Origin of the sequence: Sulfurimonas sp., assembly GCF_028714975.1 — a bacterium.
Lineage (GTDB): Bacteria > Campylobacterota > Campylobacteria > Campylobacterales > Sulfurimonadaceae > Sulfurimonas.
Genome location: NZ_JAQTLH010000009.1, coordinates 1 through 57,671, shown reverse-complemented (window position 1 = coordinate 57,671; position 57,671 = coordinate 1). Strand labels below are relative to the sequence as shown.

51 protein-coding genes, 1 tRNA gene and 1 pseudogene (1 of these 53 running past the window's edge) are annotated in these 57,671 nt (G+C 36.8%); 33 read left to right on the top strand and 20 right to left on the bottom strand.

The features are described from left to right. The 3 genes from pepN to PHQ93_RS08700 all read left to right on the top strand — a co-directional run. Positions 1 to 402: the end of an aminopeptidase N gene (pepN, locus tag PHQ93_RS08710; protein ID WP_299943181.1), read on the top strand. Its footprint begins 2,160 nt before the window's first position; 402 of the gene's 2,562 nt are visible here — the last part of the coding sequence; its start codon lies off the left edge, out of view; its stop codon occupies positions 400 to 402. 16 nt (positions 403 to 418) lie between these two features. Then, positions 419 to 3,073, top strand: a complete 2,655-nt coding sequence (locus PHQ93_RS08705; protein ID WP_299943178.1) for an ATP-binding protein — start codon at positions 419 to 421, stop codon at positions 3,071 to 3,073. 116 nt (positions 3,074 to 3,189) lie between these two features. Next, positions 3,190 to 3,663 (top strand): hypothetical protein, encoded by a 474-nt coding sequence (locus tag PHQ93_RS08700; protein ID WP_299943176.1) that lies wholly within the window; start codon positions 3,190 to 3,192, stop codon positions 3,661 to 3,663. Positions 3,664 to 3,735: 72 nt separating this feature from the next. Here PHQ93_RS08700 and PHQ93_RS08695 read toward each other — a convergent pair whose 3' ends face one another. Continuing rightward, on the bottom strand, positions 3,736 to 4,134 hold the full coding sequence (locus PHQ93_RS08695; protein ID WP_299943174.1) for a rhodanese-like domain-containing protein: 399 nt from the start codon (positions 4,132 to 4,134) through the stop codon (positions 3,736 to 3,738). Between the two features lie 64 nt (positions 4,135 to 4,198). Between PHQ93_RS08695 and PHQ93_RS08690 the strand changes: the two genes are divergently transcribed. Further along, positions 4,199 to 4,567: a hypothetical protein gene (locus PHQ93_RS08690; protein WP_299943173.1), complete on the top strand. Its 369-nt coding sequence runs from the start codon at positions 4,199 to 4,201 to the stop codon at positions 4,565 to 4,567. Between the two features lie 11 nt (positions 4,568 to 4,578). Here the strand turns inward: PHQ93_RS08690 and PHQ93_RS08685 are convergent, their stop codons facing one another. Both PHQ93_RS08685 and PHQ93_RS08680 read right to left on the bottom strand, forming a co-directional pair. Then, complete coding sequence (locus PHQ93_RS08685; protein ID WP_299943172.1) at positions 4,579 to 6,474, bottom strand: methyl-accepting chemotaxis protein; 1,896 nt, start codon at positions 6,472 to 6,474, stop codon at positions 4,579 to 4,581. Between the two features lie 88 nt (positions 6,475 to 6,562). Further along, positions 6,563 to 6,889, bottom strand: a complete 327-nt coding sequence (locus tag PHQ93_RS08680) for a hypothetical protein (RefSeq protein WP_299943171.1) — start codon at positions 6,887 to 6,889, stop codon at positions 6,563 to 6,565. Positions 6,890 to 7,115: 226 nt separating this feature from the next. Here PHQ93_RS08680 and PHQ93_RS08675 point away from each other — a divergent pair, with 226 nt between their 5' ends. The 4 genes from PHQ93_RS08675 to PHQ93_RS08660 all read left to right on the top strand — a co-directional run bounded on the left by PHQ93_RS08675 (position 7,116) and on the right by PHQ93_RS08660 (position 10,266). Continuing rightward, positions 7,116 to 7,733, top strand: coding sequence for a molecular chaperone TorD family protein (locus PHQ93_RS08675; protein WP_299943170.1), 618 nt, complete (start codon positions 7,116 to 7,118; stop codon positions 7,731 to 7,733). Beyond that, on the top strand, positions 7,734 to 8,840 hold the full coding sequence (locus tag PHQ93_RS08670; protein WP_299943168.1) for a 4Fe-4S binding protein: 1,107 nt from the start codon (positions 7,734 to 7,736) through the stop codon (positions 8,838 to 8,840). It abuts the gene before it with no gap. Beyond that, positions 8,837 to 9,634 carry a hypothetical protein gene (locus tag PHQ93_RS08665; RefSeq protein WP_299943167.1) on the top strand — a complete coding sequence of 266 codons (798 nt, stop codon included), beginning with the start codon at positions 8,837 to 8,839 and terminating at the stop codon, positions 9,632 to 9,634. The genes PHQ93_RS08670 and PHQ93_RS08665 overlap by 4 nt, the downstream gene beginning before the upstream one ends. A 134-nt stretch (positions 9,635 to 9,768) precedes the next feature. Beyond that, a complete protein-coding gene (locus PHQ93_RS08660; RefSeq protein WP_299943166.1) occupies positions 9,769 to 10,266 on the top strand; it encodes a hypothetical protein in 498 nt (165 codons plus the stop codon). Between the two features lie 435 nt (positions 10,267 to 10,701). On the opposite strand, the gene PHQ93_RS08655 is transcribed toward PHQ93_RS08660, so the two are convergent. The 4 genes from PHQ93_RS08655 to PHQ93_RS08640 are packed head-to-tail and all read right to left on the bottom strand — an operon-like array spanning position 10,702 to position 14,392. After that, positions 10,702 to 11,211 carry a phosphatidylglycerophosphatase A gene (locus tag PHQ93_RS08655; RefSeq protein ID WP_299943165.1) on the bottom strand — a complete coding sequence of 170 codons (510 nt, stop codon included), beginning with the start codon at positions 11,209 to 11,211 and terminating at the stop codon, positions 10,702 to 10,704. A gap of 7 nt (positions 11,212 to 11,218) precedes the next feature. Further along, on the bottom strand, positions 11,219 to 12,409 hold the full coding sequence (locus tag PHQ93_RS08650) for a sulfate adenylyltransferase (RefSeq protein WP_299943164.1): 1,191 nt from the start codon (positions 12,407 to 12,409) through the stop codon (positions 11,219 to 11,221). Next, positions 12,387 to 13,274 (bottom strand): response regulator, encoded by an 888-nt coding sequence (locus PHQ93_RS08645; protein ID WP_299943163.1) that lies wholly within the window; start codon positions 13,272 to 13,274, stop codon positions 12,387 to 12,389. Before PHQ93_RS08645 ends, PHQ93_RS08650 begins: the two co-directional genes overlap by 23 nt. Then, a complete protein-coding gene (locus PHQ93_RS08640) occupies positions 13,271 to 14,392 on the bottom strand; it encodes a bifunctional 2-C-methyl-D-erythritol 4-phosphate cytidylyltransferase/2-C-methyl-D-erythritol 2,4-cyclodiphosphate synthase (protein WP_299943162.1) in 1,122 nt (373 codons plus the stop codon). The genes PHQ93_RS08645 and PHQ93_RS08640 overlap by 4 nt, the downstream gene beginning before the upstream one ends. 191 nt (positions 14,393 to 14,583) lie before the next feature. Between PHQ93_RS08640 and thiC the strand changes: the two genes are divergently transcribed. Together thiC and PHQ93_RS08630 are read left to right on the top strand one after the other, a co-directional pair. Beyond that, positions 14,584 to 15,975 (top strand): phosphomethylpyrimidine synthase ThiC, encoded by a 1,392-nt coding sequence (thiC, locus tag PHQ93_RS08635; protein WP_299943161.1) that lies wholly within the window; start codon positions 14,584 to 14,586, stop codon positions 15,973 to 15,975. A 95-nt stretch (positions 15,976 to 16,070) separates the two neighbouring features. Continuing rightward, positions 16,071 to 17,183, top strand: coding sequence for an Mrp/NBP35 family ATP-binding protein (locus PHQ93_RS08630; RefSeq protein ID WP_299943159.1), 1,113 nt, complete (start codon positions 16,071 to 16,073; stop codon positions 17,181 to 17,183). A gap of 58 nt (positions 17,184 to 17,241) precedes the next feature. Here PHQ93_RS08630 and PHQ93_RS08625 read toward each other — a convergent pair whose 3' ends face one another. The 3 genes from PHQ93_RS08625 to PHQ93_RS08615 all read right to left on the bottom strand — a co-directional run bounded on the left by PHQ93_RS08625 (position 17,242) and on the right by PHQ93_RS08615 (position 23,687). Continuing rightward, positions 17,242 to 19,092, bottom strand: coding sequence for a GGDEF domain-containing protein (locus PHQ93_RS08625; protein ID WP_299943156.1), 1,851 nt, complete (start codon positions 19,090 to 19,092; stop codon positions 17,242 to 17,244). A gap of 144 nt (positions 19,093 to 19,236) precedes the next feature. Further along, positions 19,237 to 21,051, bottom strand: coding sequence for a glutamine--fructose-6-phosphate transaminase (isomerizing) (gene glmS, locus PHQ93_RS08620; RefSeq protein WP_299943154.1), 1,815 nt, complete (start codon positions 21,049 to 21,051; stop codon positions 19,237 to 19,239). Positions 21,052 to 21,185: 134 nt separating this feature from the next. Beyond that, the gene (locus PHQ93_RS08615; RefSeq protein WP_299943300.1) at positions 21,186 to 23,687 is read right to left on the bottom strand and encodes an HD domain-containing protein; all 2,502 of its coding nucleotides are present in this window, start codon (positions 23,685 to 23,687) and stop codon (positions 21,186 to 21,188) included. Positions 23,688 to 23,783: 96 nt separating this feature from the next. Here PHQ93_RS08615 and PHQ93_RS08610 point away from each other — a divergent pair, with 96 nt between their 5' ends. The 10 genes from PHQ93_RS08610 to PHQ93_RS08565 all read left to right on the top strand — a co-directional run bounded on the left by PHQ93_RS08610 (position 23,784) and on the right by PHQ93_RS08565 (position 33,098). Continuing rightward, positions 23,784 to 24,071: a putative quinol monooxygenase gene (locus PHQ93_RS08610; protein ID WP_299943152.1), complete on the top strand. Its 288-nt coding sequence runs from the start codon at positions 23,784 to 23,786 to the stop codon at positions 24,069 to 24,071. Between the two features lie 81 nt (positions 24,072 to 24,152). Beyond that, positions 24,153 to 24,401 (top strand): hypothetical protein, encoded by a 249-nt coding sequence (locus PHQ93_RS08605; RefSeq protein WP_299943150.1) that lies wholly within the window; start codon positions 24,153 to 24,155, stop codon positions 24,399 to 24,401. Position 24,402: 1 nt separating this feature from the next. Further along, positions 24,403 to 24,798 (top strand): PIN domain-containing protein, encoded by a 396-nt coding sequence (locus PHQ93_RS08600; protein ID WP_299943148.1) that lies wholly within the window; start codon positions 24,403 to 24,405, stop codon positions 24,796 to 24,798. After that, positions 24,782 to 24,967, top strand: a complete 186-nt coding sequence (locus PHQ93_RS08595) for a hypothetical protein (RefSeq protein ID WP_299943146.1) — start codon at positions 24,782 to 24,784, stop codon at positions 24,965 to 24,967. Before PHQ93_RS08600 ends, PHQ93_RS08595 begins: the two co-directional genes overlap by 17 nt. A gap of 67 nt (positions 24,968 to 25,034) precedes the next feature. Beyond that, on the top strand, positions 25,035 to 26,597 hold the full coding sequence (gene lsrK, locus PHQ93_RS08590; RefSeq protein ID WP_299943144.1) for an autoinducer-2 kinase: 1,563 nt from the start codon (positions 25,035 to 25,037) through the stop codon (positions 26,595 to 26,597). Positions 26,598 to 26,650: 53 nt separating this feature from the next. Further along, positions 26,651 to 27,850, top strand: a complete 1,200-nt coding sequence (gene metK, locus PHQ93_RS08585; protein WP_299943142.1) for a methionine adenosyltransferase — start codon at positions 26,651 to 26,653, stop codon at positions 27,848 to 27,850. 2 nt (positions 27,851 to 27,852) lie between these two features. Next, positions 27,853 to 28,908 (top strand): aminofutalosine synthase MqnE, encoded by a 1,056-nt coding sequence (gene mqnE / locus PHQ93_RS08580; protein WP_299943140.1) that lies wholly within the window; start codon positions 27,853 to 27,855, stop codon positions 28,906 to 28,908. A gap of 9 nt (positions 28,909 to 28,917) precedes the next feature. Beyond that, positions 28,918 to 31,029 (top strand): STT3 domain-containing protein, encoded by a 2,112-nt coding sequence (locus tag PHQ93_RS08575; RefSeq protein WP_299943138.1) that lies wholly within the window; start codon positions 28,918 to 28,920, stop codon positions 31,027 to 31,029. Between the two features lie 12 nt (positions 31,030 to 31,041). Then, a complete protein-coding gene (gene galU, locus PHQ93_RS08570) occupies positions 31,042 to 31,884 on the top strand; it encodes a UTP--glucose-1-phosphate uridylyltransferase GalU (RefSeq protein WP_299943136.1) in 843 nt (280 codons plus the stop codon). 2 nt (positions 31,885 to 31,886) lie between these two features. Further along, a complete protein-coding gene (locus PHQ93_RS08565) occupies positions 31,887 to 33,098 on the top strand; it encodes a glucose-6-phosphate isomerase (RefSeq protein ID WP_299943134.1) in 1,212 nt (403 codons plus the stop codon). A 13-nt stretch (positions 33,099 to 33,111) separates the two neighbouring features. Here the strand turns inward: PHQ93_RS08565 and PHQ93_RS08560 are convergent, their stop codons facing one another. Further along, complete coding sequence (locus PHQ93_RS08560) at positions 33,112 to 36,123, bottom strand: DNA mismatch repair protein (RefSeq protein ID WP_299943132.1); 3,012 nt, start codon at positions 36,121 to 36,123, stop codon at positions 33,112 to 33,114. A gap of 210 nt (positions 36,124 to 36,333) precedes the next feature. Between PHQ93_RS08560 and PHQ93_RS08555 the strand changes: the two genes are divergently transcribed. The 13 genes from PHQ93_RS08555 (at position 36,334) to PHQ93_RS08495 (ending at position 49,018) form a co-directional block, all read left to right on the top strand. Next, on the top strand, positions 36,334 to 37,734 hold the full coding sequence (locus PHQ93_RS08555) for a hypothetical protein (protein ID WP_299943130.1): 1,401 nt from the start codon (positions 36,334 to 36,336) through the stop codon (positions 37,732 to 37,734). After that, positions 37,731 to 38,225 (top strand): hypothetical protein, encoded by a 495-nt coding sequence (locus tag PHQ93_RS08550; RefSeq protein WP_299943128.1) that lies wholly within the window; start codon positions 37,731 to 37,733, stop codon positions 38,223 to 38,225. Before PHQ93_RS08555 ends, PHQ93_RS08550 begins: the two co-directional genes overlap by 4 nt. Then, positions 38,206 to 38,703: a hypothetical protein gene (locus PHQ93_RS08545; protein WP_299943126.1), complete on the top strand. Its 498-nt coding sequence runs from the start codon at positions 38,206 to 38,208 to the stop codon at positions 38,701 to 38,703. Before PHQ93_RS08550 ends, PHQ93_RS08545 begins: the two co-directional genes overlap by 20 nt. After that, the gene (locus PHQ93_RS08540) at positions 38,682 to 40,208 is read left to right on the top strand and encodes a hypothetical protein (RefSeq protein WP_299943124.1); all 1,527 of its coding nucleotides are present in this window, start codon (positions 38,682 to 38,684) and stop codon (positions 40,206 to 40,208) included. The genes PHQ93_RS08545 and PHQ93_RS08540 overlap by 22 nt, the downstream gene beginning before the upstream one ends. Beyond that, positions 40,205 to 41,242: a hypothetical protein gene (locus PHQ93_RS08535; RefSeq protein WP_299943122.1), complete on the top strand. Its 1,038-nt coding sequence runs from the start codon at positions 40,205 to 40,207 to the stop codon at positions 41,240 to 41,242. Before PHQ93_RS08540 ends, PHQ93_RS08535 begins: the two co-directional genes overlap by 4 nt. Beyond that, the gene (locus PHQ93_RS08530; RefSeq protein ID WP_299943120.1) at positions 41,235 to 43,094 is read left to right on the top strand and encodes a type II secretion system protein; all 1,860 of its coding nucleotides are present in this window, start codon (positions 41,235 to 41,237) and stop codon (positions 43,092 to 43,094) included. The genes PHQ93_RS08535 and PHQ93_RS08530 overlap by 8 nt, the downstream gene beginning before the upstream one ends. A gap of 40 nt (positions 43,095 to 43,134) precedes the next feature. After that, positions 43,135 to 44,793, top strand: a complete 1,659-nt coding sequence (locus tag PHQ93_RS08525) for a GspE/PulE family protein (protein ID WP_299943118.1) — start codon at positions 43,135 to 43,137, stop codon at positions 44,791 to 44,793. Next, positions 44,793 to 46,001 carry a type II secretion system F family protein gene (locus tag PHQ93_RS08520; protein WP_299943116.1) on the top strand — a complete coding sequence of 403 codons (1,209 nt, stop codon included), beginning with the start codon at positions 44,793 to 44,795 and terminating at the stop codon, positions 45,999 to 46,001. Before PHQ93_RS08525 ends, PHQ93_RS08520 begins: the two co-directional genes overlap by 1 nt. Position 46,002: 1 nt before the next feature. Next, positions 46,003 to 46,596: a response regulator gene (locus PHQ93_RS08515; RefSeq protein ID WP_299943114.1), complete on the top strand. Its 594-nt coding sequence runs from the start codon at positions 46,003 to 46,005 to the stop codon at positions 46,594 to 46,596. Then, positions 46,589 to 47,653 (top strand): ATP-binding protein, encoded by a 1,065-nt coding sequence (locus PHQ93_RS08510; RefSeq protein WP_299943111.1) that lies wholly within the window; start codon positions 46,589 to 46,591, stop codon positions 47,651 to 47,653. The genes PHQ93_RS08515 and PHQ93_RS08510 overlap by 8 nt, the downstream gene beginning before the upstream one ends. A 148-nt stretch (positions 47,654 to 47,801) precedes the next feature. Next, positions 47,802 to 48,356 (top strand): type II secretion system protein, encoded by a 555-nt coding sequence (locus tag PHQ93_RS08505; RefSeq protein ID WP_299943109.1) that lies wholly within the window; start codon positions 47,802 to 47,804, stop codon positions 48,354 to 48,356. A 160-nt stretch (positions 48,357 to 48,516) separates the two neighbouring features. Beyond that, a complete protein-coding gene (locus tag PHQ93_RS08500) occupies positions 48,517 to 48,732 on the top strand; it encodes a hypothetical protein (protein WP_299943107.1) in 216 nt (71 codons plus the stop codon). 1 nt (position 48,733) lies between these two features. Continuing rightward, the gene (locus PHQ93_RS08495) at positions 48,734 to 49,018 is read left to right on the top strand and encodes a type II toxin-antitoxin system RelE/ParE family toxin (RefSeq protein ID WP_299943105.1); all 285 of its coding nucleotides are present in this window, start codon (positions 48,734 to 48,736) and stop codon (positions 49,016 to 49,018) included. A 199-nt stretch (positions 49,019 to 49,217) separates the two neighbouring features. Here the strand turns inward: PHQ93_RS08495 and PHQ93_RS08490 are convergent. From PHQ93_RS08490 to PHQ93_RS08450, 9 genes and pseudogenes are all read right to left on the bottom strand, one after another. Beyond that, positions 49,218 to 49,307, bottom strand: a tRNA-Ser gene (locus PHQ93_RS08490). Between the two features lie 71 nt (positions 49,308 to 49,378). After that, a complete protein-coding gene (pyrF, locus tag PHQ93_RS08485; protein WP_299943103.1) occupies positions 49,379 to 50,062 on the bottom strand; it encodes an orotidine-5'-phosphate decarboxylase in 684 nt (227 codons plus the stop codon). A 39-nt stretch (positions 50,063 to 50,101) separates the two neighbouring features. Beyond that, positions 50,102 to 50,719, bottom strand: a complete 618-nt coding sequence (locus PHQ93_RS08480) for a tyrosine-protein phosphatase (RefSeq protein ID WP_299943101.1) — start codon at positions 50,717 to 50,719, stop codon at positions 50,102 to 50,104. A 113-nt stretch (positions 50,720 to 50,832) separates the two neighbouring features. Next, positions 50,833 to 52,779 (bottom strand): acetate--CoA ligase, encoded by a 1,947-nt coding sequence (gene acs / locus PHQ93_RS08475; RefSeq protein WP_299943099.1) that lies wholly within the window; start codon positions 52,777 to 52,779, stop codon positions 50,833 to 50,835. A gap of 106 nt (positions 52,780 to 52,885) precedes the next feature. Beyond that, the gene (locus PHQ93_RS08470; protein ID WP_299943097.1) at positions 52,886 to 53,506 is read right to left on the bottom strand and encodes a 3'-5' exonuclease; all 621 of its coding nucleotides are present in this window, start codon (positions 53,504 to 53,506) and stop codon (positions 52,886 to 52,888) included. Positions 53,507 to 53,508: 2 nt separating this feature from the next. Continuing rightward, the gene (locus PHQ93_RS08465; RefSeq protein WP_299943095.1) at positions 53,509 to 55,323 is read right to left on the bottom strand and encodes a putative nucleotidyltransferase substrate binding domain-containing protein; all 1,815 of its coding nucleotides are present in this window, start codon (positions 55,321 to 55,323) and stop codon (positions 53,509 to 53,511) included. A gap of 146 nt (positions 55,324 to 55,469) precedes the next feature. Beyond that, positions 55,470 to 57,134 (bottom strand): cation acetate symporter, encoded by a 1,665-nt coding sequence (locus tag PHQ93_RS08460; RefSeq protein WP_299943093.1) that lies wholly within the window; start codon positions 57,132 to 57,134, stop codon positions 55,470 to 55,472. Next, positions 57,134 to 57,448, bottom strand: coding sequence for a DUF485 domain-containing protein (locus tag PHQ93_RS08455; RefSeq protein ID WP_299943091.1), 315 nt, complete (start codon positions 57,446 to 57,448; stop codon positions 57,134 to 57,136). The genes PHQ93_RS08460 and PHQ93_RS08455 overlap by 1 nt, the downstream gene beginning before the upstream one ends. 11 nt (positions 57,449 to 57,459) lie before the next feature. Continuing rightward, positions 57,460 to 57,671: pseudogene (locus PHQ93_RS08450) on the bottom strand (hypothetical protein); the annotation flags it as partial.

Sequence of the window (57,671 nt, the reverse complement as noted above, 5' to 3'; positions counted from 1 at the left end):
TACAAAAATGATACTTTGGTAATGAACAAATACTTCTCGCTCTTAGCCTCTTCGCAAAGAGAAGGAGTGCTAGAGAGAGTTGCGGCACTTCAGAATGATGATGCGTACAATGAGCTGGTACCGAACTTGGTTCGCTCTTTGATTGGTTCGTTTTCAAGAAATTATAAATATTTTCATGCAAAAGAGGGTCTTGGGTATAAATTTGTCGTAGATAAGATTATTGATATAGATAAGATAAATCCGCAGATGGCTTCAGGACTTGCGGGTGCATTTAAAATATATGAAAAATTAAACAGTGTTAATAAAAAACTGATGAGAGCAGAGCTGGAGAGAGTTGTGTCTGAACCGTCAATCTCAAAAAATGTTTATGAAATTGTCAGTAAAATCATAAAAATTTCATAATTTACGGATAAATAAGATGGAAAGAAAAGTACCGATTCTTGTAAAAAACAGAGATATTTTCATGTCGGCAAAAGAGATTATTCTTCTGCAGTGGGTGTCATACGAGTCTCCACAAAAGATATTGAATGTTCATGCGATAGATAAAAAACAGTTTCTAAACGAGTACGCAGGCGGCGTGTTTGACTATTTTATGTGGGTTATATCGGGTGAAGTAGAGATCGGTGACTGTCCGAATATGCAAAATCTTCTAGTCTATCTAAAAGACAGAGATATCAGAGCGGATGAACTCTTTGAAATATGCAGCCATTTTAGAAAGTCGATGATTGATTTTACATACGATGTAAAGCTCAATTCAAAGGCGATTTTTGATGAGATATCTTTTTTGTTTGATCAAAATTTTCGTGGAGTCTTAAGACACTACACCGACACCATTTTTCAAAAAGAGCAAGAGATAAATCGGCATGTAAAGCTCTTGAGCGAGTATCAAAAAGCGTTGGATGAGAGTTCTATCATCTCTAAAACGGATATGGACGGCAAAATCACCTATGTAAACGATAAGTATATAAAATTGAGCGGTTACAGTGCTGATGAGCTAATAGGGAGCAAGCATAGCATATTTAAACATGAAGATATGCCTCAGGAATATTTTGATGATTTATGGTTTCAGCTTAAACATGCGGATGTTTTTCGTGGAACGATTAAAAATAACAAGAAAGACGGAGACTATTTTTATGTCGATGTAACGATTGTAAAAATAACGGATCCGTATGATAATTCTATTGAGTATATATCCATTGCAAATGATGTCACAAAATTGGTAGACGCAAGACTTGAAGCACAAAAAGCCTCAAGAGCAAAAGAGTACTTCTTGTCAAATATGTCACACGAAATAAGAACACCTTTAAATGCGATACTTGGCTTTGTAAATCTACTTATAGATAAAGATGTTTCAAAACAGCATAGAAAATATTTAGAGATTATTTTAAACAGCGGAGAGAATTTACTTAGTATCATTAACGATATTTTGGATTTTTCAAAACTAAGAAGCGGTGAGTTTACCATTGAGCCGAAAATATTTTCGATTCATGAAGAGATAAGCCATGCGCTGGAGTTATTTGTTGCTTCGGCAAACTCAAGAGATATAACTATCACCTCTTTTATAGACCCGAAAATCCCAAAAGAGCTCTATGCAGATGCCCTTAGAATAAAGCAGATATTATCGAATTTTTTAAGCAACGCCATAAAATTTACAAAAGCGGGCGGTCATATACATGTAGAAGTTACATGTGATAATGAAGTTTTAAAAGTCAGCGTAAGCGACAATGGGGTTGGTATCGCAAAAGAGGATTTAAAAAATATATTTTCGGCTTTTACTCAGGCAAATCATGAGGGTATTGAAAATTATGAGGGTACGGGTTTGGGACTCTCAATATGTCATCAGCTCTCAAAACATATGGGCGGAGATATATTTGTAAAATCGACGCTCGGCGAGGGGAGTACATTTTGGATTGAAATTCCGGTTGAGATCCATAGCAAAGAGTGTAAAATCTTTAACGATATAGATGAGATTAAAGCGCTAAAAATCGTTTTATATCTAAAAAACGGCACTTCTAATTATAAAACAGACTCATTTTTAAAATATGTAAAAATGTTTAATATAGAGATAGATGTTGTAGAAAGTCTTGATAAAGAGTATGATATAGCCATAGTTTTAGAAGAAGACATTGATGATAAAATCAAAGATAAGATATTGGATTCAAATGAAAAATATATTATCTTAGCAAGTAAACCGGATGATAAGTATGAAAAATATTTTCATATATCTTCTATATATTTTCCGCTCTACTGTTCAAAAATAAAAAGCGCTTTTGATGAACTTTTCCATCCTGAGCTTTTTTGCCCTTTCAGAGTAGACGGAGGTAAAAAATTCTCAGGACACATTCTCATAGCAGAAGACAATATAGCAAATCAAGAGCTGATTAAGATACTGCTTGACAAGTATGGACTTACTTACGATTTGGCTACAAACGGACTTGAAGCGGTAAATCTTTATAAAAAAAATAATTATGATTTGATTTTGATGGATGAACAGATGCCTGTAATGGATGGAAATGCAGCCGTTTTGGCAATCATAAAGTATGAAAAAGAAAAAGGACTAAGACACACTCCGGTATCTGCTTTGACTGCAAATGTAATTAAGGGTGCAAAAGAGAGAGGGCTTCAAAGCGGTTTTGACTCATTTTTGGGAAAACCTATCGTTATAAAAGAGTTGGAGAGAGTATTTTTTAATTATTTAAAAATTACTAAAGAGAGTATCGGCACGCCAAACAGTGCCGAAACCAAATGCAATATAGAAGGTTTGGATTGTGAAAAATTGACTCAGGAGTTAATGCTAAGCAGCGATGAGTTGAAAATGCTTGTAGAACTTTTTATTAAAAAAATGCAAATACAGATTCCTGAACTGCAAAATGCTATCGAACTAAGAGATTATAAAAAGATAGCACTTGTCGCTCACAGCATAAAAGGTTCAAGCGGCAACTTTAGACTTGAAGATATACAAGAAGAGAGCGCAAAGATGGAAAGCATGGCTAAGAGCAAAGAGAGCAAATACAAATATGAAGCCGCATTCGAGAAGATAAAAGAGAGGGTGGCGAAGATAAAAATTGTTTAGGCTTTAGCCGTTTATGGCGGTTAGCGTAGTCAAAACCGGACTCCTATTTTGTAATAAAAGCAAAATTATACTAAAAAGTATTTATAATGGCACAAATAATATAAGATGGGTCTTTTATGAAGCAAGAGAGTTATAATCTTTTTAGAAGTGCGGATATACAAACGATTTTACAAACATTAGAGGGTGAGTTAAAAAGTAGAAACGAGTCTCCTTTTTGGAGGGACAGAGTTGTTCCTTTTAGCGAGGCGATTTTGAGTATTTTGGTTCCGCTTAGAGATGCAAATATACTTTTTAACCCTGAAGGAGTAGCTGTAAGTGAACTTACACCGGAACTTTTTTTTAGGTGGAGTGATTTTGTTAGTCTAAAAACTCTGGCTTTTACGATTCAAAAATCAAATGTTGCAGGAGTCTTGCTAAGAACCAAGCTTGACGGTGCAGTATGTAAAAATTACAAAAGCATAGATTTGAAGATATTGGGTGATTATCTATCAAAAAATAGCGTCAATCTTGAGAATGAGGCTTTGGATTTTCCGATTTCAAATTATAACTTGCACCAAGGCGTTAGCAATGTTATAAAGTCGCTTTTGTAGAGCGGTTAAGAGAGACTGCCGCGTTTGTCATTGTGAGCAAAGCGCGGCAATCTAGTAAAGTTGATTTGAAGTTTAATTTGCCTGATATGGCAAAATAGGCAATTTTAGATATTTTGCGTAAACAATGCCACTTTTTATATTCACAACCTCATAATTCATCTTTTGTGATAAAAAAGAGGCTAAAATCTTTGTTCTGCTGCCGGTTCTGCAAATGATAGCAAAAGGTTTTTTCGTATCTATCGCGCTATTTAATTTTTGTAAAAAATCATTCAAATCATACTTCCCTTTTTCATCAAAAAGCATAATGGGAATAGAGCCTTGCAAAAGTCCCGTCTCTTTCCATTCAGAGGGTGTTCTAATGTCTACGATAGGCATTTTCGAATCAATCAACGCCTGCGAAGCCTCCTCATCTTTAACAGAGGCAAAAAGCAAAGTAGATAAAAACAAAAACGATAATAAAATTTTTTTCAATAGGGTTCTCCATAATAAATAATTAATTGTATAATTATACTAACAAATAAATAATAGGTAAAAAATGGCATCACAAAAAGCGGTTGATAATGCAAATAGGTTGCGATATATTAGAGCATTGGAACGATTCCATAAGAGCGTAATCGGGTATCTCTCAGGTAATCCTGAGATAACGATTGAGGGGTATAATAAGAAGATTGATAGCAACTTAAAAATTTTACAAAGAGTTGATGAAATAGCTCTTTATAAAGGCGATTTGCAGGATTTGCAAAAACTTGTTAAGAAAATGATCGCTTTTAAAGAGAGTGATAAAGATGTAAATGAGATAAAAGAGGAGATTTTATATGCTTCAAATCAACTTGATAAAACAAAAAACGCAAGACGCTATAAAAAAGATAAGCACTCCCAGTCAATATATAGCGATTGGGAGTAGAGTAGATGAGTCTATTTAGACTCTGTGAGCATACTGTCTAGTAGGCTAAAGAGTTCTGTAGAAGCATTTTCCATAGCGTCAAAATTGTTTATAATTACGCTATCGTTTGCAAGCGTATCTTCTTGCGGATTTTTGCTTAAATATAGAAGATTTTGATTTGCATTTTTATGAACTACTTCATGCGGAGTAGCTATTCTTGCGTATGATGAGGTTTCATTAAATCTTCTTTTTCCTTCTCCTTCATACCAAACACCTAAATCGCACTGATGAGTATTTTGCGGCTCAAACATTTTTAATGATATTATAGAGTTGTAAACACGAGATTTATATAAAATATGCTCAAGTTTTGCAAGAACTATAAAGATGCTGTTTTCCATCGCATATGAGTAGTTAACCATTTTTGAAGAGTTGTTGCTTAATTCGATAAGAGTATCTTCAAATCCGCTTATCTTTTGCGTTGAGCCTTCTACGGTGCTTTTCATAATGTCGGAACTTGTCTGAATCTCACTCATATCTTGTTGAAGAGATTTGATAGAGATAGAAATTTCACCGGTTGCTTTATGCGTTCTCTCTGCAAGCTTTCTTACTTCATCTGCAACAACGGCAAACCCTCTTCCGTGTTCTCCTGCGCGTGCAGCTTCAATTGCGGCATTAAGTGCGAGAAGATTTGTCTGATCTGCTATATCCGTGATAAGCTGTATAACGGATGTAATTTCGTTTGCCTGATTTGCTATCTCGCCAATGCTATGATTATTTATGTTTACCTGCTCGTTTAGGGCATTTAACTCATTTACGATTTCAGTTATGTCATTGCGAGAATTATTTGCTGATTCAGAAGACTCTTTTGTCGCATTCGTAATTGTTTTTAAGTCGTTAATATTTGCGCTTAAATCAGAAATAATCAGTGAAAGCGATTCTGAAACTCTAACACTTCTTGTACTGATTTTTGAGTTAAAGACGTCTCTTTGTGCTTTGGCATTTTGTTCTTTCATAAATTCTATGCTTTTTCTAACACTTTCAATCGCTTTAACAAACTCTCCATCCATACCCTCCGAAGATATTTGATGCGTGAAAACTCCTTTAGAAGCATCTGTTATAGTTCTATTAATTTCGTTTATCAAATCCTCCGTGTGGTTTATAAGCTTAGAGAGGGCGCTACCCATAATTCCAAGCTCCGTCTCATCGTTTATGGTGCTTGATTTATGGCTAAAATCACCTTTTGCTACATAGGTAATGAGAGATGTAAATTGATTGATTCCTGATGTTATAGATTTTCTAATGATTGTCGCCAAAATAAGCACAATAACACCGATTGTTATACCTACGATAAGAGCTAAATATTTGGAAAAGTTTATTTCAGATCCAAGGTTTGTGGAGTCTTTTTCCAACTCTTTTGCTTTTAAGTCTACAAGTTTTTTAAATGATTCTCTTGAAGCGTTTGCAAACGGAGTCAGCTCTTTGGAGTAGTTGCTATATATCTCATCTTTGTTGTTTTTGATTGCTTGTGAATCTATTGATTTCATCATTTTTAAAGTGTTGTTTAAAAAGAGCATCGTTGAGTTTTTAGCTTCACTTACCATACTAAATGATGAATCATTTTTCATAAGAGTCTCTAGCGAATTAAAATTATTTTCAATTTTTTTAATAGTGCTCTCAAGATTCGCTATGTTTTTATCATAATCGCCGCCAAGTATAATATCTCTTGATAATCTGCTTGTATAGTTGAGATTTTTCTCTATCTCAAGAGTTGTTAAACCGCCTATCATAGAACTCTTATGCAGATGGTTGTAGTTTGATTCAATATGGCTCATAGTGAAAAATATAGAGATGGCAGCAACAAAAAAGGAGAGTGTTATCATGCCTACAAGGTAATTCATTTTTTTGTGGATACTTAGGTTCTGAAACATTTAAAACGCCTTATTTAAAAAAAGTGGGATAATATTATCACAATTTAGGTGTTTTTTTTTTAAAACTACTCTAAATTGTAAAATATTTTTACATATACATAAATTGTGAGAGTAAAATAATCATAACAACTAAGCTAAATGGGAAAAAGTGACTCTTAAAAACCCATGGATTTATTTTAAATAGTTTTTGATTTATCCCTCTTAATCCTAACCATGAACCTAAAAATGCTTTAAAAAGCAGAAGAGTTTGAAAGTATGATAGCGTGCCGTTTTCTATTTCTCCAAAAATTTGAGAGATTAAGTATAAGCCGCTTGCGACTGCAACCATAAGAGCATACGGGACAACTTTTCTAACATGCATCATAATGGCTTCTCTTGCTTTTTTATGCTCTTCTTCATTTAGGGTTTGATGCATTTTAGATAAAAAGAGGACATCTACAAATAAAAATCCGCCGTATATAAAAACCGAGAAGATATGAATGGTGTGTATGAAAGTGTAAATAATGGGATATCCTTTTTTTGATGAATTTTAACACATAATGCAGTTAACATTTTTGTTTTACATCAAATAATCATATATTCAGACTTTTTGGATAAAATCACGAGATAAATACAAAAATTTAATACAAAGAATAAATATTATGCAAAATACAAAAGCAAGATCAAATATTTACGCACTCATATCTCGTGTTTTACTTCAAGAGTTGGATGAAGATATGCTAAATCTAATAAAAAATGATGAAAATATTTTGGATTTTTTTCCGACTCTAAAAGAGTGGGAGCTTTTTGACAAAGAGAGTAATAGTAAACTCTTAGAAGAGTATTTTAATCCTGATTTTGTAAATTTATCCGTTTTACATCTTATTCCTTATGAAACATTTTACACAAGAGAAGATCAAAAGATTGAAACAGGCGGAGCAAATCCGGTAACCGATATGTATAGCGCATATGATTTTATGGTTGATTACGGGGTTGCTCGCACCGTCTCTGCGGATCACATCGGCATTGAGTTGGAGTTTATGCACCATTTGGCGGAAGCTGAATCAAAAGCGTTGGAAGATGATGATGCAGAAGCGGTTATGGAGCTTAAAAGAGTTCAAAAAGAGTTTTTAAACAAGCATCTTCTAAAGTGGGCTCCGATGTATCTTATAAATGTAAAATATGAAGCCAGAACGCCGCTTTATTACGATGTTGCAGATATGGCTTTAGAGTTTATACTCAGTGACAACGAATATCTTACCAAAGAATTAAGTGCGTAGATGATACAGCTTAAAGCAAGTCGCTGTGTTCGCCTGCTCTCAAAAGAGAGCGAGTGCAATAAGTGTGAAGTTATCTGCCCGACCGAAGCAATAGTCATAGCAAATAATCCTCTTCCTGCAATCAATTTTTCAATTTGTGTCGGATGCGGTGCCTGTGATGCACTCTGTCCAAACGAAGCACTCTCTTTGGATGAATTTAATCCGACGGATTTCTTTTTTAACTTTATGCAAGAGAGTGAGAATCTTATCTCATGTAGAAAAAATGTACCTTGTATCGCTGCTTTAAATATTGAAAACATTATCTCAATCGCTCTTCTTAAAAAAGAGACGGTTTTTGATATGGGACATTGCGACGAGTGTAGTATTGCGCATAAATGCAAGCCTCAAATAGAGAGAAACTATGAAGAAGCTTCTTATATGTTAAAAGCTATGATGAGCGATTCAATCATAAAGCTTGAGAATGTAAAGTATGAAGAGCCTAAAGAGATTAAAGAGAGCAGCAGAAGAGAGTTCTTTAGTAAAGTTAACCTAGCAAATGTCGTTAAAACTAAATTACAGTTTGAAAAAGAGGTTCAAAAAGCGACAGACGAGTTGGTTGAACATACTCTGCAAAATAGTGATATCGCACTCTTAAAACAAAAACGCATAACTGATAGAAGAAAACTCTTCTTTACGGCTATTAGACGAACGAAAAAGCCCTCACAGTTTCATATAGTAGAAGCAGATGAGATGACATTTACTTCTATGAAACTGCTTGATGGCGATAAATGCACCGCCTGTCAGATGTGTTATAGAGTTTGCCCTAGCGGTGCACTTACTTCGGATATAAAAAACTCTAAAATAGATTTTGACCCGTTTTTATGTATAAAGTGCAATACTTGTCACGATGTTTGCGAGAGCGATGCGATTACGCTATCGCCGTCGTATAATTTAAAAGAGTTTTTTGAGCCGGAGGTTCATAATTTGATAAAATTTAGCGTAAGAAGATGTGACGAGTGCAGCGTGATTTTTAGCTCAAACTCTAACGATAGACTCTGCTACAGATGTAAGGCGGAAGATGAAGAAGCCAAAGAACTTTGGGGTATAAAAGGGGATAGTAGCGTATGATGAACAACGGCAATGAGATATCTCATCACACAAAGCTTTACGGTTTTATAGGCGAGAGTGCAGGGCAGAGCAGTGTCTCTGCAACGCTTAATAAGCTCTTTAAGGCAAACAATAAAGACGCAATGATGATTCCTATGAACATACGAGAAGATGATTTTTATTTTACCGCTGTAAATATGAAAAAATCGCACGTTAACGGTGCACTAATCTCGGGTGAATATGTAAAAAATGTAGTAGAGATTTTAGATGATTCATCGGATGCGGTTAAAATTTCTGGTATGTGCGATATAGTTTTAAGAGACGGACAAAAGTTAATAGGCGATGTAGTTACGCCACTTGCTATGATAAAGTTTTTAAAAAACAGAGGCGTAAAAAAAGTAGCTCTTATCGGAACTGGCGATTATGCCAAAGCATTTTGCTTCTTGGCAGAGGGTTTTGAGATAAGCTATTTTTATAATGATTTAGAGAGATTGATGAAATTTACTATTGATATGAAAATAGATAATGCAGATATCAACCGCATAGCCGAGGGTATGGATGTGGATTTTTCTGCGTATGATGCAATTGTCGATTTCTCCGATTTGGATATTTTAAGTATGATAAAAAAACTTAGCGGTATAAATTTGGATATGAAGAGTAAAAAAGAGTTTTCGCCGCTTAAAGTAAGAGCGCATGAACTCGGAGCGGCTTATATAGGCTTTGATGATATGTTAGATGAGTTAAGCAGCGTAATGTTTGAGTATTTAAAAGAGAAAAAACATTTAGAATATGATAAAAGCGATATGAGGTTTTAAGAAGTTCTAGCTCGATAGAGCTTAGCTTTAGTGACCATAGCGGTCTTAGCGTAGGTAGCGGAATTACTTCCGATACCGTAGTAATTAATGAGGGGTTTCCTTCATTTTATGAAATAAAATTAAGGAATAATAGTATGAACCAACATGATTTAAGTGATTTAAGAGCAGAGTTTGATAAGTTTGTAAAAGATAATAATTGTTCAACCAATGATTGCAGCAACCCTGAGAGCGGAGATAAAGAGGATGAAGAACCTGCTCCTCAGTTTGTGGATGCACTTAAAAGTAAGCTTTTAGCACCGGCAATCAGCGGAGTTTATCTCTCAAGACTTGATATAAAGAGAATTGCTGAGGAAATCGGTGAATCTCTGCCTATAAAAGAGAGAGCAAATATGATTAAGGCTCTTTTTAGACATACAACAAAAAAAGAGTATTTAAAAGAGGCTTTTTGTGAAATTAACAAACATATAAACGGTCGCATTTTAATCTATCAAGAACTAGGTGAAGCATTTCCCGACTCTAAATCAATCTTTGATGATTATACCGACAAAGCTAAAAAAACTATGAAGATGTTTGAGCAGATTATAGAGGATTTTGAAGAGATAGAGCCATCAGAAGACCCTCTCTTTATTTAATTCTTCTGCGTAAGTAACTAGAATTAAAATAGCAACGCATTTTCTGCGTTGTTGCGTTCGTCATATACTACAGTATCCTTCCTCACACACGCCTTGAAGCTGCATTACTCTTTTAATTCACTCAGAAGTTCTTTCTTAAGGATTTAAAAAGATTGATAATTTCAGTTATAATTTTAGTTCTAGTTGGCGGTTACGATTAGTTTGATTGTATTGTGAAGGAGAAGGTGGGACAGGGTCAGCCTTTTTTTAAGGATATAACAATGCGTCTAGCACTCGTAATTGTTATGATTGTTCTGCTTTTGGCAGAACGATTATATTAAAAAGCTTATAGAGAGTTCACCGCTCTCTATTTGTCCCAACTAGTAAAATTATAACACAGAAATTTAAATTTTAGTGTGTAATTTTTAATTTGATTTTCTGCTTGTCAATATAGTGTTACGCAATAATACTATGAAACTGTAAGTATCCCTGCCAAATAAGAGCGCTTAAAATTCCCGCTGCAAAACCGGCAACGATGTCATCTGCCACAACACCGACTCCGCCTTTGGCTTCACGGTCAAGTCTGCCGATAATTGAGGGTTTTTTTATGTCAAAGTATCTAAAAAGCGCAAAAGAGAGTAAGCTTTGAACTAAAAAACCGTTTTGAAAATCTGTAACTTCGCTTAAACTTACGCTTATCGCAGGTGCAACGCTTAACGCAAACCACATTCCCGATAGCTCATCTATAACTATTCGTTTATCATCATGTATACCGCTTGAGGCTTCATATTTGTTTATCTCGCGGATGGCTATTATTGATATCAGAAGTGTCGCTAAAAATAGAGTTTGTGCATCAAAATAGATAAGTATCAACATTCCAAGAGGAAGCGAAACAAGAGTTCCGACAGTTCCGGGAGCTTTTGGAGATAGTCCGCTATATCCAAGCGTTATAAAAAACCAGTTCATTTCTTTCCTATGTCAGTGATGTTGTTTGATAAAGTTTCATCAACTCTAAGTAAAAATCATTCTCCGTATGCTCTTCTAAAAGCCCCTCAATCGGTAGGATGTCATAGTAGAGTCTTTCAAGATTTTTAAATCTGTTAGGATGCAGTTTTGATAAAATAACCGCTGAAATCTCTTTTCTCATAAGTATCGTAGGCGGTAAAATACCAAGTTCCAAAAGCTCTAAAATAGAGTTTGAATGATAAGATATTTGATGATGCTGCCCGTGAGGACAGGTATTTTTACTAACAAGCGTCGTACATTTATCGCAATAAACATATTCGCTTGCAACGGCAATCTCTATATCTATTCCGACTACTTTATCAATGATGGATTTGTTTGAATTACAGTCGTAAAACATACCTAAACCTGCATGGTTTCGACCGATGGTAAGTTTATCGCAACCGTAGTTTTTTGCAACGACGGCGTCAATGATTATCTCATTGTATCCGGCAAAAAGATAGCTGTTTTCAAGCGGTACGATAACTACATGATTTTTTGTTAAAAAATTGTTTATGAAAAAATCAAGCGCTTTTTTTCTTATCTCGTATGATAGATTTGATTCCGTATACGGTTTTAGCAAAAAGATAACAAGCAGATCCGTATTTTCAAGCGTTTGGCGAATCAGTTTTTCATGAGCGCGATGCAGAGGATTTGCTCCCATTACAAGCGCAGTCGTATGTTTTGCGTCAATAAGATTTTTTGCGTCTGATATTATCTGTTTATTTATATTGCTTGATTTATTTAAGAGCGTGTATTCACCGCTTACCGCTAAAGAGCCGATTCTCTTTAGTGTTGCCATAACGCCTGGGTGAGAGATATCGTCCGTTCCGTAAATCTGTCTTATTCTCTGATTTGGATCTATATGAAAAACTTCATCAACGCTTAAAGTTGCAAAAGGCTCTTCCTCAAAAAGAATCGTAATCTCTTCGCCTTGTTTTAGCGAGCCCAATACTTCTAAATTTCTTTTTCCCGAAGGTGCCAAGATGAAAGGAAAAGGAAAAGATTTTCCGTCAATCAGTCCTGTTTTTAGGACACTTTTGCTCTGTTCTTCATTCATTAACGATTTAACGGGAGAGAGCAAGCCGTCTTTTAAAAGTTCTAGTGCAGATGCCGCCTCTTTGTCTATTAAGAGAGTTTTATTTTTTCTTAACAATGTCATACTTCTTTCGTTTTTCCCATAAACTTTTACGGCTTATTCCGAGTTTTTTTGATAATTCGGTATCAGGAAATTTGTGTTGATAGTTTAAAACTATATATTTTACATAATCTTCTATAGGAAGAATTTCGCCTTGATCAAAGATATTGCTTTCGCTCTTAATCTCTATGACCTCATATTCGTCGTCTTCTATTTTGTCCGTACTGCAAATAATTGCTTTTTTATTTTCAAGCAGGGCGTATAAAGCTTTTCTCTCGCTTTTTTTAAGAATCTGAAGATCTATGATATAGATAAGCGAATTTTCCGTAATCGATTCTATCTCGCTTATCGCTTTCATATCGCTAAGCGTTATAAAATGTAGCGGCAAATTTTTCTTTTTTGCATATTCAAACGCAAAAGAGTCTGCATGTTTTTGATATGGAGATGAGATAAAGAGAGGAAACTCCAAACCCTCAAAGTTGTGTTCGCCCACAAGAGATGAGAAGGTGTGCGTTAGATACTTGTCGTATGCTTCATTTCTCTTTTTTAATTTTTCATAATCTTGATAGTGATTTATTTTTCTAATCAGCTCTTCAATCATAAACGGTTTTAAAATATAATCTTTTGCACCTGCCGAAAGAGGTTTAGAAACCGTATCGTTACTAATGTATGAAACCATTAAAATAATAATCGATTTTTTAAATGTTTCTATAATCGGACTGAAATCTTGTCCGTTTATGTTGGTTGAGAGCAGAACAACATCATAAATATTGCTCTTTATAGCATCTCTCGTTGATGTACACATTTCGCAGATATGACCTAACTCACTTAGTTTTGTAGCAATACTTTGCGCCAAATAAACTTCGTTTTCTATAATTAATATTCTCAACTTCTCATCCAATCAAAATATTTTAAATTTGCGTTCGCAATTACTCCGACACCCTCACCTCTGCCTATAAAGCCTAGTTTTTCAGTTGTTGTAGCTTTTATATTTACTCTTTGGCTCTCTATGTTTAAGATAGCGCTGAGAGTTTTTCTCATCGGTAGTTTATAGTTGCCGATTCTTGGTTTTTCTGCCGCTATGGTTAAATCTACATTTACTATAACAAAGCCAAAGTGACGAAGTTTAGTGACGACTCTCTTTAGCAGCTCTTTAGAATCTATACCTTTGTACATATCGTTGCTGTCTGGAAACATCATACCGATATCTCCCATTCCTGCAGCTCCAAGAAGTGCGTCGATAAGTGCATGAATGGCTACATCCCCGTCGCTATGCGCCTTAAAGCCGTAAGCAGACTCTATCTTTACGCCGCCGAGATACATCTCACCTTTATCGTCAAAAGCATGTACATCAAAACCTGTTCCGCTAAGTGTGTCATTTGAGGGCGGAATTAGACACGGTACTTCTTTTAGGTCGTCTATACGGGTTATTTTATGAGCGCTGCTCTCGCCCAAAATAAACTCTCTTTTGCCTCCGTTTGCAACTATTGCGCTGCTCTCATCCGTAAACTCCTCTTTTTGTAAAAGCGCACTCTTAAGAGCTGCCGTGCGTGAGAGCTGAGGTGTTTGAATCATCTTTACTTTATCTCTATCAATTGTTACATCATCATAAACGATAGTATCATTAACTTTGAGATATGGAACGATACAATCACTTTTGCCTATATGAGAGATAATTTCGTTTAAAAACTCTTCACTTATGCATGAACGGGCAATATCACTTACAAGGACAAACTCCGTATCTACTTCGCAAAGAGAGTTTTTTAGAGATTCTTGTCTGGTTGAACCGCCCTCAATGAAAGTAAAATCAGCGTAATTTTTCATAAATTCAATGTCATCGGACGATGAGGTTATGATAATTTTATCGAAGTGTTTAGTTTTTTCAAATTTTTCAGCTACAAACTGCCACAAAGGTTGATCTCCAACTCTGAGCCATTGTTTTTTAACATCTAGCCCAAAACGCGTTGAACTGCCCGCTGCAAGTAAAATAAGTGTCAAACTAGACAATTAAACTCCTAGAAATTTTAAGTGTTACGAAATTATACACTGCAAAAGCTTTTTTTATCTTGATAAATATTCAATAATAAAATTAGGAGGTGCCCTTAACTTTAGATTAACTTTATTTGACTATATTTTCAATCTATAACTGACCGTATCGGTTCATAACAAGTGTAATTATATTTATATTGGGAGAAATAATGAGAAGTTCATGGGTGCAAGAACGCCAAAACGACTCTGTGAGAACACAGATGTATTATGCAAAAAAAGGCATTATTACCCAAGAGATGGAGTATGTCGCTAAAATAGAAAATTTATCTCCCGAGTTGATTCGCAGTGAAATTGCAAGAGGAAGATTGATTATTCCTGCAAATGTAAATCACACGACACTTGAACCGATGGCAATCGGAATAGCAGCGAGATGTAAAATAAATGCAAATATCGGCTCTTCTGCAATTGCTTCGGATGTACAAGGCGAAGTTGAGAAGATGCAAGTGTCTCAGCACTACAAAGCCGATACGGCAATGGATTTATCTACCGGCGGGGATTTGGACGAGATTCGTAAAGCCGTAATCGCATCATCAAAGATTCCTATCGGAACAGTGCCGATTTATCAGATACTTCACGATGTCGGAAATAAGATAGAAGATTTAAGCATAGAGGTAATGCTTGAAGTACTGGAACGCCAAGCACAACAGGGTGTGAGTTACTTTACTATTCATGCCGGCTTTTTACTTGAAACTATGCCTAAAATCGCAAAAAGAAAGATGGGGATTGTTAGCCGCGGCGGAAGTTTAATGGCTGCGTGGATGATGCACTATCATAGAGAAAATCCTTTTTATACGGCATATGATAAGATTTTAGATATTTGTGCGAAGTATGATGTTGCACTCTCTCTTGGCGATTCACTCCGTCCCGGATGTTTAGCGGATGCCAGCGATGATGCACAGCTTGGAGAGCTTAAGGTTTTAGGCGATTTAACTCTTAGAGCATGGGAGAAGGATGTTCAGGTTATGATTGAAGGACCGGGGCATGTTCCGTTAAATCAGATTGAGCGAAATATGAAGCTTCAAAGAGAACTTTGCCATGAAGCGCCTTTTTATATTTTAGGACCTTTAGTTACCGATATAGCTGCCGGATACGACCATATCAGCTCGGCTATCGGAGCAGCCGTGGGCGGATGGCATGGAGCTAGTATGCTCTGTTATGTTACGCCGAAAGAGCATTTAGGTTTGCCAAATGCAAATGATGTAAGAGAGGGGATTATCGCTTATAAAATAGCAGCTCATGCGGCAGACATTGCAAGAGGACGCAAGGGTGCCAGAGATATCGATGATGAGATGAGTGATGCAAGATACCGTTTTGACTGGAAAAGACAGTTTGAGTTGGCGCTTGATAGCGAGAGAGCACAAGAGTACCACGATGAGACTCTTCCCCAAGATGTGTTTAAAGAGGCGGAGTTTTGCTCTATGTGCGGACCGAAGTTTTGTTCATACAAGATAACTCAAAATATTATGGATAATCCTGAAGCAATCGAGAAGATAGCAAGAGAAGCAAAAGAGAATGAGGCAAAGATTAGAGAGGCAATTTAACTTAAAAATCATAATTAATTGATATAGGACAATTTTTGTCTTATTTAATTATGGTAGAGTTATAAAATTAAATTCAATAGAGGAAAATGTAAAATATGACTAAAGATATTGTAAATTCGGCACTATCAAAAGTTTTATATCCCGGTTTTACTAAGGATATCGTAACTTTCGGTTTTGTAAATAGTATAGAAATCAGCGGAAATGATGTTAGTTTTAATGTAGAGATTACTTCAAGTGCACCGGAAGTTGCACAACAAATTACCGATGATGCGACAAAAGAGTTAAAAGCAGTCGGTGCAGGCAAGGTAAGCGTAAATATAAAAGCTCCGAAAATGCCTGAAGCTGCAAAACCAAAAAGTAAAAACATTGCACCGCATATCAAGAACTTCTTGATGGTAAGTTCGGGCAAGGGCGGAGTAGGTAAGTCTACTACATCCGTAAATATTGCTATCGCACTAGCAGCTCAGGGTAAAAAAGTAGGACTTCTTGATGCAGATATTTACGGTCCGAATATTCCTCGTATGATGGGAATTGCAGATATCAAACCTGAAGTAACCGGAAATAAAGTTCTTCCTATAAAAGCTTACGGGATTGAAGTTATGTCTATGGGTTCACTCATGGAGCCGGGTCAGTCGCTTATGTGGCGCGGGGCTATGATTATGAAAGCAATCGAGCAATTTTTAAGAGATATACTCTGGAGTGATTTGGATGTTTTAGTTATAGATATGCCTCCGGGAACAGGAGATGCTCAACTTACTTTAGCTCAAAGCGTGCCGGTAACTGCAGGTTTGACGGTTACTACTCCTCAAGGAGTATCTCTTGATGACTCTCGCCGTTCACTAGATATGTTTAAAAAATTAAATATTCCCATAGCCGGAATCGTTGAAAATATGAGCGGTTTTATCGCGCCTGATACGGGTGTCGAGTATGATATCTTTGGAAAAGGAACATCTGAGCCTATGGCTAAAGAGTTCGATACAAAAGTAATCGCAGAGATTCCGATAGAGCCAAGTATAAGAACGGGGGGAGATGAGGGGAAACCTATTACTTTTGTGAACCCGACAAGTGAAAGTGCGAAACGCTATATGGCTGCTGCCGAGTCGATTTGGGCTACTATCGAAGCTGTAAATGCACAAGGCGGAGCAAGCAATGAGAGCGTTCAGCCTACTACACCTCCTGGTGTAAGTGCTTGTAGCTCTAAACACTAAAAATCAAAATAGCGACGCACTTGCTGCGTTGCTTACTCGGTTTAATCAAAGTATTCAATTAAAAATCATCACCGCTTTTATGCATATCTGCTCTGAACTCTACTATCTTATTTCTTCCCGTATCTTTTGCTTCATATAGAGCCGTATCTGCATATTTGATACATTTCCAAATAGTATCACCGTCAGTCGGGAATTTTGCTATACCGATGCTTATAGTCTTTCTCAAAGGCTCACCGTTGCCTACATCAAAAGAGAGCTTTGCAAATTCTGAGTGAATTTTTTTAGCTATGCTCATCGTACCTTCATCATTTGCATTGTGAAGCATAATAACAAACTCTTCACCCCCGTAACGAATAGCCAAATCAGAGTCGCGGATAGAGCTTTTTAAAACTTTTGCCAGTGCAACGATTACTTTATCGCCGACATCATGTCCGTAAGTATCGTTTACCATTTTAAAGAAGTCTACATCAAGCATCATAACTGCGTAAGTATCTTTGTTTCTGTTTGCTTGACTCATGATTTTATCTATAACTTCTTCTAAAAATCTTCTATTATAAAGTCCTGTCATACCGTCACGAAGAGAAGTGTCTTTTAATTTTTCCATTAAAATCTGACTCTCTATAACCGGTTTTGCAGCTTCAAGATAGTGTTTAATGCTTGGAATATTTTTCTTCATTAAATCCACTTCTTCAATTTTATCGGATGTCATTGATACTGTTAACGAGATGTCATGATTGATATAAAAAGGGATACAAACATAGTTTATATCGGTTGCAACACATGCCTTGCACAAGTTTGGAAACTCTGTTGAGATAGTTACGCTGCTTGTTCTAAATGCTCTACAGTTTAGTGCATTTTTATTTGTTTTTTCAAAGCATATCGTTTTTTCATCGGTCGAATGAACCAGTTTTCTCTCTGCAGTTACATTGTTTACCTCAAAAAAGGCAAAATGACCGACATGGTATTTAAGTTTTAAAATATCTACTATTCTTCCGTAAACTTCATCTTTTGAGCCGTCTAATTCGATAGTCTTTTTGAATTTATATATATCTGATAACTCACTGATAATAGTTTTTGCTTCATGCAGCGGGTCATTTTTAGATGAGCTGCTGCCTTGCGGTATAAAAGTTGCAAGATTGTGTTTTATATCTCCGAAAGTTTCTTGCATCTTGCGAAACAGAGAATTCATTTGACTTACCACATTTTTGGCGTCTCCGCCGACTTTAGATGTAAATTCATGTGTAAAATCTCCGCTATATGCTTTTTTTATACCATCTTGCATATTTGAAAACAGGTTCATATATGGAGTTACAAAGTAGTTAATCAGCATAAGAACTACTACTATAAAAAGAAGATTGATTCCTAAAATCTTCAGTATAGTCATCATTCCGCTCTCTCGCATATCGCTTATGTCAAACTCCATACTGATAATTCCAAGCGTGTCGCCCCTTTTAACATTGTGGCACGAGATACAGTTTGTATTATCGACGGGTGTTGAAGCTTTATATGGAATGGTAACTCTTAATGTTGTACTTCTGGTGCTTTCCGTAATTTTTTGTACGCTCTCGCCAGTTCTTAAAACTTCGTTATCTATTGCATCTCTAACCGACTCGGTATTTAAACCTTCACCGTATTGTGAAATAACATTTTCCCCTCTTGCAATCCATAAAGACTTTATATTGTTGCTTGTCGCAATTTTGTCTAAGAAATACTGTCTCTTATCCATTATGCCGTTGACCATATGAGCGGTTAATCCGTCTTTAACGATGTTTGCCGCCATTTGTGACTTCTCAACCGCGCTATTTATACTGTATTCTCTAAAATTTAGAGATGTATTTACAATTGTTGCTGCCGTTAGTGCAAGAAGCATAACGGTAACTATGAGTAGAAGTTTGGATTTTGTCGTCATATGAAATCGCTTTGTAATAATTTTTTGTGACAATAGTATCTAAGAAAATATAAATTTAGTATGAAATAAGAATTGAAATATAAAATATTTTTACTTTAGATTGCCGCGCCTCTTAAGGAGGCTCGCAATGACCGCGTCATTTAATTATTCAACTGTTACGCTTTTTGCTAAGTTTCTCGGCATATCTACATCATTACCCAATCTTATAGAAATTTCTAAAGAGAGAAGCTGAACGACTACCATCATTTCAAAAAACTCCAGCATATAGTCTCTACATGCAGAAATCTCTATAAAATCATCGGCTTTATCAAACGGAATTTGGCTAATGGCGCAAATAGTAGAATCTCTCGCACTCAACTCTTCAACATTGCTTTTTGATTTTTCATAATGAAGATGTTTTGGAAGCAGGGCGATTGTAAAAAGCTCAGGGTCTGCTAATGCAATCGGACCGTGTTTCATCTCTCCTGCAGGATACCCCTCTGCGTGAAGGTATGAAATCTCTTTTAGCTTGAGTGCGCCCTCAAGTGCGAGAGGATAAAAAATATCTCTGCCGATAAAGAAAAAACCGTGACCGTGAAGATATCTTTTTGATAATCTTTTAATGCGCTCATGCATATCGTCGGTCACTTTTACATGAGAGGGAACTTCGCGAAGCAGCGAAATATGCCTAGCTATTTCACTCTCGCTAAGAGAGTTTTTGAGTTTTGCAATATATAAAGAGAGCATCCAAAAAACAGTTACTTGAGTAGCAAACGCTTTTGTTGAAGCCACACCTTTTTCTATGCCGGCTCTTGTGAGAATAGTTGCGTCGGCTAATCTTACCATTGATGAGTTATCGACATTACAGATAACTAAAGTTTTAAGTCCCGCCGCCTTTGCCATCTTTAAAGTTTCCAGCGTGTCGGCAGTTTCGCCGCTTTGAGAGATTACGATAAAAAGAGTATCTTTGCTCATAATCGGCTCTCTATATCTAAACTCGCTTGCGATTTCTAGGGAAGTTTTTATTTTTGAGTATCTCTCAAAAAGGTATGAAGCACTCATGGCGGCATGATAAGATGTTCCGCATGCACAAAGTTTTATCTCATTTATGCCCTCAAAGAGAGATTTTTCAAGCTCATCGAAAATAATCCCATCTTCCGTGACTCTTCCCATTAAAGTATCGGAAATCACGACGCTTTGTTCATAAATTTCTTTTTCCATAAAAAATCTGTAACCCTCTTTTTGGGCAGAGAGTTTGTTTTGCAAAAGCGGTGAAAACTTAGCCTCTTTTTTGGTTCCGTTTTTGTCATATATAGCTACTTCTTTAGGAGTTACATATCCGTAATCTCCGTCTTCAAAGTAGTTGACATTTTGACAATGTCCGATAAGAGGAGTGTCTGAGGATGCAAAATATTTCTCACTCTCGCCGTTTACTCCGACTAACATCGGTGAGCCGTGTTTTGCAAAAAAGATGCTATCCGGTTCGGATTTTGTTACCAGTAAAATAGCATAAGCGCCGTGAAGCTCTTTTATGGTTTTTGCAAACGCTTCAAAGGAATTTTTTGCTGTTTTTTGATTTTTTTCAAACTGATGTACGATTACTTCGGTATCTGTTTGACTTAAAAAAGTCACTCCTTCATTTTGAAGCTCTTTTTTCAGCTCTGCATAGTTTTCGATAATTCCGTTATGAACTACATAAGAAAATTCGCCTAAATGCGGATGTGCATTTAACTCCGTCGGTTTTCCGTGTGTTGCCCATCTCGTATGACCGATACCGATTGCAAAACCGCTCGTTACAAAATCTTTGGTTTTTTCTTCAAGATTTATCAGTTTTCCGACCGCTTTAAAATTATGGAAGCTGCCGTTTTGTAAAACTGCTATTCCCGCCGAATCGTAACCGCGGTACTCTAACTCTTTAAGCCCACCGAGTAAAATCTCTTTTGTGTTTTTTTTCCCGATATATCCAACAATCCCACACATTTAATTATTCCCTTAATTTTATTGCATAAAATGAAGGGAACCCTTCATCTGATTTTATACGCAAAAGGAACCCGTCCCTTTTGCTACGCTAACCGCTGTGGCACTAAAGCTTGCCGCTTTATGCGGCAGATATTTTAACTTTTTTTTGTAAGTAGTTCATATATTTTTGCGACATTATTGCATATATCGTTTTGTTTTTCTATTAAAAAGCTATCTCTTACTTTATGCTTCGTGCTATGGATTTTTGCCGTTACGATATTTATGCCAAGCTCTTCAAAACATTCCATTATGTAAGCTAAAAGACCTTTTTGATTTTGTGTGTTTACTGCCACTTCCGCATGTGTGAGCGAGTGTTCACAATCAATATTTATCTCATGTTTGTATATCGTCACATCTTTTAGTTTTATGTGTCTACTCATGTCAAAAGCGTTATTGATGATATTTTCTATCTCTGCCGCTTCATCGCTCTCAACATGCTCTATAAACTCTATTTTAAAATATTTTACCCCGTCAAAGAGTGTAAAAATCTCCATAGACGCTACATCAAGATGGCTTAGAGATGCTAAAAGATAACCGATGTTTAGCGGGATTTTTCTATAAATTTCTATAATTAGAGAAGCGTCCGTATGAATTGAAAAATCATAAGCTTTAGTCTGTGCCGCTTTTTTTGCGATTTCGATTATATCGTGCGGAGTGTGTTTAAAAAAGAAGAGATTTGATTCAACCCTAAGAAGTTTATTTTGCAGCAGTTTTGGCAACTGGATAAACTCCTGAACTTTTTGTACGCGTTTTTCTATGTTGATTCTTTTTGTAGCGTCGCTAATTCTTCCGCTGTTTTGGGCCACTTCAAGAGCATTTACATATAATTCCATAAGAAGATTTGAATTAAAAGAGTTATATGTGTCTCCGCCGACACCGTTGATATCCGCATAAGTTAGCACATATAGAAGTTTTAGATTTTTCATATCTCCAACATTTGACATAAATTTATATAGCGTTTTTTCATTATGGATATTTTGTTTAAAAGCGACATTGCTCATAGTTACATGCTGTTTAACCAAAGTTACGCATCTCTCAATATCTTCATCTTTTAGTTTCATCTTTTTTACAAACGGAACTATAAGTTTTGCACCGACTTCACTGTGATCTTGAACTCTCCCTTTTCCTGTATCGTGAAGAAGGGTTACGATTTTTAGCAGCAATTTTTCATCATCACTAAACTCATCGTAAATATTTTTTATATAAGGCTCTTTTATATTTTCTAACGCTTCTACGCATTTAATGGAGTGGATATCTACAGGATAGTAGTGATAACCGTCAAATTGCGGCATATGAAGAACTTTTTTAAAAGTGTGAAACAGATGATGAAGTATCCCCGCATCATAAAACAGTTTTAAAAAGCTGTACATATTTTTTCTTTTAAAGAGCTCTCTTAAGAGTGAGTATGTTTTTGTTTGAAGCGGATAGGAGATTTTTGTATATGTTAGCTGATTTAAAAACCCCGCATCAAAATGGTAAGGCTTGTCATCGAGCGATACTAAAATCTCTAAGAGTTTGTTTAGCGGCAAAATCTCAAGATTGTAAGAGGCATAAACTCTGCCATCGGACTCATAGATACCTCTGCTGATACGATTTTTTCTAAATTTTGATACATTGGACATATCGACTATGAAAGATCTGGTCATTTTTTTTACAAAGATTTGAGTAAAGTTGCTTATGCGCCACTGTGCTTCAAGAACTTTTGTAACCATTTTTTGTTGGCTGACAAAGCCTAAAAGATGGCTGACTTCAGGTATACGCTCTAAAAGAAGTCTATCCTCTTGTTTGTTTGCGATGAGATGTAAGGCACTTCTTACGCGAAAGAGCAGCTCTAGTGCCGCTCTATACTCTTTGTACTCCTCATCTAAGAACAAAACTCCCGTTAAATCTTTTAAGCTTGTGATGCCGTATATAGTTTTTGCCACCCAAAATATAAGGTTGGAGTCGCGAAGTCCGCCCACGCTCTCTTTGACATTGGGCTGCATAGAATTTGGGTATTTTTTTCGTCTTGCCTGAGCTTCTTCGATTTTGGCAAGAATAAACTCTTTTTGATTATGAAGTCGTATCTTGTTTAGCTCTTTGGAACACGAGAGCCAAGTAAGAGTTGAACCGGTTACAAACCTAGCTTCCATAAGCGAAGTTTTAATCGTAATATCTTTATTGCTAGAACTAAAGAGATCATTTACTTCATGGACTCTATGACCTAGTTTTAGTCCCGAATCAAGAGCCAAATAGAAAAACTTTTCTATAATCAACTCGCTGTTAAAGCCGTCAACTTTTTCATAAACTATGAGCAGATCTATATCGCTGTGAACGCACAACTGCTCCCGCCCATAGCTTCCGAGAGCGACTATGGCTATGGGGATAGAGCTTCTCATAGGCAGATAGTTTCCAAACATTCGTCTTAGGACTGTTTTGTACATTAAAGAGATGATGGAGTCTAACTGCTTTGTGTGGCGGACTAAAAAATCTTTGCCTTGACTCTTTTCAAATAGTTTCGGCAGGGAAGTCTTATACTCTTTTATAAAGGCTTTAAAGAGTTTGGAGAGTTCAAAATCACTACCGTTTTTTTCTATAATATCTTCAATTTGCAGCACTAAATCCAAGGTATGAATCCTAATTTTTTTAATATTATATTGTAATTAGATATAATCCTTAGATTAAAATTTAACCACTTCGGGGAAGAAATAGATATGACGATAACAAAAAAAGTGACATTTATAGCCAAAAAAGATGGTGTAGAGAAGATGAAAGAGCTTCTTAGTGCTATGGTAGTGCCTTCAAAGGCTGAGGACGGATGCGTATTTTACGAGATTTTTCAATGCAAAGAGAGACCTGAAAAGTTTTTTGCGGTTGAGACTTGGAGAGATGAAGCAGCGCTTGACGGGCATAAGGCATCTGAGCATTATAAAATCTATAAAAGCAGCTATGAGCAGTATTGTGAAGATAAATACAGTGATGAACTAGAAGTTTTGGGGTAAATTTGATTGTGAGATATTAATTGTATTCTTTACAAAAACACTGAAAAAATATATAATTATGTAAAGACAAGGAATAGAAAAATGAAAAGAGCGGTTAATTTAAGACTAGATGAGAGCGTGATTATTATTTTAAATCAATTAAGCAACGAACTGCATACTACTAAAACAGATGTTATAGAAAAAGCTATTGAGTTTTTTTCTAAAGAAAATCGCCTTAAACAAAACGGACTGCTACAATTTGCTGGCAAATTAAAGAGTGCTGATGCGGATGCTATGTTAGAGCGTATTTCAAGCGATAAAAACTCCAAAGATTTTGAGCTAGATTTATAAAATGAAAAAATATTTAATTGACAGCGATGTGCTGATATATTTTCTAAAAGGCAAGCAAGAAGCAGTAGCAGCACTCTCGGGGATACCTCCAAGTGAACTTTACATCTCCAGAATCAACCATGCAGAGCTTCTTTACGGTGCTTATAACTCGGCAAGAATCGAAGAAAATTTAAAAATCATAGTACCTTTTTTAAAAAACTTTCAAGTGCTGGAGTTCGATGAAGAGGCTGCTATGTTATTTGCAAAAGAGAAATCAAGACTTAAAAAAAACGGAAATATCATAGCCGATATGGATTTGATGATTGCAAGCATTGCCATAAGAAACAAGAGCACTTTAATAACCAATAATCTAAAACACTTTGAACGAATACGGGATTTGAATGTTGGAAAAATTTAGTACGATTAAATCAAATGAATTAAATATTTTTCTGCCAACACAAAACCATCAACCAAATTATGCAATAATGGAAACCTTTATCTCTGCTATTAAAAAACTCGTTATAAAAGAAGTTGTTTTGTCTGCCGATAAAAAAATAGTTGCTACAAAAAGTGTTGTAATTAAATAAATATAGAGTGAGAAAAATAAAATAGTCCAACTCTTCGTTGGACTATAAAACAAGATAAGGAGTAAACATGAACTACTTAATGGCGATAGATGCAGGAACGGGGAGTGTTAGGGCGGTTATCTTTGACATGTCGGGCAATCAGATAAGCGTTGCGCAAAAAGAGTGGACGCACCTAGAAGAAGAGGGTGTGCTAAACTCTATGAGTTTTGATTTTGAAAAAAATTGGTTTCTTGTGTGTGAGTGTATAAAAGAGTCTCTAAAAAGTGCAAACCTAAGCGGTGAGGATATAGCAGCTCTTAGTGCAACGAGTATGCGTGAGGGAATCGTTCTTTATGACAAAGACGGTAATGAGCTTTGGGCGGTTGCAAATGTCGATGCAAGGGCGGATAAAGAGGTAAGATACCTAAAAGAGAATTTTAAGGGTATCGAAGAGGAGTTTTACAAAGAGTCGGGGCAGACTTTTGCACTTGGGGCAATCCCGCGAATTTTATGGCTAAAAAATAATAGAGCTGAAATCTATGAGAGGGTCGCAAAAATCTCTATGATTGGGGATTGGATTTTGGCACGACTTAGCGGAGTTATTGCAACGGATCCTAGCAATGGCGGGACAACTGGAATATTCTCTTTGAAAAACCGTGATTGGGTCAGCGAAATGGCTGCAAAAGTCGGACTTAAGGATGATATTTTTCCTAAAGTCTTGGAAGTCGGAACTCTTATGGGCAGTGTCACAAAAGAGACTTCGAAAATTACTGGCTTGTCAATAAATACAAAAGTTGTGATGGGCGGTGGAGATGTTCAGCTCGGCTCTGCCGGTTTAGGCGTTGTTGAGGTCGGACAAGTTGCAATTCTCGGCGGCTCTTTTTGGCAGCAGGTAGTCAACATAGATAAAAATACGCCTCCACCACTTGACATGAACATAAGAGTAAATCCGCATGTCGTCCCAAATCAATCTCAAGCAGAAGGTATTACATTTTTTAGCGGTTTGGTTATGAGATGGTTTAGGGATGCCTTTTGCGATATGGAGAAGCTTGAGGCAAAAGAGCAGGGCGTGGATGTTTACGCACTTATGGAAGCAAAAGCTGCAAAAGTTCCCGTCGGTTCATACGGCATTTTGCCTATATTTTCGGACAGTATGAAATACTCTAAATGGTACCATGCGGCTCCAAGTTTTTTAAACCTTAGCATAAACCCCGAAATTTGCAACCGTGCATCAATGTTTAGAAGTCTGCAGGAAAATGCGGCAATAGTTTCAAGCATAAATCTTGATAAAATAAGAGAGTTTACGGGCATAAAAATAGATGAAATAGTTTTTGCAGGCGGTGCAAGCAAAGGCTCTCTTTGGTCGCAGATAGTTGCAGATGTGACGGGGTGTAGAGTCAAAATCCCCAGAGTAACCGAAGCAACCGCACTTGGCGCTGCCATGGCGGCGGGAGTGGGTGTTGGAATATATAAAGATATAGTAAGCGCGGCAAAAGAGTTGGTAGTTTGGGATAGAACTTATGAACCTAATATGGAAAATAAAAAAGTTTACGATGAGATAAAAATAAAGTTCCAAAGCGCATATGAAGCACAGTTGAAGTTAGTTGATGATAACATCACGACTTCAATGTGGAGAGCACCCGGTCTTTAAACCTGATGTCTTTTCGAACTAGATGAATAATCTAATAATAATAGAGGAAATATATGTATTTATTTACAAGTGAAGTAGTTAGTCCGGGGCATCCCGATAAATGTGCGGATATTATCGCAGATAGTATAGTTGATAAGCTTATCATCGGAGATCCGAAATCAAGAGTTGCATCAGAGGTTTTTGTTGCAGGAAAACATATAGTAATCGGCGGAGAGGTAACCTCAAAAACTAGAGTTACGACGGAAGATTATAAAAAAATCGTTCATGATGCGCTTGTCGGCATTGGTTATGACGGAAATCCGTACTTTACAAAAGAGGAGTGTCTGCATCCTGAAGATGTAGAGCTTCAAGTGCTTTTAAATGCACAATCTCCCGATATCAACCAAGGTGTTGACCAAGAAGACGGCGAAACAGGTGCGGGTGATCAGGGGATAATGTTTGGTTATGCCGACATCGAGACAAAAAACTTTATGCCGAGTGCTATCACTTATGCAAGAGTTTTAATGGAAAAAGTTTATAACTACGCAAAAGCAAATCCCTCTAAACTAGGTGTTGACATCAAGACTCAAGTTACTATGGATTACGGCAAAAAAGAGAACTTTGAGAACTGCAGACCGCAAAAAATCCACACTATCGTAGTATCTGCTCCTTGCGTAAATACGATGGATATAAACAGCGTTAGAAAACTCATAGGTGAGCTTATAGACGATGCAGGGCTTCCAGACGAGCTATACAACAAAAACGATTGTATCATTCACATCAACCCGACGGGAAAATATGTATCTCACTCATCACTGCATGATTCAGGACTAACGGGGAGAAAACTTATAGTCGATAGTTTCGGCGGTTATGCACCTATCGGGGGCGGAGCGCAGAGTTCTAAAGACTACACAAAAGTAGACAGAAGCGGACTTTATGCGGCACGATACATTGCAAAACATATCGTCGCAGCAGGACTTGCTAAAAAAGCGTTAGTTCAGATCTCTTACGCAATCGGAGTTGCACGCCCTACTTCAGTTGCGGTTGATACTTACGGAACGGTAATTAGCGGCTTAGATGATGATAAACTTTCAGAGTTTGTACTAAATAACTTCCCGCTGACTCCAAACTGGATTACGAGAAAATTTAAGTTAGATTATCCATCAAAAGAGACATTCTTGTATGCCGATGTTGCGGCTCGCGGACAAGTCGGACAGAGTGATTATCCATGGGAAAAGCTTGATGAGCTTGAGAAATTTGAGGCTCTTAAATAATTATGAGCCTTAAAGATAAGATTTTAGCAGGAGAGAGAGTCGATTTTGACGAAGCGCTCTCTCTTTATGAGATGGATTTATTTGATCTTGGCGAGCTCTCTGATAGTATAAGAAAAAAACTTCACGGTAAAAAAACATACTACAACATCAACCGCCATATAAATCCGACAAATGTTTGTGCGGATGTTTGCAAATTTTGCGCTTACAGTGCAACAAGAAAAAATCCAAATCAGTATACGATGACGCACGAACAGATAATGGAAATCGTAAAAGATGCCTCCCTGCGAGGTATTAAAGAGGTTCATATCGTCTCGGCACATAACCCAAATACCGGTTTAGAGTGGTACTTAGAAATTTTTAAAAAGATAAAAACCGCATATCCGCATCTGCATGTAAAAGCTCTTACCGCGGCAGAGGTTGATTTTTTAGCAAGACATTACGGTAAAACTTACGATGAGATACTAGACCTCATGGTGCAAAACGGTGTTGATTCTATGCCCGGCGGCGGAGCCGAAATCTTTGATGAAGCAGTGCGTGATTATATCTGCAAGGGCAAAGTTACATCTGCACAGTGGTTAGAGATTCATAGAAAGTGGCATGAGCGAGGCAAAAAAAGTAATGTTACTATGTTGTTTGGGCATGTGGAAAGCCGTGCAAATCGCATAGACCATATGATGCGCATAAGAGAACTTCAAGACATCACGCATGGATTTAACTGCTTTATCCCGCTTGTTTACCAAAAAGAGAACAACTATTTAAACATAAAAGATCCTATAACGGCAAACGAGATTTTAAAAACTATGGCGATAAGCCGCATAGTTTTAGATAATGTGCCAAACATAAAAGCATACTGGGTAACTTCAACGGTAGGTTTGGCACTGGTTGCTCAAGAGTTCGGTGCAAATGACCTAGACGGAACGATAGAAAAAGAGTCTATAAACTCAGCAGCTGGTGCAAAGAGCGCGAACGGAATAAATCTTGAAGAGTTTAGATCGCTTATAAAAAACAGCGGTTTCGTGCCCGTTGAGAGAGACAGCCTTTATAACGAAATAGATTAAGGAATAGTCATGGGCGCATTAACGAAAGAGACAAAACTAACACTGCTCTATATAGTAATAGCATTTTTATTTTCCATTGCTCTTAGGATGATTTGGTACTATCAGTTTAGCGGATATGAGCCGTTTATATTTAACTCTCAACTTATGATAAATACAAATGACGGCTACTATTTTGCAGAGGGTGCAAGAGATATACTAAGCGGCATTAATCAACAGAATGATTTATCTCCGATTGATTCTGCCGCTTCACGGCTGACTGCTTTTTTTGCGACTATTTTGCCTTTTTCGTTTGAGAGCATAATCTTATTTATGCCGGTAGTTTTAAGTTCGCTTATCGTCGTGCCTATAATATTAATTGCAAAAAATTTAAAAAATTTAGAGATGGGTATTATTGCCGCACTCTTGGCAAGTATAGCAAATAGTTACTACAACCGAACTATGATTGGTTATTATGATACCGATATGTTAAACATAGTATTGCCTATGTTTCTTCTTTGGTCGATTATCTGGGCTATAAAAACAAATGAGGATAAATATCTTCTTATTACGGCACTTGATATTTTGGTATATAGATGGTGGTATCCTCAAAGCTACTCGTTAGAATTCGCATTTTTCGGTCTTATACTTTTTTATGCTTTGGTGTTTGACAGAAAAAATCTCTACAACTATAAACTTTTGGCTCTTATGATGTTTGCAATGTTAAATCTTGACGGATTTATACGATTTCCTCTGGTTTTAGCTGCTTTTTATATCTCTAAGCGATTTGATAAGTATGTTTACCATATTTTAGCTGCATCCGTAGTTCTATTTTTTGCTTCAGGCGGATTTAATCCTATCTGGGTTCAGTTAAAAGGTTATGTTTTTAAAGATGCTCTAGTTGTAGGCGAGGAGGGGATGAAGCTTCACTTCTACTCTGTTATGCAGACTATCAGAGAAGCCGGAAAGATTCCGTTTGAGACATTTGCAGATCGCATAAGCGGGCATGTTGTTACATTTATTGCCTCTGTCGTCGGGTTTGCATATCTGGCTTATAGACATAAAATCATGTTATTTGGACTTCCTCTAATCGGTCTTGGTTTTATAGCTTCGGTCGGAGGACTTAGATTTACCATATATGCAGTTCCTGTTTTGGCTTTTGGAGTTGCTTTTTTGATTACGGAAGCTGCACGGTTTATGCCGACTCTAAGACTTAAGTTTTTAACTATGATAGCGCTTACCTTGGCGATTTTATATCCAAATGTCGCTCATATTCAAGATTACAAAGTTCCAACGGTATTTAATGTTGATGAGGTAAAAGTTTTAGATAAGCTAAAAAATATAGCAGAGAGGGAAGATTATGTAATCTCTTGGTGGGATTACGGCTACCCTATAAGATACTATAGCGATGTTAAAACGCTCATAGACGGCGGAAAACATGACGGAGATGTAAATTTTCCGGTTAGTTTTATGCTTACAAATCCATCAACCGTATCGGCAAAAATGGCAAGACTTGATGTTGAGTACACCGAGAAGACATTTAAGTCGGCACAAGAGCAGATTGATAAAAATTTAACAATATTTTCAAATATCGAGCAGATGACAAAAGAGTACGGTTTTAACGATACAAACGACTTTTTGTTCTCGCTTCAAGCAGATATGAAATTGCCGCAAAAGAGTAGGGATGTCTACTTCTTTCTTCCTCTTAGGATGTTGGATATCTATCCGACAGTCAGTACATTTTCAAACATAAATTTGATGAACGGAGAGATGAAAAACCAGCCTCTGTTTTATGCATCTAAGATGTTTAAACAAGAAAAAAATATAGTAAATCTTGGGCAGGGAGTTTTGTTTGATTTAGAGAGTGCTACCGTAACGCTCGGCAAGAATAAAATGCCGGTAAAAAGATTTGTTCAAACTTCGTATGATAACAGTATGAAGTTTCAAAAAAACATACAACTCTCAAATCCTACGGCAGATATAAATATAGTTTACATGTCAAGTTACAACACTTTTTTAGTTCTTGATGAAAAAACATATAATTCGCTCTATATTCAGTTGATGGTTTTGGAAGAGTATGATAAAATGCTATTTGAAGAGGTCATCTTAACTCCTCTTGCAAAAGTCTATAAATTAAAAATTTAAAAAGGTTAGTAAATGCCTCAAAATACTACAAAAATTAAAAAATGTCTTTTCCCCGCAGCGGGTTACGGAACTAGATTCCTTCCGGCTACAAAAGCTATACCAAAAGAGATGCTCCCGATTCTTACAAAACCGCTTTTACAATACGGTGTAGAAGAAGCACTCGGTGCAGGTGTAGGAAATATGGCTATTGTAACAGGTCGCGGAAAGCGCGCGATTGAGGATCATTTTGATATCTCTTATGAGCTTGAACATCAGATCAAAGGTACATCTAAAGAGCACTATTTAACTGAAATAAGATCAGTTATTACAAAATGTACTTTTTCATACACCAGACAGATAGAGATGAAAGGTTTGGGTCATGCGATTCTTTGCGGTGAGCCTATTATCGGATATGAACCGTTTGCCGTAATCTTAGCGGATGATTTATGCGACAATGACGGCGGTGATTCCGTTTTATCTCAAATGGTAAAACTATATGAAAAATATCAGTGCTCTATCGTTGCAGTCGAAGAGATACCTGCAGAAGACAGCAACAAATACGGCGTTATCGCAGGTAATGAAGAAGAGAGCGGTATATTTAGAGTAACGGATATGGTAGAAAAACCTGAACCTAAAGATGCACCGTCAAACTTGGCTATTATCGGAAGATATATACTCACACCCGATATTTTTGATATCATAAGAGAGACAAAACCGGGAAAAGGCGGAGAGATTCAAATTACAGATGCGCTTTTAGCTCAGGCAAAAAAAGGTAAAGTTATAGCATATAAATTTAAGGGCAAAAGATTCGACTGCGGAAGCGTTGACGGATTTGTAGAGGCTACGAACTACTTTTATAACAAAAGCAAGGCATAAAAATGAAGTATCAGCATAATTTCAATCCTACTATATCCGATGATGATGTTTTTGGCGAGATTGTAAAAGAAAAAGAGTTTATAGGGTACTATAACCTCGCTTTTGCAGATACTTCAAGTTATAAAGAGTATGCTTCAACCGTAAAACAAAAAAACATAGTCGTAATCGGTATAGGCGGTAGCACACTTGGAACTTATGCTATATATAAATTTTTAAAACACTCTAAGCAGTTGAGCAAAAAACTCTACTTTTTAGAGACAACAGACCCAATAGATATAAAATCAAAAATCCAAAATTTAGATCTTAGCGACACTCTTTTTATCGTTATATCTAAGTCCGGCACGACGGTTGAGACGGTTGCTATTTTTAAGTATATAAACTCTTTAATCAAGTGTAATAAAGATAACACTCTTGTTATAACCGAGAGCGACTCAAAGTTAAATGCTTATGCAAAAGCAAACGATATAAAAAGTTTTGAAATTCCTAAAAATGTAGGCGGGAGATTTTCGGTTTTTAGTGCCGTTGGACTAGTTCCTCTTGCAATCGTCGGTATAGATATAGATAAACTTCTAAACGGAATTAAAGATATATACGACTCTTTTTTTAACCAAGGAGAAGTCTATTTTAGAGTACTTAAAAAAGCTAGATTTTTTGTAGAGAATAAAAGTTGTTTTAATATCAATGTAGTTTTTTCCTACTCTTCAAGGTTAGAGGGGTTTAACAAATGGTACATTCAATTATGGGGCGAGAGTTTAGGTAAAATCGATGTAAACGGAGCAAGACAAGGACTTACTCCGATGGGAATAATCGGACCCATTGATCAGCACTCCTTTTTACAGCTTATCGTTGAGGGCAGAAGAGATAAAACTCTAAGCGTTATAAAAGTAGAACATTTCGATAACAATCTTGTAATTCCGCAGATAAAACTTGAAGGTCTTAGCGAGCTTGATTATCTTGATAATATAGAGTTCTCATCGCTTATAAATAAACAAGCGGATGCAACTATAGAGTCTATAAATAATTTAGAAGACATACCGTGTGACGTGATGACAATAGACAGTGTTAGCGAGAGAAGTATTGCAAGTCTGATGTACGAGTATGAGCTTTTAACATCAGTATGTGCGAAGTTTATGCACATAGATGCATACAACCAACCGGGCGTTGAAGCAGGAAAAATTATTTTAAAACAGAAGTTACAGGGTGCAAAGAAGTAGAGATTAAAAAACTCTACTCCCAATCCTCCAAAGTAAATATTTTTACTTCATTTATCTCAGGCTCAACACTTTTCTTATCTTTTTTTCTTAACTGCTCTTCATATTTTAACTCTAAACCGTTACTTGTCATAACAAAACCGTCTACCCTGATTTTACCCTCATGTATCTCTTTGTGATGTTCCCTGCAAAGCGGGATAAGATTATGTTTTGAGTCTTTATGAAAGTGCCCTATAAAACCGCCGCTATCGGCTTGTGATTTGTGGTTTATATGGTGAACATCCTCAGCCATCGCTCCGCAAATTACGCATTTTGTGATGTAAAGCTCTTTGTTGTATTTGCTTGTTTTTTTCTTTACAAGAAGTTCCAGCTCATCAAAATCTTTTGCAAGCCTTTTTCTTATTTTATTTGCTATATCCAAAAACTCACTATCCATGTGAAGCGATTTTGCAAACTCTAGTCCATAGATGCTGCTGCCGCTTCCCGCTTGAAGAACTCTGTTAAAAATAAGCTTATCCGCTATCTCGTCATACTCAACGCTTAGGTGCAAATCTACGACATTTTTTAAAGTTCTTATCTCTCTCATGGTTGAGAGCTGATGCAGATGCGTGGCAAAAAGAAAGATTGAGCGAAGAGCGGAGAGTTTTATTATGGCGCTTGAGACTATTGCAACACCCGAGAGCGTCTCCGTCCCGTGGCTTATCTCATCTCCGAGTATGAGTGAGCGAACGGTTGCACGGTTAAAGATGTTTTTTAGCTCCAACATCTCTACCGCAAAAGTTGAAAGCCCTTTAGCAAGGTTGTCTCTTGAAACTATCCGTGTAAAGAGCGAATCAAAAAGAGAAAACTTCATAACGGATGCACTTACGAAAAAGCCGGCTTGTGCCATAAGTACGCTTAGACCTATACTCTTCATAAGCGATGATTTTCCGCTTGAGTTTATCCCGTAAAGCAGAACACCGTTTATCTCATATCCGTCATGCACGCCTACATCAAGCATAACACTCTTTGGGTGCGGCAGATCCATATATGCACGATTTCCCATTACGATATCGTTTGGAACATAGATACCGCTTCTGCTTTGTATCTCGATGAGGGGATGGCGAAGCTGCATAAGGTGCATAAAATTTTCATCACTCTCTACATCTACTATCATAGGTCTTGAGTGGTTGTACGACTGCGCAACTTTAGATGAGCTGACACCCACATCCAAATCCGCCACATAAGCAATAATACGGTCAAATAAAAGTGCATATCTTCTCTCGTAAACTTCTTGAAGAGCGATAAATCTATCTCTTACCAATGAGACTATTTTACGGCGGTTTTTCATAATCCTATCGGAGAGATTATCCGTAAAAGCGGATGTTATTTTTACGCTGTTTGTCAGTTTTTTAACCGTAAAATTCTTAAAGTCTTCATGTTTATAAAATTCCGACTCTATCATTGAAAATCTATTTTTGCTAAGAGATATGTAGTAACCCTCTTTTTCGAGTAATCCGAGAGTTACCAAAGCGTTTGTGCTGTTTGCATTTGCGCCCTCTAAAAGAAGTTCGATTTTTGCCATAATATCTTCAAACGCAATTAAAATCGTTCTGTTCTCTTTTGCCAAAGTGTCAATCGCCTCATCGACTCCGCTCATCAAAAAATTCTCATCAATAGTCGCATTTGTAAAACGGCGGGAGATGTCCAAATCGATACTTTTTGATATATCTCTTAAAAACTCATCCACTTCGCTCTCATGAAAAGATGTCTTTTGAATCTTATGTTTTTTAGCATAAGACATCAACTCTTTTACGCTAAGCATCGAGTCATATATATGATTCATCTCAAAAGGGTGAAGTTTCCCTAAAACAAGTCTGCGAGACAACCTCTCTAAGTCGTAAATACCGCGCATCACTTCATCGAGGTAGCGTGTATGCGAGGCGACTTTTTCTATCAAATCATATCTTCTCTCAAGCTCGACTTTATTCATAATGGGATTTAAGAGTCTCTCTTTTAAAAGCCTGCGCCCGATTGCCGTTGCACTTTTATCCAGCATTTTAAGAAGCGTAAACTCTTTTTTATCTTTTGATATTACGCCCATCTGCTCCAAGGCACTGTTTCCAAGATAGATAAAACGGCGATTGTCTATGATTTTTGGATAGTCAAGTTTTTGAATGATATGTATATCATGTTCTATGATAAAGTGGATAAGTATAGAGAGCGACTCCGTTATCATCGGATTTCTCTCTAAATCCAGATGCTCAATGGCGGAGAGAAGTGACTGAATCTGATACACTTCGCAAAAGAGTTCGTTTTGAAACTCTATTTTCGGTCTTTGGTTATTTATGCTGTAGTTATAGTGTTCAGGAATTTCGAGATACTGCATAACATGGCGCTGATCATCAACACCGTCTAAAAATGTAACGACTACTTCGGATGTTTTATATGTATTTAAAAGATTAAACACTTCATCAAGCGCATAAGCAGGGTCTTCACTTGTTCCGTGACTCTCATAAAGCCAAGTTTTTCCAGTCGTTACATCGATGGCACTATAACCTACCGCATATATGCCCCTAAATTTATCCACTAATATAGAGACTATATAGTTGTCGTCATTATCAAGCACATAGTCAAAATTTGTTCCGGGAGAGACTATTTGAGAGATATATCTGCTTATTTTGGGAGGGTTTCCTTTTTGTTTTACTACGATGACGGTATATTTCTGCTCTGCAATAAGACGGCTTAAGTATCTCTCAAACGATACCGCGGGAACACCTGCTAAGAGCGGATTCTTATCGCTATTTTCTATAATACTTTTATTTTTTTTGGTGAGTTGAATGTTTAAGAGTTCGGCTATCTCTTTTGCTTTGCCTACCTGCTCTTCATCATTATTGACTTCATAAACCTCAAAAAAAGTTCCTATCTCCATGAAAACAACAGTGTCTCTGCCGTATTTTTTCTCAAAATATCTCTGCAAATCAAAGTATGTTTGAGTTAAGAGTTTATCTTTGTTGTTTAGGAGAGAATCTATATCGGATGAGCGCATTTATGACTTTTTTGTGGTTTTTTAAGGTTGAGATTATAGCATAAAGAGCATTTAGAGGTACTCTTTATATGTAAAAATTGCAAAAATCATATATATTAACAAAAAACACGGCTATATTAATTGCTTTTACAATCAAACTTAGCTACAATAACCCATTTTAGGAAGTATTACACATTTTTTTTTAAATTAAAAAATAATATAAGAGATTTTATGAACCGACTCTGTGCTTTAGATATACAAGATAATTATGTAATTGCCTTAGACATAGAAAAAAAAGGTAATGTTTATTCTCTTGCCGAACATCATATTATAGATTTATCGGAACTTCCGCTACACATAAAAAACAGAGAAAATTTCTTTCTTAGCATAGACCAAGATGAAGAAGTAGATGAAAAGGTCTCTCTTGCATCCGTTATAAAAAATGATGCTGTCATTAGGGGTTCGATTCTGCTAAAACTTGCAGAACAGACGGCTAACCGAAAGTTGATGTTTAACTATTATGAGATAGCGCAAAAAGAGAAGAGTGAAAACAGCACCTACCAAGTAGACGGAGTTTATGAAAAAGAGTATCTGGATAGACTCAATTTAATCGATGATATATCTCAAATAGAGAGTTCTACATTAAGCAAATTTGCTCTTTTTGGCATATCGCAAGAGTGCATAAAAGAGGAGAGTTACTTCTCTATATATACAAGTTCAAATAAAATTACTACGATTGCGGTTCATAAAAATGAGATTGTATATAGCCGTACAAACTCGGTGGTTGCAAGAAATGCAGAGTTAAGAATACTCAATATGGTAGCAGAGATTAATCAAACGATTAATTATGTAAAAGGGCAGTTTAGGGATATAAAATTCTCAACCATAGCTTTTAGCGGAACTATAGCCATAGACGACACTATTGCCGAACATCTATATCTGTCCATCTCTGATATAAACATAACAATTTTATATCCAAATACATTCATTCGCGGCATAGAAAATGAGGATGTTCAATCATATATAATTGCACTCGGGGCTCTTTTTGTACCTAAAAAATTTCAATTTTTACCGATTTCCGTGCATGGTATAAAACAGTACAAACTGGTTTCTAAAATTTTATTTATTGCATCTTTCGTACCTCTTTTAGTTCTCTCTTTTTTTACTGTTGAAAAATATTTATCTTATAGCGACTCATTTGAAAAATATGAAACAATTAAAGATAGATTGACCAAAATTGTTAAAAATACACAAACATATCCTCAAGGCGAGTTGCAAAAGAGCCTAAATTATCTCGAAATCGTAGAAAAGCATCTCGAGTATCATCCCGTAGACCTTATAACGGTATTAAAACCGCTTATAAAATTACAAAAAGCAGAGACTTTTGAGTGGAACTATATTGATGGAAATATTGAATTAAAGGCAGCATTTAAAAAATCTTTTAACACGCTAGAGTCTCTTTACGAGTTTGAAAAAAGATTTTATAAAGAGTTTGACGATATAAATATGACTTTAAAACACACCTATATAAAACAGACGGACTATAAAAAACTAAATTTTGCATCAACGGTAATTATAAACAATAAAAAAGAGGAGCCAAAAGCACCTATCGCGAGAAAGAGAAGAGGATGAAAAATATTATTATAATCACTATAAATCTTACTCTTAGCGTTTTAATGGTCGGGCTTATTTCATGGTTTGAAAATGAAAAAGTTAGGATAGAAGCTTTAAATAAAAAACATCAGCAAGAGATAAACAGACTACAAAAAATCTCTCAAATCAACTCTTGGCTGAAAGATTCAATTTACCCAATGATTAAGACTCAACCAAGCAGGTTTGATGAGGGAGCATTAAATATAGTAAGATTTTATGACAATAATGCACATAACTATAATATGTCTGTAGATAAATATTTTTATAAAGAGGATGTTTCTCAAAATATCGATTTTTCCTATAAGATAGACACTTACGGTGTTAGAAATATAAGAGAACTTGTAAATTTAGAGTATGAGGGTGGATTTTTGCAATTTTTAGAGTTCAAAACGGATAAAAAAAATATAACTGGTAAAATTCAGTTAATCCAGCCATATAACGGGGAGAGCAATGCAACTATATCTAAGTAACAAGCAGTTGGCGATACTGGTCTCTCCTTTTATAGTAGCTTCTGGTATCTACTTTTTTAATGAAGATATTGTTCCAAATGCAAGTTATCTATTTGCGAGTTATGAAGAGTACTCAAACAAAGAGCTAAGCCAAAAAGTAGATATGTACCTCAAAATAGAGGAAAAATATATGCTCTATAAAGAGATTCAAGAGAGAGTAAAGAAAAGAGAAGAAAATAGCGGGTGGATAGCGGATGAATTTTTTTATCCCGAGGAGAAAGTTGTAAATGCAGCTTCACAACAAGGTGAAAAAATTGTAGAAAAAGAGTACCACTACAAACTTGAAGCTCTCTACCCTAATGATAAAGTCGCTATAATAAACGGTGTTATTGTGCGAGAAGGCAGTAGTATTGAAGATGCAAAAGTGGTTGAGATTAAAGATAACAGTGTTTTATTAAAAAATAAAAAAGGATTAAAATGGCTCCATTTATTTCAGTAGTTTTTATAGCTCTATTTTTTTTAGGATGTGCTAACCATACTCCCGAATCAAAAAAATCGGATGAGATTGGCTCGGCTCAAAAGAAAAATATAAAAAGTGCAGGCAAAGAGATAGAAGAGTTTAAAAGTTTACCTAAAAACAGCAAAGCTCCAGCAATGGTTCTGCCTCAGGCATATCAAGATGTTTCGGTTTTCGATGATAGAAAAATTACATTTTCGGCTAAAGATGCAAATTTCCATAATGTCGTACACACTATGGCACAGCTCTCAGGTTTAAATCTTGTTATAGATAAAGATATAGATACAAGTACGGAAGTGACTATCTCGGTTAACGATGCTCCTCTAAAAGAGGCTCTTGATATTGTTATGAGCATCGCAGATTGTTTCTATGAGTTAAAAGGAAATATTCTTCATGTAAAACAGTTTGAGCAAAAAAGTTTTTTTATTCCATATGTACACTCAACAACTTCATATTCGACTGAACTAGGCGGCGATATGCTTAGTTCTGCAAAAAGCTCTTCGGGTGGCTCCTCAGGCGGGGGCTCAGGCGGTTCAGGCAGCGGTATAAAAGGGGAGTTTAAACTGAAATTTGACAATCCCGCAACGGTAAATAATTTTTATGAGCAGTTGGAAAAGAATATAGCCTCTCTTGTTAGCAAAGAAGGAAAATATACGCTAAATAGATTTAGCGGAATTTTAAATGTGCATGATAAGAGAAGCAATATCACTGCTATAGAGAGCGTTATAGAAAAGATTAAAAAACAGTCAAATAAACAAGTTCTTATAGAGGCAAAAATTTTAGAGGTAGTTTTAAATGACTCTCATTCATTGGGAGTTAGTTGGGATTCCGTGGCAAATAGTGTTCTAAGAAGCGGTGATCAGTTCCAATTTAGTCAAACTTTGGGATTAAGCGGTGCCGTTGCGGGGACTATGAACTATACTACAAAAAATTTCTCTTCGGTTATAACGGCGCTTAGCGAATCAGGAGATGTAGATACGCTCTCAAATCCTAGTATCAGCGTTTTAAGCGGTCAATCGGCTGCTATATCTTCAGGAAAACTGATGCCTTTTTGGGAAAAAGAGGTGCAGATTTCTCAAGGAACGGGCGGGTCTGCAAGTACAAGTTACGCAACATATAACCGTAGGGATGTTTTACACGGTATAACAATGGGTGTTACGCCTACCGTTATGGAGAATGGAAAGATTATGCTAAATGTCGTGCCGATAACATCGAGCATAGAAGATGTTGTAAACTATACTGACAACGGAGTGGTCGTGGCTTCGGCGCCTATACTAAATATAAAAGAGGCGGGAACGGTTATCTATGCAAAAGATAACGATATGGTTCTCATCGGCGGACTTATAAATAACTCTATCTCAAAAGAGAAAGAGAAAGTTCCTATGTTTGGAGATATTCCATTACTCGGAGGGCTCTTTACCAGATCGGCAGATAAAAACGAAAAACGAGAGCTTGTCATATTGATTAGACTAAAGATTATAGAATGATAAAATTATTAACGATATTTTGTTTTACTTTTGCTCTCTTTGCTTCGGATACGGTAGGTATCGGAGTACAAAAAAAAGATGAAAAAAAAGAGGAAGAGAAAAAAGTTGTCTATGCAGTACAACTGTTTGCTGAACAAAATATTGATTTGGCTAAGATAACACAGAGTAAAATTTCTAAAAATATCAAAGATGATGTTACACTTCATAAAATCGGTAACTATATAGTCGGTCGTTACGGTCAAAGCGAATCTTACAGCGAGATGAAAGTAAATTTGCAAAAAGCCCATGAAGCCGGATATAAAGGCTCTTATATAATAACTTCAACTAACTTGGATATGAAAAACAATTTAGTATCAGGTGAAATCAAAGAACAAGAAAAACAACTTCCTCAAGCACCAAAGACCGAAACAAAAGAACAAGATAAGCAAACTCCTCAAACTCCAAAAACTGAAAAAAACAGCAATCCAAAGATATCAAAATCCGACAAATCAAATATTCTCTTAAAAGCTCAAAATGCTTACGAAAAAGGCGATGAAAACGAAGCGATGATTTACTATGAGATGCTTCTTTCATCAGGCGAAAAAAGCCAAAAAATCAAGAACAATCTCTGTTATCTTTATGGAAAACGGGGTGCATGGCTTCAAGTAAAAAAGATTATAGATAGCGAGCAGTTTAACGGCAAACTAATCTATGCATATGCCTATGGAGCAGTGCAGGGCGACCAAGAGAACTATTATAGCGATTTATCCGAGTATATTATGGTTGATAAAAGCGGTCGTTTGATGCTTCTTAGCGGATATTATTTCGAAAAAAGAGATGATATGCAAAGAGCTGTTTCTTTTTACAAAATGGCGTATGAAAAAAATCCGTCCGATCTTTACAATATCTTTGCTTATGCCCGCATACTTGATATGCAGCAAAACAGAGAGGCTCTGTCTTTTTATAAAAAAATCTTAAGTAAGATTGATGCTTCTCATCCCCTGTATATTACGGTAAACGAGAGAATCAAAGAACTGGAGGGTGCAAATGGGTAAAAGAGGTTTTACGCTTATAGAGTTGTCAATCGTCTTAACCATCATTGGCTTAATGATTGGCGGTTCTTTTAAAGTTATGAAGATGATGAGAGAGAAAGCTAAAACTCAGGAGGCAAAAGAACAGGTTTTGGCAGCTAAAAATGCGGTTATAGGATACGCTTCAAAAGCGTATTATCTACCTCTAAACTCTGAATTTGATGCAAATTTATCTACTTCAAAAGACCCAAATCATCTAATGTTTTATGCAGCAGATAACAATCTTAAGTATGATGATATTTGTGCATTTAATTCAACTGCCTTAAAGGTAAATAACAAAGGAAGCACTATAGACAATGTCGCATTTGTAATGGCTCATGAGGGGGCAAACTACAATATGCAAACAGGCATAAATGCAAATACTATAAATATCTATACACCCTTTACTAAAATTGACGACAATGCAACTCCTATAAACAGAGCAGAGGATTATGATGATATAGTCGAGTGGGTCACGCTTGAACAGCTAAAAAATGAAGTCGGATGCGTAGATAAACCGTTTAGATTTATAACAGATAAACTTCCAAATGCAAAAGTAGGAGTTTTATATCCTGATTTAAATGCAAGTGCAGAAGCTAAGCTTGTAGTTGAAAATAATATTTCGATAGTTACTATAAGTTGTAATTCTGTTTCTCCAAAAGGTATAAATTTTGTATCTCCAAACTTTAGCGGAACACCGAGCGAGGCGGGAACGGCTACATTTAACTGCAGTGCAACGGAAACTGCGCCGAGCAGCAGAACTATAACAAAATCTTTTGTTATAACTATAGATCCGTATCTAAATAAAGCTAAAGACTTAAATTGTACACAAGATAGCGAATGTACAAGCGGGATATGTTATGCAGGTATCTGTCGCTCAGGTACGGCAAGTGAGCCTTGCGGTAATGGTGGAGATTGTCAAAGCGGCATATGCGTAAGTGGTATATGCCGCTCAGGGGTGGCATCGGACCCTTGTGTTACCGGCGGTGATTGTAAGAGCGGACTATGCATAGGCGGGGTATGTCAAGCAGGAGCAGTTACCAATAGTTGCAATAGAGGGAATGATTGTATAAGCGGTTTTTGTGCCGGCGGAGTTTGTACGACAGGTGCATTTGGTGTGGCTTGTGATAATGATAACGGCGACTGCAAAAGCGGCATCTGCTACAATGGGGTTTGCAGCGGTGCTATAGGGCAAGCTTGTGGTGGGGCAAATACGAATTGTTTAAGCGGTTATTGTGATAGCAATACCTCTAAATGTGCAATTACGCCGAGCGGCAGCGGTTCAGGCGGTGGCAGTGGCGGTGGCGGCGGTGGCGGCGGTGTGGCACCTTCGTGCACACTTGCAAGTTCTGTATCGGTAGTAAATATGAGTAATCCGGCAACTCTCAATTACACGATAGTCGGTGGTCCTGCCAGCGGAACTTTTTCTCCGGTAAGCGGGGGTTGTTCGAACTTTTCAAACTCTACAGGTGGAAGTTGCACGACTGCAAATCTGACAAGAAATACACTCTTTGCGTTAAGCGTTACTAATGCTTATGGTAGCGGTGCTTGCAGCACCGGTGTCTGTGTTGCAACTAAAACCGAATATCGTATCTACAACGATACAGGTGCAAGATGGGATTTCATGGTAGATGGAGTTTGTAGAAGAGTCAACAATAACAGTGAAATCACAACAACAGCACCTTTACGCCGCCTTAATGCAGGAGAGAGTATCATTCAGTATTCCAGTTCCAACACAACATGCAGTGGCGAAGTAGCAAGAATAACTTTCAATCAAGTCGTATGTGCAGATACTGATGCAGATGGCTTGGTCAATTTTTCCGGTGCCGACAGGTAGATAAAGCGTCAAAATGATTTTTTTAAAAAGGGGCTAAAATATGTCACAAGAAAATAAACCGATTGGTCAGCTTCTCGAAGAGTTAGGTTATATAAATAAAGAGCAGATTAAAGTTGCCCTTATTGCGCAAAAGGCAAGCCCTAAGTTTTTTGGAGAGATTCTTCAAGAGTTGGACTTCGTTACATCTGCCGAGGTTGCAGAGGCAATAGCAAAGCAGAGTAAGTTAGAGTATATAAACATAGAACAAATCGTGCCATCATCAGAAGCACTTTTGTTGATTCCGCAAAATGTGGCAAAGGCAAGAAACATACTCCCCATAAGCGTAGATGATACTACTTTGGTTGTTGCTACGCAAGATATTAATGACATAGCAACGCTTGATTACCTTAGAAAAATGTCAAGAAGAGATATAAAGTATGTTGTTGGCGATAAGAAGTCCATTGCCAGACATACGGAGATATTTTACTATCACTTAAGCAACCCTATAGAAGCTGAGATAGCCGAGATTGTAAAAAAAGCGCTAGAAAATGCAGAGATAAATGTTCCAAGACTTGTTGACCTTATCTTAAACAGCGCTATAAAAGATCGTGTAACAGATATCCATATCTCCCCCGAGAGTTCGGCTACGCATATTTTTTACCGCATTGATGGGGTTTTGCAGCACTACTACGCACTTCCGATAAAAGTACATCCTCAGATGGTAGCCCGCATAAAGATATTAAGCAACTTAGATATCTCCGAACAGAGAAAGCCTCAAGACGGCTCTTTTAGCTACGGGTTTTTAAATGAGACTTTTGATTTGAGGGTGTCGTCGCTGCCGACAAACTACGGTGAAAATATTGTAATGAGGCTTTTGGGTAAAAATGCATCTCTTTTTAGTTTGGCTCATTTAGGATTGACCGAGAAAAACAGCGCAAAGATAGAGAAGTATTTCTCAAAACCTTACGGTATTATCCTTATCGTAGGACCGACAGGAAGCGGAAAGACAACTACGCTCTATTCCGCTCTTCGCAGGGTAAACTCGCTCAAAAAAAATGTTTTAACCATTGAAGACCCGATTGAGTATAAATTTTCTTTTATCAAACAGACACAGCTAAACGAAAAAGCGGGCTATAACTTCAGCAGTGCCATCCGTGCGTTTATGCGTCAAGATCCCGATGTTATGCTCGTAGGTGAGATAAGAGATACCGAAACTGCAGAGCTTGCAGTTCGTGCCTCTATCACGGGGCACTTGGTTTTATCAACGCTACATACAAACGATGCCATAGGAACCATTCCGAGGCTAAATGACTTAAAAATTCCGCCATATCTTATAGGTTCGGGACTTTTAGCGGTTATTGCCCAAAGACTTATAAGAAAGTTGTGTCAAAACTGTAAAGTGCCGGTAGAAAAGAGCCGTGAAGAACTTATAGCGTCTGGCATTTCGGCGGAGATTTTGGATTTTTATGCAACCCATTCATTTTATGATGCTGTTGGTTGCGAGCATTGCAGAGGAACGGGATATAGCGGCAGACAGGCAATAGTCGAGATACTTGAAATCGATAAAGATATAGAGATGATGATAACTGCAGGTTCAACTACGCAAGAGATGCTTAGAGTCGCGCAAGAAAAAGGTATGCATACCATGAAAGATGACGGTTATATCAAAGCGATTTTGGGTATTACTACCATAGAAGAGATACATAGGGTTGTTAACTGATGTACTTTATGGTTACGACTATATCTTTAGACGGCAGAAAAAATGTAAATTTTATTGAGTCCAAAAGTTATGAGGATTTAGTAAAAAAACTGCAAAAAGATAAAGTAATAACACTAAAAATAACTCCGATTCCTCAATTTTTATCACCGTTGGTTCCAAAAGCCGGTAAAAAAGTATCTCCGGATGAGATTATAGAGATGATAGATAATTTGCATTTGGTTATAAAATCGGGTCTTCCGCTTTATCAAGGTATTATGGATTTAGCCGACGATACGGATAACAAAAGATTTAAAGATATGCTTTATGGTATCGCCAGTGACATAAACAACGGAAAATCCCTATCAATGGCATTTGAGCCTTATAAAGATGTTATGGGAACTATGATTATAAATCTTGTCCAAATCGGTGAAGATACGGGACAGCTTGAGCTAACACTAAAAAGAGGAGCCTCTTTTTTACGCCGCACGGTTGCTCTAAAGAAAAAGGCAAAGTCGGCACTAATATATCCATCTTTCGCGCTATTTGCCGTTGTTGGAGCGATGCTGGTGTGGATGATATATGTGCTTCCTCAAATGACAAGCTTGTTTAAAGAGATGGATGTAGAGCTTCCGGCTATGACGCTTTTTATGATGGGCTTATCTGATTTTTTGGCGAATTATATAGGATATATGTTTTTAGGCATTATTATATTTTTTATACTCTTTAAGATAGCCCATAAAAAATATGAGCGGGTTCGTTGGTATACGGATAAGCTGCTTTTAAAAATTCCGGTTATAAAAGAGGTGATATCTAGTTTTAACATTGCGTTTATATCCGAGTACCTGAAACTGGCGGTAGTATCGGGCATCCCTATATACGGCGCACTGGATACACTTGGTAAAAATATCGGTAACGAGCTTTTTAAAAAAGCAATAAGCAGTGCCACACACGATATATCAAGAGGTTCTCAGCTCTCCGCGGCATTTTTAAAAACGAAAATGTTTACAACTTTTATGATAAGAATGTTGGGCGTAGGAGAGTCTTCGGGAACCCTTGAAAATCAACTTAACATAATCTCGGAATATTATTATGAAAGAGTAGACAACTATGCGGAAAATATCGGAAAAATTATCGAGCCGGTTGTTCTTATAGTGGTAGGAAGTTTTATGGCTCTTGTTATGGTAGGATTAATGGGACCTATGTATGATCTTGTAAGCGGGATAAAGTAGAGTGAAGAAATTGCTTTTAGTTGATGACGATATTGCTTTAAGAAAACAATTCTGTTTTACATTTGAAAAAGAGTATGTGATACATGAAGCGTCAAACGCTAAAGAAGCGTTTGATATCATGGATAAGGTAAGATTCGACATCGCTCTTGTAGATCTTGGATTGCCCCCTTATGAAAACAGTTATCATGAGGGTAGGTTGATAATCTCAAAATTTCTTCTCTTGCATCATACTAAAATAATAGTTTTAACAGGGCAGGAGAGCAGAGAGTATGCAAAAGAGCTTATTGATTTGGGAGTTTTTGATTATCTCCTAAAACCCGTAAATATTCCGACTCTCTCAGCTTCACTAAAAAGAGCTTCTTTTTTTATAGATAATGAAGCAAATAGGGATGAGAGCGGTGTTAAACTCTCATTTAAAGCCAATTTTGCGGACGGTTTAAAAAACATTTCGGATGAAGCGCAAAAACAGTTGCTTTTGGCAGTTTTAAAAAAAACTGATTTCAATATCTACCAAAGCGCCAAGATTTTAGGCATAAGTAGAGAGAATTGCTACTATTTCTTAAAAAAATTCGGGATTGAGAGAGCAGATGCTTGAGGTTATTTATCCGATTTTAACCATCATGGGACTAACCATTTTAGGGGTCGTGTTTTACTTTAGTTTTGAGTTAAAACATATTTTAAAGATTTTATCCATACTCTCAAAGATTAAAACAAACAATAGTTTGGATGCTAAAGAGTATATAGACTCGATTGCCCTGCAACTCCGCCCCATAGGAATAGAAGATATTTCATACAAACTCTCATACTCCAACAGCACCGTATCGTATGAAAACACCATTTTAAAAGAAGTTTCTTTAGTAGAAACAACACTTCAAGATAACTTGGTAAGCGGCAATCTAGGTATATATGTAAAAAACAACAAAGGCGAAAGAAAGATTTTAAACACTCTTATTTTGCACATTATAACTCTTCAAGTTATAAACCAGATTCATTCAAAAATATATACGAACAATGAAAGTTTTGCAAAACTGCTGCAACTTCAAACATATATGATGCATGACCTTAAAAATATTTTACAATTTTTTCAGGCCATGCAGTACAATGTAGCGACTTTGCATACGGATGAAGAGAAATCCCGTTTTATACACTATCTGCAAAACAACACGGAACCGGTAAATAAAAAAGTGAGTAACATACTAACACTATTAAAGATAGGCTCAAGCCAAAATAAAGAAGATAGTTATGAAGAAGTCTCTTTAGCCGCCGTGTTTAGGGAGTATGCAAATTTTTATCTACTTGAGTGCAGCATTGAAGGCGATGCTGTTATATACACAAACAAAGAACATATCACGGCTATAGCGGACAATATCCTTGGAAATATTTACGATAAAAAACTACTGCAGAGCGATATAGCGTGTCAAGTCATAATTGAAGAACAAAAAGATAAGATATGTATAACACTTAGCGATAACGGTTATGAGTTTAAAAATCCGTTAGAGGTTTGCGAACCGTTTTACACTACAAAACAAGGCGGAATAGGCATAGGGATGTACCAAGCAGCAGGTGCGGTAAAACTGCTAAACGGTACGATTGTTTGTAAAAATGTTAGCGAACATCCGCAAATAGTTATAACTATTCCTACCAATAGATAAAGTACTTTGCCCGTCACTGCGAGACTTCGAAGAAGTCGCGGCAGTCTATTTTAGAAATATCCATAAATGTAAAAAAAATTTACACCTTGTTTTTTTTCGTATATTTCCGATATACTAAATGTAAATAAAAATAGAAGGAATTCTTAAGATGAGAAAAGGTTTTACACTTGTAGAGTTATCAATTGTATTGGTAATCATAGGTTTGTTGATTGGCGGTGTGCTTAAGGGCAAAGCTATGATAGATAGTACAAAACAAAAGCGCGTAAAAGCGGATGTAGACGGTATAGTTGCGGCAGTTTATGCTTATCAGGATAGATTTGGTGCACTTCCTGGAGATAATCCGAGTCCGGTTACGGCAGGTTGTGCGGCAGGAAACGGGAATGGTCTGATTGAGACTGCGGCTGAGCAGATTTGTGCGTGGAGAGATTTGATTACTGCAGGGTTTGTAGCGGGTAATCCGGCCTTAACCACTGAGGCTACTGTTTCAAAAAGAAGCCCGTATGGCGGTATATATGCATTTAGAAACGGTACGGTAGGAGATAGAAATGGGAACTATATTCTTATAAACAATATACCGTCAAATGTTGCTCAAACTATGGATTTTAAATATGACGATGATGTTTGGAATACCGGTGATGTACAAGGTAGTGTTACATATCCTGCTGTTCCTGCAAGTATAGATGTAAGTTGGTTCGCTTTCTAAAATTTTTACCTTTTTTCTCATTCCCATCAGCTTGATGGGAATGCATGCTTCAATCTAAAAAATCATAAAATCTTCGCGAACCACATTGTAATTGGGTGTTCTTTTGATTTTTATCTTTAAAGGTGTATAATTATGCACTTAATATGGGAGTGATAAAACTATGAATACTGTTAGATTAAACATAACATTACCTGCTTCTCTAAATGATGAAATAAACCATTTTGCTGAAGAATTAAACGAGAAAAAAAGCCATATCATCGTCTCTGCACTTGAGATGTACTTTGATTATCTTGATATCAGAGTGGCAGAGAAAAGACTTAATGATAATGAACCTACTTTTACGCTTGATGAAGTTAGAAAAGAACTAGGACTCTGATTTGTATATTCTTAAATTAAATCAATCTGCAAAAAAAGATTTAAAAAGTATAGATAGACAAAATCAGGTTTTTATTCTTGATTCTTTGGAAGATTTTATACGAAATTTCTCTAGCGACTATGAAAAATCTCTTATGCACTCAGGCAAAATTAAAAAGCTTCAAGGGCAAAAAGAGCTGCTTTACCGTTTAAAACTTCGCTCATATAGAGTTATATACAAAAAGTATGAAGATAAACTTATTATCTTAGTCGTGCATATAACCACTCGTGAAGGTGCGTATAAATAATTTTTTATAAATATGCTCCGCCAATTCTAAAAATAAGTGCAACTTGCTCAATTTTTAGGACATGCAAATACTCAAATGGTTTATGATGTTTATGTAGTCATATAGAATCAAATTATAAAGATTTTGATAAGTCTATGTCTATGTAAGGGATTTTTCAGTTTTTAAAAAAGTGCTTGAAAGTTCGTAAAATAAGGCTTGGTGGTGGACGAGGAGGGATTTGAACCCTCGGTACAGTTACCCATACGCATCCTTAGCAGGGATGTGGTTTCAGCCGCTCACCCACTCGTCCGTTTGAAGAGTGCAATTATAATCATATCTACATAATATACAGCTTAAGAAAGTGCCTCTGCTCTATGTTTTTTAAATTTGCTCTAATATTTTCTTAACTACTTCTGATGGGTTTTGGGATTTATAAATCGGGCGACCGACGACTATAAAATCTACGCCTGCGCTCTTTGCATAAGCAACATCTGCTACTCTTTGCTGATCTCCTGCATCTTCTCCAAATGGGCGAATCCCCGGAGTCAGAGTCATAAAAGCTTTATCGGTTATGTTTTTTATAGACTTGCTCTCATAAGCCGAGCAGACAACACCATCAAGTCCGCTCTCGTGCGCGTCTTTTGCAAATTGGTCGGCTTTTTGTGAGATTGAATCCTCATAAACCTCACTAAACTCATCTTCGCTAAATGATGTAAGAGCGGTTACGGCTAAAACGATAGGGCGGTTTTCGTATAAACCAAGTCTATCCATAACCTCTTTCATAGCGCGTTTTCCTGCACTTGCGTGAACATTAAACATATCAACGCCGAGTCCCATAATAGACTCTGCGGCATCTGCCATCGTGTTTGGTATGTCATAAAGTTTTAAGTCCAAAAATATCTTAAAGTCGGGATTTATCTTTTTTATATCTTTTAAAAACTCTTCTCCGTCGCGGATATATGAACGAAGACCGACTTTTAGCCAGATAGGATACTCTTTTATTTTGTTGATTAAATCTAAATTTTCTTGTTTTGTAGGTAAATCAAGGGCTACACAAAGCTGCATTTTAACTCTTTATATTTTAGTAATTGAATTATAGCATTTTTACGATTTCAATTGATTTATAGTCGCTTCTTTGCCTGCACTTCTTGGTTTATAGTTCATCAAAAAGTCGCCTTTGCTCTCTCCGTTGGCAAAACTGCTTTTGTATCCAAAACCTTGAACTATAAATCTAGTTTTCGCTCTAGCGTCGCTATTGCTCCATTTTTCATACTCTATTCTATAAATCGCGCTGTATATTTCTGCTCTGCCTACTCCATGGTAGCAATGCACCAGAATCGGATAGTTATCGCTATTATCTAAAACTTTAAAAAATTTGTTTAATGTCTCTTTTGTCGGGGTTTGAGTTGATGGGATATTTATATGAACTACGGCTGTATTGTATTTTTGATTGTATTTTTTTACGGCACTCTCTTCTTTGTCTATATTTTCTTGTTTATCTAAATTTAGAGTATCTTGCAGGCTGGGATTTTGTAAATCAATAACCGTTTTAATCTTATACTCTTTTAAATATTTGTCTAATTTATCAGGATTAATCAAGCCGGATTTATAAACTTTATCTTTGCTTATCTCTTCAAATCCGTAATTATAGTTCTCATGCCATACATAATATGCACCGATAGCTAAAACTATTGCGCCAAAAAGTTTTAAAATATTTTTCATTAACTTTTACCTAAGTCGGTATTTGAGGGATAATTATATCGAAGATTTACGGTATGCAACTTCTCCCCGATTGAGGTAGAAGTTACAATTTTTATAATACAGATTTGGTTAAACTATTTTTTTACCATAGACTCTATTTTTTCAACTATACTCGGGTCTTCAAGAGTTGATATATCTTGAGTTATTGCTTCGCCTTTTGCGATTGAGCGAAGAATCCTTCTCATAATTTTACCAGAGCGAGTTTTCGGTAGTCCCGGAACAAATACTACATCATCACAAAGAGCGATATTTCCTATCTCTTTTTGGATAACTTTGTTGATAGCTTTTACCTCTTCAACTTCATCGGCTACACCGTTGTCCGATTTTAAAACGATGTAAGCAAAGATGCCTTCGCCTTTTATCTCATGAGGTTTTCCTACAACTGCAACTTCAGCTACATTTGGATGTTTTTTAACGGCTGCTTCAACTTCAGCCGTACCCATACGATGACCTGAAACATTGATAACATCATCAGTTCTACCCGTAATTGTGATGTAGCCCTCTTCATCATAGATAGCGCCGTCACCCGTAAAGTAAACAGGTTTGCCATCTTTTTTTACATCGCCGAAGTAAGATTTTACAAATCTCTCTTTATCTCCCCAGATGTTTCTTATCATTGACGGCCAAGGACGAGTTACGCACATAAGACCTTTTTCGCCGACTTCAGCTTTAACGCCGTTTTCATCTAAAATCTCAGCCATAATTCCAGGAAGAGGGAATGTCGCGCATGCAGGTTTGATCGGAGTTGCTCCCGGAAGAGGCGATACGATATGTCCGCCTGTCTCTGTCTGCCAGTAAGTATCGACTATTGCGCATTTGCCACCGCCGATAGCTTCATAGTACCATTTCCATGCCGGAGGATCGATAGGTTCTCCGACCGTTCCTAGAACTTTTAGAGAAGAGAGGTCATATTTTGCAGGTTCTGCTTCACCCATTTTGTGTAAAACACGGATAGCTGTCGGAGCAGTATAGAACTGGTTGATTTTATACTCTTCAACCATTTTCCAAGGTCTTCCCGCATCAGGATAAGTCGGAACTCCCTCAAACATAATAGTTGTTGCACCCATTGCAAGCGGTCCGTAAACTATGTAAGTGTGTCCTGTAATCCAGCCTACATCGGCAGTACACCAGTAAGTATCGTTCTCTTTTACATCAAAAACCCACTCCATCGTCATTTGCGCCCAAAGGATATATCCTGCTTGATTATGTTGAACGCCTTTAGGTTTGCCTGTACTTCCTGAAGTGTAGAGCAAGAAAAGAGGGTCTTCCGCATCCATAACTTCCGGTTCACAAATAACGCCTTGATGCTTGATAAGTTCGTTATAAGAGTAGTCTCTTCCTGCAGTCCATGTCACATCTTCGCCGTTTCTCTCAACAACTAAAACTTTTTTTACAGGAGTATCGCCTTTTAATGCTTCGTCAACAACAGGTTTAAGCATATACGGTTTATCTTTTCTGTAAGCACCATCCGCCGTAATAACCACTTTTGCCTCTGCATCTATGATTCTGTCTTTTAGTGCTTCAGCTGAGAATCCGCCAAATACGATAGAGTGAATTGCACCGATTCTAGCACAAGCAAGCATTGCATAAGCAGCTTCTGGAATCATCGGCATATATATAACGACTCTATCACCCTTTTGTACGCCAAACTCATTTTTGAGCAGGTTTGCAAACTTGTTTACATTGTAGTAAAGCTCTAAGTATGTGATGATTTGCTTGTCGCCTCTGTCGCCCTCAAAAATAATCGCAGCTTTGTTTTTACGGTTATTTAAGTGACGGTCGATACACTGAACTGAGACATTTAATTTTCCGCCATCAAACCACTTCACAAACGGTGCGTTGCTCTCATCCAAAACAGTATGAAACGGCTCCATCCACTCTAATTTCTCTTTTGCGTAACTTCCCCAAAAACCTTCATAATCTCTCATTGCAAACTCTTGCAATTCTTGATACTCACACATATTTTTTATTCTAGCATTTTTGCTAAACTCTCTATTTGGTTTAAAAACTTCTCTTTGCATTATTTCTTTCCTTGTTCTTATTTAATTTTAAAACGATGTCGGAAGTAATTCCGCCATCTACGCTAGCCGCTAAGGCACTAAAGCTTGCCTCTTGCGAGGCAGACACTCACTTTTTCTTTGAAAAAGTAAGATTTAGGTATATCATAGCCGTCATGATTGCATCATTTACGGCATTGTGTACTCCCATGTTGGGAATACCGCAGTTTTTTAAGATTGTATCAAACCGTAAATCAATATTTCCTTGTGGAATTAGTGAAATGGTTTTATCAAAGTATATTTCTGAAACTTCAATCATTCTGTTAGGGAGTGTTATTCCAAGGAGCGGTTTTGTGTATTTGTTTATCATACTCACATCAAACTCCAAATAATACCCTATAAGTGGTCTTGAACCCACAAAATTTAAAAACTCTACAATGCCCTCCTTTGTTGTTTTTGCGTTTTTCAAATCAAACGGACGAATCCCGTGAATCTTAATGCTTTTTGAACTTATCTCTTTTGAATTTTGTAAAAAAACTTCAAAAGTTTGAGATGTTAAGATTTTGTTATCTTTTATCTTTACGGCTCCGATGGAGAGTATCTCATCCTCTTTTGGATTTAGTCCCGTGGTCTCCGTATCAAAAACTACATACTCGCCGCTCAAATCTTTCTCAAACAAAAACTCAAAATTTTTATCTTTTAGCTTTTTGCGATTTGAGTTGGTTTTGAACTTGGATATAAAATCAAACATCGCTAAACTACCATATTTAGATGAAAGTGAAAACTCATAAATTTTTTAAATTTATTTATGATTTTAAAACTGTCTTTTAGCAAATCTCTTTGGTTTTTCTCTAAATTTCTAGGGTTAATGTAGTTTGCTTCGTCTATAGTTTTTGCTTCTAACATCGCTTTTAGTCTTATGGAGCTAAGCGTGTCAAAACTCTCTATGAGTTCGGTAGCAAATGTTTTATCTATTACTCCAAGATTGTTTAACTCTTTGATTCTCTCTATGGTGTTTGTCGCTTTTATCTCATACTGGATTGAGAGTGTTCTTACCCCGTGAACGAGAGCGAAAATCCCTCCTTTTTTTAAGTCGAGTCTGTTGTTATACTCTTTCTCAAGTACAAAACCTGAAAATAGAGAGAGTGGCGTTTCAAAGTTAAGTACCGCTTTTGCAATATGAGCCAAAACATCGTCTCTTGAGTGAAAACTGCTATGAAGATATGTCGTCAGTTCATCAAGAAGCGTACAATCTCCGGCAACACACTTTGCATCTAAAAAAATACTTAGATTTTGAACACTCTCATCGCTCATATCGTATGTCCACTTCTCTATGAGTTCTTTGTACGAGCTTGAATTCCTGCGCCAAAACTCGTTGCTGACCATTACGCCGCCGTTGCACTTTGGAAATCCAAGTTCTAGCAAATATGAGTTTAACTGCATCATAGGCTTGACAAAAAGCTCCACATCTACGCCGTTTTTAATGATAAGAGCGTTATCCTGATCGCTTCTTAGCGTCTGTTCCTCTCTGCCTTCACTACCCATAACTATAAGAGCACATTTGTCTCTTAGCTCTTCGCAAACGCACATCTCAAAAACTTTTTTATACACTTTGTAATTAAGAGTTGCGATAAGCTTTGTGATATATCTTACCTTAACGCCTTTTGCACGAAGTGTGACTATAAGGTTTCTAAAATCCTTTTCAATAGCTTTTAAATCATCAAAATTTGAGGCTTTATCTATCTGAACGGCAACAAGATGCGAATGGCTGGCAAAGTAACTAAGCAGATCTAGCTGCTCCAACACGCCTACGATTTTTTCATTTTCAAGCACTACGACTCTCTTTATCGCATTGTGCGTCATAAGCAGAAGTGCATTAAATAAAAAGTCGTTTATATCTATAGTTATAAGATTTTTTGATGCAATTGTCGAGATTTTTTTACTTGTATCGTTATCTCCTAGAAGAACTCTCTCTCTTAGGTTTGTATCCGTTACAATCGAGTACCCATCAGAATCTTTTACTATAATGACTTTTGCTCTTAACTTTTGTTGTTGTTTTAGTGCTTCATATATACTATCATCAGCATTTACCACGCAAGCCGTATGCAGAAATATATCCGAGACTTTTGAGATAAGAAACGGAGATAAATCACTCTGCTGGTCATACTCTTTTAGCTGCTGATGGCGGGTTATAAAATCTTGTAAAAAGTAGCCCTGTACTTTTTTGTCTTGCATCAAATCTAAAAAATCATCTTTTTTTATCTCATAACAGATAAGATCTTCATCAACAATGAATTTGGCTTTTGTTTTTCCATAAATGATTGCATCCGCGTCAAAACTATCTCCTGCACCGTAGACATTATGAATCTCATCATCTATATACTCTGTAACCGAACCTTTGATGATAATGTAAAAAGCGATTGAGGAGATTGTAGGCGAGATAAGAAGAGTGCTGTTTGGATAGTAAGCAATGTCAATTTTGCTCATCAGATTATCCATGGTTGTTGAACTTAGAAGCTCAAACGGATGAATAGACTCAATAAGTTTTCTTTGATCTTGTATGCTCACAAAAAATATCCTTTTTATCTGATGTTAAGCACTAAAACGAACTCGTCCGTTTTAGTGGCAGGGACACATTGTCCCTTGCATCCCCTAAAGCTACAAAAAGCAAGCTTTTTGAGATTGGGAGCTATGTCTCACAATTTGCAAAACGGTTAGTGACTAGCTGCACCCTCTGCACCGATACCTGTTTGTGCTCTGATAAACTGAGCATCAAATAGTTCTTGTTCCTCTTTTGCACTCTCTGATTTATCGGTAATCGAGAAGAACCATGTACCGACAAACGCAAGTGTTACAGAGAAAAGTGCCGGATATTCATAAGGAAAAATTGCCGCTTTGTTTCCAAGTATACTTACCCATACAACAGGGCTTAAAATCACAAGCAATACTGCACTTCCAAGACCTAACGCACCGCCTATAACCGCACCGCGAGTTGTTAGTCTTCTCCAGTACATTGAAAGTACAAGAATTGGGAAGTTCGCAGATGCCGCAATAGCAAACGCAAGACCTACAACAAACGCGATGTTTTGGTTTTCAAACGCAATACCTACGATAATAGCAATAACACCAAGAGCGATTGTAGCCATTTTAGAAACTCTCATCTCTGTCATTGAATCTACTCTGCCTTTTCTAAATACTGAAGCATAAAGGTCGTGAGAGATTGCCGAAGCACCTGCAAGCGTAAGACCCGAAACAACCGCTAAAATAGTAGCAAACGCAACAGCCGAGATAAATCCTAAGAAGAAGTCGCCGCCTACTGCATGACTTAAGTGAATAGCAGCCATATTGCTTCCGCCTAAAATCGGATATCCGCCGCTTGCCGCATGTTTAACCGCATCCAAATACTCAGGTTTTTGAAATACCATAACGATAGCACCAAAACCGATGATAAAAGTAAGGATATAGAAATAACCTATAAATCCTGTTGCATAGAAAACTGATTTACGAGCCTCTTTCGCATCATTAACCGTAAAAAATCTCATCAAAATATGTGGAAGACCAGCTGTACCGAACATAAGTGCAATCGCAAGCGAAATCGCTGAGATAGGATCACTTACAAGTCCGCCCGGGCTCATAATTTGTACACCTTTAAGTTCTGTTGCATGTTGGAAAAGTGAACCGAAACTAAAGTCATAATGTGCCATAACGGCAATTGCCATAAATGAAGCACCGGAAAGCAGTAAAAATGCTTTAATGATTTGAACCCAAGTAGTAGCAAGCATACCGCCAAACGCAACATATAAAATCATAAGAACACCGACTAATACAACCGCCATCTCATATGAGAGACCAAAAAGAAGTTGGATAAGTTTTCCTGAACCGACCATTTGTGCAATTAGATACAAAATAACTGTTGCAATAGAACCTGAAGCAGCTAAAGTACGGATAGGTGTTTGTTTAAGTCTGTACGAAGCAACATCGGCAAAAGTATATTTACCTAAGTTTCTAAGAGGCTCTGCAATTAAAAAAAGAATTACCGGCCAGCCTACTAAAAATCCGATAGAGTAAATCAGACCGTCGTAACCTTTCATATAAACAAGACCGGAGATCCCTAAAAATGAAGCAGCCGACATATAATCGCCCGCAATTGCCATACCGTTTTGAAAACCTGTAATTCCTCCGCCTGCAGTGTAAAAATCTTTTGCACTTTTAGTCTTTTTTGCAGCCCAGTAAGTAATACCCAGAGTTGCTCCGACAAAGATTAAAAACATTACGATAGCAGACATATTAAGCGGCTGTTTTTCAACTTGACCCGAGAGTGCATCGGCTGCAAAAATTGCTCCTGTTGCAAGGATTAAAAAGGTGAGTATTCTATGCATTAATGTTCCTTAATTGAGTTTTTGACGCTATTTGATAGATCATCAAATTCGCCGTTTGCTCTTTTTGTGTAGATTCCCGTAAGCACGATTGCAAAAATGATGATGCCCATGCCCACCGGAATCCCGATAGTCGTAACAGAACCGTTAGAGAGAGGTGTTCCCAAAAAAGAGGGGTTAAACGCAATCAATAGTATAAATAGAAAGTAGACCGTAAGCATCATAATAGAGAGCTTTACGGCAAAGCTGTTTCTCGTAGAGATAAGCTTTTGGTAGTCTGGATTTGACTTTATTTTTTCAACAAGTTCTTTGTTCATCTTTTTTTCCCTTAAAAATTATAGTTAGCGATAAATCTATATTCATCCCAACCTGTTGTTGCACCTGCTGCATTTACATTGAAGTCGTTTGCATAATTTGCACGAAGACGAAGCTGTAAGTTTTTAACTATGCTTGGATTGTAGATAATGTCAAAACCGCTCTCGCTTGCATTATCGTATGTGTAACCGTTATACTTTGCCATATCAAATTTTGCATAGTAGA

Coding starts and splice junctions, on each gene's coding strand:
- thiC (WP_299943161.1), top strand. CDS start 14,584: ATGAGAAGTTCATGGGTGCAAGAACGCCAAAACGACTCTGTGAGAACA.
- PHQ93_RS08565 (WP_299943134.1), top strand. CDS start 31,887: ATGAAGTATCAGCATAATTTCAATCCTACTATATCCGATGATGATGTT.
- PHQ93_RS08525 (WP_299943118.1), top strand. CDS start 43,135: ATGTCACAAGAAAATAAACCGATTGGTCAGCTTCTCGAAGAGTTAGGT.
- PHQ93_RS08520 (WP_299943116.1), top strand. CDS start 44,793: ATGTACTTTATGGTTACGACTATATCTTTAGACGGCAGAAAAAATGTA.
- PHQ93_RS08680 (WP_299943171.1), bottom strand. CDS start 6,889: ATGCATCAAACCCTAAATGAAGAAGAGCATAAAAAAGCAAGAGAAGCC.
- PHQ93_RS08670 (WP_299943168.1), top strand. CDS start 7,734: ATGATACAGCTTAAAGCAAGTCGCTGTGTTCGCCTGCTCTCAAAAGAG.
- PHQ93_RS08600 (WP_299943148.1), top strand. CDS start 24,403: ATGAAAAAATATTTAATTGACAGCGATGTGCTGATATATTTTCTAAAA.
- galU (WP_299943136.1), top strand. CDS start 31,042: ATGCCTCAAAATACTACAAAAATTAAAAAATGTCTTTTCCCCGCAGCG.
- PHQ93_RS08555 (WP_299943130.1), top strand. CDS start 36,334: ATGAACCGACTCTGTGCTTTAGATATACAAGATAATTATGTAATTGCC.
- PHQ93_RS08510 (WP_299943111.1), top strand. CDS start 46,589: ATGCTTGAGGTTATTTATCCGATTTTAACCATCATGGGACTAACCATT.
- acs (WP_299943099.1), bottom strand. CDS start 52,779: ATGCAAAGAGAAGTTTTTAAACCAAATAGAGAGTTTAGCAAAAATGCT.
- PHQ93_RS08665 (WP_299943167.1), top strand. CDS start 8,837: ATGATGAACAACGGCAATGAGATATCTCATCACACAAAGCTTTACGGT.
- glmS (WP_299943154.1), bottom strand. CDS start 21,051: ATGTGTGGGATTGTTGGATATATCGGGAAAAAAAACACAAAAGAGATT.
- PHQ93_RS08550 (WP_299943128.1), top strand. CDS start 37,731: ATGAAAAATATTATTATAATCACTATAAATCTTACTCTTAGCGTTTTA.
- PHQ93_RS08560 (WP_299943132.1), bottom strand. CDS start 36,123: ATGCGCTCATCCGATATAGATTCTCTCCTAAACAACAAAGATAAACTC.
- PHQ93_RS08685 (WP_299943172.1), bottom strand. CDS start 6,474: ATGTTTCAGAACCTAAGTATCCACAAAAAAATGAATTACCTTGTAGGC.
- PHQ93_RS08505 (WP_299943109.1), top strand. CDS start 47,802: ATGAGAAAAGGTTTTACACTTGTAGAGTTATCAATTGTATTGGTAATC.
- pyrF (WP_299943103.1), bottom strand. CDS start 50,062: ATGCAGCTTTGTGTAGCCCTTGATTTACCTACAAAACAAGAAAATTTA.
- PHQ93_RS08455 (WP_299943091.1), bottom strand. CDS start 57,448: ATGAACAAAGAACTTGTTGAAAAAATAAAGTCAAATCCAGACTACCAA.
- PHQ93_RS08655 (WP_299943165.1), bottom strand. CDS start 11,211: ATGAACTGGTTTTTTATAACGCTTGGATATAGCGGACTATCTCCAAAA.
- PHQ93_RS08625 (WP_299943156.1), bottom strand. CDS start 19,092: ATGACGACAAAATCCAAACTTCTACTCATAGTTACCGTTATGCTTCTT.
- PHQ93_RS08460 (WP_299943093.1), bottom strand. CDS start 57,134: ATGCATAGAATACTCACCTTTTTAATCCTTGCAACAGGAGCAATTTTT.
- mqnE (WP_299943140.1), top strand. CDS start 27,853: ATGAGCCTTAAAGATAAGATTTTAGCAGGAGAGAGAGTCGATTTTGAC.
- PHQ93_RS08535 (WP_299943122.1), top strand. CDS start 40,205: ATGATAAAATTATTAACGATATTTTGTTTTACTTTTGCTCTCTTTGCT.
- PHQ93_RS08650 (WP_299943164.1), bottom strand. CDS start 12,409: ATGACATTGTTAAGAAAAAATAAAACTCTCTTAATAGACAAAGAGGCG.
- PHQ93_RS08705 (WP_299943178.1), top strand. CDS start 419: ATGGAAAGAAAAGTACCGATTCTTGTAAAAAACAGAGATATTTTCATG.
- PHQ93_RS08690 (WP_299943173.1), top strand. CDS start 4,199: ATGGCATCACAAAAAGCGGTTGATAATGCAAATAGGTTGCGATATATT.
- PHQ93_RS08605 (WP_299943150.1), top strand. CDS start 24,153: ATGAAAAGAGCGGTTAATTTAAGACTAGATGAGAGCGTGATTATTATT.
- PHQ93_RS08660 (WP_299943166.1), top strand. CDS start 9,769: ATGAACCAACATGATTTAAGTGATTTAAGAGCAGAGTTTGATAAGTTT.
- PHQ93_RS08530 (WP_299943120.1), top strand. CDS start 41,235: ATGGGTAAAAGAGGTTTTACGCTTATAGAGTTGTCAATCGTCTTAACC.
- PHQ93_RS08470 (WP_299943097.1), bottom strand. CDS start 53,506: ATGTTTGATTTTATATCCAAGTTCAAAACCAACTCAAATCGCAAAAAG.
- PHQ93_RS08630 (WP_299943159.1), top strand. CDS start 16,071: ATGACTAAAGATATTGTAAATTCGGCACTATCAAAAGTTTTATATCCC.
- PHQ93_RS08545 (WP_299943126.1), top strand. CDS start 38,206: ATGCAACTATATCTAAGTAACAAGCAGTTGGCGATACTGGTCTCTCCT.
- PHQ93_RS08700 (WP_299943176.1), top strand. CDS start 3,190: ATGAAGCAAGAGAGTTATAATCTTTTTAGAAGTGCGGATATACAAACG.
- lsrK (WP_299943144.1), top strand. CDS start 25,035: ATGAACTACTTAATGGCGATAGATGCAGGAACGGGGAGTGTTAGGGCG.
- PHQ93_RS08610 (WP_299943152.1), top strand. CDS start 23,784: ATGACGATAACAAAAAAAGTGACATTTATAGCCAAAAAAGATGGTGTA.
- PHQ93_RS08480 (WP_299943101.1), bottom strand. CDS start 50,719: ATGAAAAATATTTTAAAACTTTTTGGCGCAATAGTTTTAGCTATCGGT.
- PHQ93_RS08575 (WP_299943138.1), top strand. CDS start 28,918: ATGGGCGCATTAACGAAAGAGACAAAACTAACACTGCTCTATATAGTA.
- PHQ93_RS08540 (WP_299943124.1), top strand. CDS start 38,682: ATGGCTCCATTTATTTCAGTAGTTTTTATAGCTCTATTTTTTTTAGGA.
- PHQ93_RS08595 (WP_299943146.1), top strand. CDS start 24,782: ATGTTGGAAAAATTTAGTACGATTAAATCAAATGAATTAAATATTTTT.
- PHQ93_RS08675 (WP_299943170.1), top strand. CDS start 7,116: ATGCAAAATACAAAAGCAAGATCAAATATTTACGCACTCATATCTCGT.
- metK (WP_299943142.1), top strand. CDS start 26,651: ATGTATTTATTTACAAGTGAAGTAGTTAGTCCGGGGCATCCCGATAAA.
- PHQ93_RS08500 (WP_299943107.1), top strand. CDS start 48,517: ATGAATACTGTTAGATTAAACATAACATTACCTGCTTCTCTAAATGAT.